Consider the following 55052-nt stretch of genomic DNA (forward strand, 5'->3'; position numbering starts at 1 on the left):
GGCTGACCGAGGCCGGCCTCGCCATCGGCCTGACGGGAATGCAGATCCGCAGTTCCATCATCGCTCCGCTGATGCTGCGCAATGTGCTGCCATCGCTGTCCTCGACGATCATCTCGCTGTTCAAGGACACCTCGCTTGCCGCCGCCATCGCCGTGCCGGAACTGACCTTTGCCGCCCGCAAGATCAATGTCGAAAGTTTCCGCGTCATAGAAACCTGGATGGTCACCTCGGCCCTCTATGTCGTGACCTGTTTCCTCATCGCCGCCGCGATGCGCTTCGTCGAGCGCCGTCTGGCCCTGCCGAGATAGACCTGATGTCCCACACCTTTCTCGAACAACTCTGGATCGCCCGCTACGTCATCATCAACGGCGTCGGCGTGACCGTGTCGATCTCGCTGCTAGCCATCCTCGCGGGCTCCGTCCTCGGCGTTTTCGTCGGCCTGGCGCTCGTCTATGGCGGCGTGGTTTTGCGGGTGGCGGTGCGCGCCTATACGGATATCATCCGCGGCACGCCGGTGCTCGTGCTGGTGCTGGCAAGCTATTATGTCTCCGCCGCCGTCGGCCTCGACCTCGGGCCGTTTTCCGCCGGCGTGCTCGCCCTTGCGATCTTCTGCTCCTCGCATGTCGGCGAAATCGTCCGCGGCGCGCTTCAGGCGATCCCGAAGGGGCAGACCGAAGCCGCCAAGGCGATCGGCCTGACCTTTACCCAGACCTTCACCTCGGTGCTGTGGCCGCAGGCCATGCGGCAGTGCCTGCCGGCCTGGGTGAATACGGCGGCCGAAATGGTGAAGGCCTCGACGCTGCTCTCCGTCATCGGCGTCGCCGAGCTTCTCCTGCGCACGCAGGAGATCATCTCCCGCAATTTCATGAGCCTCCAGTTCTATTTCCTGGCCGGCGGTCTCTATTTCATCGTCAACTACGGCATCGAGCACTTCGGCAAATATGTCGAGCGCAAGACCGCCCTGCCGTCCTAAGGAGCCCCCGATGGCCAAGACCATTCTCGACATCAAGGGTCTGCGCAAGACTTACGGCATCCACGAAGTCCTCAAAGGTGTCGATTGCGCCGTTGAAGAAGGCGAGGTCATTTCCATCATCGGCTCGTCCGGCTCCGGAAAGACCACCTTGCTGCGCTGCGTCAACATGCTGGAAGAATTCCAGGGCGGCACGATCAGCCTCGATGGCGAAGAGATCGGCTACCGCGTCGACGGCGCAACGCGCCGCCGCAAGGGCGAGAAGGAGATTGCCCGCCAGCGAGCGCTGACCGGCATGGCCTTTCAGCAGTTCAATCTCTTCCCGCATATGAGTGCCGCCGAAAACGTCATGCTCGGCCTCGTCAAGGTGAAGAAGATGACGAAGCCGGACGCCCGCGCCGTCGCGGAAAAATGGCTCGATCGTGTCGGTCTTTCCGCCCGCGCGAACCATTATCCAGGTCAGCTTTCCGGCGGCCAGCAGCAGCGGGTCGCGATCGCCCGGGCCATCGCCATGTCGCCGCGGCTGATGCTGTTCGATGAAGTGACCTCGGCGCTCGACCCGGAACTGGTGGGCGAGGTGCTGCAGGTCATCAAAGGGCTTGCCGCTGACGGCATGACCATGCTGCTCGTCACCCATGAGATGCGCTTCGCCTACGAGGTTTCGTCCCGCGTCATCTTCATGAACCAGGGCGTCATCTGCGAAGAAGGCGATCCGAAGGACATGTTCGTGCATCCGAAGACCGAACGGCTCGCGGAATTCCTCAAGACCTCGAGTTTCAACTAACGAAAAGAGAAACCCGTGACGTCAAACCGGCGGCATGATACACGCAACGCGCATTGAAGGATGATGGCAGATCAATTATATTGCCAGCATCGCTATCAGGTCACGCAGAGTTGCTATCATGCCCGCAGTCACAATCAGAAACCTCTCCGAGGCGACGCACCGGGCCCTCAAGGTGCGCGCGGCCCATCACGGGCGCAGCGCCGAAGCGGAAATGCGCGAAATCCTCGAAGCTGCCGTCCGTCCAGAAACGCGGCTGCGTCTTGGCAGCGCGCTCGCCGAACGGAGCCGTCTCCTCGGGCTGACGAATGACGACTTTGCCGTTCTGGACCAGGCTTTCGACAAAATCCCTGCGAAGCCGATGAGCTTTGAATGATTATCCTCGATACGAACGTCGTTTCCGAGGCGATGAAACCCGCGCCCGACGACGCCGTGAAATTCTGGCTCGATGAGCAGGCAGCCGAAACCCTCTTCCTTTCCAGCGTCACGATCGCCGAACTGATGTTTGGCATTGGCGCGCTCCCGGCCGGCAAACGCAAGGAAAGACTATCCGACGCGTTGGACGGTTTGGAGGAGCTGTTCGAAGGCCGCATTCTGGCCTTCGACATCACCGCCGCACGACACTATGCCGATCTCGCTGTCAAAGCCCGAGCCGCGGGCAGAGGCTTCCCTACTCCGGATGGTTATATCGCCGCCATCGCGGCATCGAAGGGATTCGTCGTCGCCACGCGCGATACAAGTGCCTTCGACGCGGCAGGTGTCGAGGTGATCAATCCTTGGGCCACTTCGCGCGCATAAACTCGTCCGGCCACGGCCAATGAGAGCAAGCCCCCATGTGAGCGGCTGGTGCCGATCGGGATTGACACCGAGTTGCCCGCACCCGCTCAATTTATGTTCAGTCTGCATTCCGAGCGGGCAAATTCCAGGCAAAGACTCCGAGGTATCGTGAGAATCTTGAGCGCAGGATTTTGGCATGCGCTTTGCTTTCTGTCTTGTATGCAAGATAGCCACACATCCGAGACCACGCAGAAGTCCATCGAGGCGACGATCGTTTCCGGCATCCTTTCTGCCAAGATCCGGCCCGGCACGCGCCTTGGCGAAAACCAGCTGGCAGCGCTCTTCTGCGTGTCCAGAACCCGCGTCCGTGAAGCCATGATGCGCCTGGAGACACGCGGCATCGTGCATGTCAGCCCTCGGCGGGGCTGGTTTGTGGTCGAGCCGTCCGCCGAGGATGCGATCGCGGTTTATGAGGCGCGGCGTATCGTCGAGGCTGGTTTGCTGCGCAGCATGCGCGCGCTGACGGACGAGGGCCGTAAAGCCCTCGACGGGCATCTCAACGAGGAACGAAATGCGATGGCGGCGGGCGACCGTCAGCGCCTGACCTATTTGATGGGCGATTTCCACATCCGCATCGCCGAATTGAGTGGCAACGCCATCGTCGTCGATATCCTGCGCGACCTGACCGCGAGGACGATCCTCATTTCCATGCTCTATCAATCCGAATTTCATGCGGCACAGTCTCACGAGGGGCACTGCCGTATTTTCGAGGCCATGCAGGCGGGCGATTTCGTCAGAGCTGCGGAACTCTCCGTCGAGCATCTCGACGACGTGGAAATGGGCCTCGATCTCACGGCGCGCCCGGATCCGCTTTCGGATCTGCGCAATTCCCTGTCGCTGCCTCCCAAGACAGCTTCCTCACCTTTCAGACCGAGCAAACCACAACTTCAAAGGAGTCATTAACGCATGCTGACAAGACGAGTCTTCTTCGCAATCGCGACCCTGGCGGCAACCTTCGGCTTCGGCTCCGCCTCTCATGCCGATGCTCTCGCCGACATCACGGCGCGCGGCACACTGCGTGTCGCCGTCCCGCAGGATTTCCCGCCATTCGGCAGCGTCGGCACCGATATGGCGCCGATGGGCTACGATATCGACGTCGCCAATCTCATTGCCGAGAAACTGGGCGTCAAGACCGAGCTCGTGCCGGTCACCAGCGCCAACCGCGTGCCCTATCTGCAGACCAACAAGGTCGATCTGGTCATATCGAGCCTCGGCAAGAATGCGGAGCGCGAAAAGGTGATCGATTTCTCCGCAGCCTACGCCCCCTTCTTCAACGGCGTGTTCGCGCCGGCCGACCTTTCGGTCGCCAAGGCGGAAGATCTCGCCGGCAAGAGCATCGGCGTCACGCGCGGCGCGGTCGAGGATCTGGAACTGACGAAGATCGCGCCGGCCGATGCGACGATCAAGCGCTACGAGGACAATAACGGCACGATCTCGGCCTTCCTATCCGGCCAGGTCGACACTATCGCTACCGGCAACGTCGTGGCGGCGGCGATCCTCGCTAAAAATCCTCCCAAGCGCCCCGAGCTCAAATTCCTGATCAAAAACTCGCCCTGCTACATCGGCCTCAACAAGGAGCAGGCGGCTCTTCTGGAGAAGGTCAACGGCATTATCGCCGCCGCCAAAGCCGATGGCGCGCTGAACGCCATATCGCAGAAGTGGCTCGGCACCGATCTCCCGTCGGATCTCTGAACGACCCGGTCTTCCGGATGTCATCCCGCGCAGGCGGGATGACATCCCCTCGTCACCGCAAGAGGGGACAATTCCTTGAGCTATCATTTCGAATTCGGCTGGCTGCTTCAATATTACCCTGAGATCATCAAGGGCATACTGGTCACGCTGGAACTGATCGCGATCGGCGGAGTGCTCGGCATTTCGCTCGGCATCGTCTGTGCCTGGGTGCGCGCACTCGGGCCGGCCTGGCTGAAACCTGTCGTTGCCGCCTATGTCGAACTGATCCGCAACACGCCGTTCCTGATCCAGCTGTTTTTCATCTTCTTCGGTCTGCCGTCGCTCGGCCTCCAGCTTCCCGAATTGACCGCCGCCAACCTCGCAATGGTCATCAATCTCGGCGCCTATAGCTGCGAAATCATTCGCGCCGGCATCCAGGCGACCCCGAAGGGTCAGTTCGAGGCAGGCGAGAGCCTCGCCATGACGCGCTTCGAAACCTTCCGCCATGTCGTGCTCGTCCCGTCGCTGCAGCGCATCTGGCCTGCGCTGTCGTCGCAAGTCGTCATCGTCATGCTCGGCTCGTCGGTCGTGTCGCAGATCGCCGCCGAGGATCTGACCTTCGCCGCGAACTTCATACAATCGCGAACCTTCCGCGCTTTCGAGGCCTATATCGTCTCGACAGCCATCTATCTGGTAATGGCGATCCTGCTGCGGCAGGTACTGGCTGTCATCGGCGGCTTGATTTTCCCGAGGAGAGAAGCACGATGATCGAGTTCACCCTCTGGGACATCCTGCGCAACCTGCTGCTCGCCACCCGCTGGACGATTCTGCTTTCGCTCGTCTCCTTCGCCGGCGGCGGCGCGGTCGGGCTGGGGCTGCTGTTCCTGCGCATCGGCAAGCGCAAGCCATTCAGGGCGCTTGCGAAATATTATATCGAGCTGTTCCAGGGCACGCCGCTGCTGATGCAGCTGTTCATCGCCTTTTTCGGTCTCGGCCTCTTCGGCATCGACGTGCCGGCCTGGCTTGCCGCGGGATTGGCGCTCACCCTGTGGAGTGCCGCCTTTCTCGCCGAGATCTGGCGAGGCTGCGTCGAGGCGGTCGCCAAAGGCCAGTGGGAAGCCTCCGCCAGCCTCGGCATGGTTAGGCTGCAGCAGATGCGTTACGTCATCTTGCCGCAGGCGCTGAGGGTCGCCATACCGCCGACGGTCGGCTTCTCCGTCCAGATCGTCAAGGGCACGGCGCTGACCTCGATCATCGGCTTCGTCGAATTGTCGAAAGCCGGCACCGTGGTCACCAACGCCACCTTCCAGCCCTTCACGGTCTACGGGCTCGTCGCCCTCATCTACTTCGCCCTCTGCTGGCCTTTGTCGAAAAGCAGCCAGATCCTGGAAAGGAAGCTCAATGTCGCTCATCGAAATCACTGAAGTCCGCAAGAGCTTCGGCGCCACCGAGGTGCTGAAGGGCATCAATCTCGATGTGCAGGCCGGCGAGGTCATCGCCATTATCGGCAAGAGCGGTTCGGGCAAATCGACCCTGCTTCGCTGCATCAACGGCCTGGAGACCATCACCGACGGCTCCATTTCCGTGGCCGGCGCACAGCTCCTCGATGACGAAGTGCATCTTAAGGCCCTGCGCCTCAAGATCGGCATGATCTTTCAACAGTTCAATCTCTTCCCGCACCTGACGGCTGGCGGCAACGTCATGCTGTCGCAGACGGTGGTCAAGAAGACCCCGAAGGCCGAAGCCGAGGCCATGGCCCGCAAGATGCTGGAGCGGGTAGGGCTGGGCCACCGGTTCGACGCCTATCCGGACGAACTCTCCGGCGGCCAGCAGCAGCGGGTCGCCATCGCCCGGGCGCTCGCCATGCAGCCGGCAGCACTTCTTTGCGACGAGATCACCTCGGCGCTCGATCCGGAACTGGTCGCCGAGGTTCTGGCCGTCGTGCGCGAGCTTGCCGCGGAAGGGATGACGCTGCTGATGGTCACCCACGAGATGAAGTTCGCCCGCGACGTCTGCAGCCGCGTCGTCTTCATGCATCAGGGCCGCGTCCACGAGGTAGGCCGGCCCGAGGAAGTCTTCGCCAATCCGCAGACGGCAGAGCTGAAGCAGTTTCTCGGCGTCAGTTAAGAAATCGCGACCTGCTCTCGCCTTTGCCGACCGGCGTCATGTCGACCGTGCTCAGGACTTCGACCGAGGATATCCCAACAACGCTTCATACTCTCTGCCGGTCAATCGTTCGATTGCCCGCAACTGCGTGGGAATATCCATCCGCTCGTGCAAGACTGCGGCAATGACGAAGGTTGCATCGTCAGCGACAATGTAGACTGCGTAATGGTGCTCGATATTGTGCAATCGGAAGAGCGAATTCCCGACGCGGAGCCACTAGCGCATTTCTTCATCGAGTCCCGCGTCGACGGCATCCAGTGCCGAAAGGGGCAGCGTCTCTCCGCGCCGGAATTCTTCTGGTCATGCGGCGCCCTCCTCAAATTTCCGACTGAATTGTTCTGCATCGATGCAGGCAGGGACCGATCGGAATGTTCGCCATAACGACGATAAACTCTTCCTGCTGCCCGAACCAACAAGCGCGCAGGCGCTCCAATCCGCAGACATGCCGGGAACGGCAGGCAAGGCTGCCGTTCCCGGGAATTGTCAGTCTTTCTTATCGGCGGGCGCGGGTAGCAAGACGGGCTCGGCCGAATGTTTGGGGAGCATCAGTTGTGCCAGAATGTCGTCGGCCGAATGGCTGGAGCCGCCAATGCCGGCTTCGCGCAGCTGACGATCGAGATCGCCGCCGTTTTCGAGCGCTGCCAGCTCGGCACCGGCTTCGATGCGGCCGGCAGTGACTTCCTGGCGTTTCTTGATGCGTTCGAGACTTTCGACGGCGCTGCCGAGGCGGGTATTGATGCCCGACTGGTTATGGGCGATCGCCGACTGAGCGCGCAGCAGCGACTCGTTGGCTTTGACGTTCTCCACCTCGCGCTTCATCTGCGCAATACGTGCTTCGGTATCCTGGATCGTGCGCAGCATCTGTTGCTGGCGGGGCAGCAGCCGATCGAGCTCTTCCTGGTCGCGCTGCACTTCGGAACGGCTGGTGGCGATGCGCTGCGCCAGACCCTGGGCGAGATCCGTGCGGCCCGCCGAGATCGCAGCGCGGGCGCTGTCGGTATCCTTGGTCTCCTTCGCGCGGTTTTCTTCAAGCCGGCGCATGACGCTCTTGTTGGAGGCCATGATGCCGGCCAGATCGGATCGCGCCCGGCGCAGCGACTGTTCGGCGTCGCGGATTTCCTGGTCGAGAATGCGCATGGACTGGCTGTCGGCTGCGGCTTCCGCTGCCTCGTTGATGCCGCCGCGAATGGCGGTGAAAATCTTTCCCCAGGTGCTCACGCTGTAATCTCCCCGCTTTTCCACTCTTCAATCATATGCGCCGCATCGACGGCATTGGCCGCCAGAATTGCCACCTCTTCGACCACCGTGTCGGCCGGCGAGTGCGCCGACAGCGAACCGAACAATTCATACCATTCCTCACCGTCGATGGTGGTGATGCCGAAGCTGGAAAGCGGCACGAATTTGTGCGTCTTGAGCACCATGCGTTCGAAGGCCTGGCGATTGGGCACGTCCTTGCACGGCAACAGAACGGCGCTGACAAGGATGTCGCGCTCCCCGCTCACCGCGACGAAGACGTCGAGATCGCCTTTTTCCTTGAGAGTGACGCATATGACGTCGCCCTGTTCGGGTACGGCGACGTCGACATCGCCGAGTGCCTCCGGATCGGCGGCGAACAGGCGCGTTAAGGTGGTCAGGTTCCAGGTCTCCAAAAAGTCCTCCATCGGTTAGAATTTCGAAAAATATCTGGGTATTCGATATGCCACTTAAAGGGGTGGCGCGCTAAATAAATTTCGCTAGGCTACGCATCGGGAACGGGGGCGAATCGGGTGCCATTTATCGCTTCATTACTGCGGCGTGTATATCTCTCGCTCAGCGAATTGGCTTGGTCCGCCCTTTTTATTCTTCTCGTGATCCACCTGGCCGCCTCCTACCTGCTCTTTATGCTGGCCGGCGAAGGCGATCTCGTCGGCAATCCGATCGATTTTATTTACTACTATATGGTGACGGCGACGACTGTCGGCTATGGAGATCTTTCCCCAAAATCGGGATTTGGCCGGACTATTGCCGTCCTGTTCGTTCTTCCCGGCGGCATTGCCATCTTCACCGCCGTTCTTGGCAAATTGTTGACAACGATCGGCACGATCTGGAGGAACCGTATGCGCGGATTGGGTGACTACAGCGAACGCACCGGCCATATCATCGTCCTCGGCTGGCAGGAGGGGCAGACACACCAGACGCTGCGGCTGCTGCATGCCGAACGGCAGGCCAACGAACCGATGAGCGTTCTGGTTGCCAAGGAGCCGGCGGAAAATCCCGCCAGCGACTACGCCGACTATATCAGAACCGAGCGGCTCGCCGATGCCGAGGCTCTGATGCGGGCCGGGGTGGCGCAGGCCCGCGCGATCATCGCACGCGGCGCAAATGACGACGAGACGCTGGCCGCCGTGCTGATTGCCGAAGACCATGCGCCCAATGCCCACATCGTGGCTTATTTCGCCGACGACCGCACAGCCCAGATGGTCAAACAGCTCCGGCCGCGCGTCGAGGCGGTGGGCTCGCTCGCCGAGGAGCTCTTGTCGCGCGCAGCCCGGGATCCCGGCTCTTCGGAGATCGCCGCACGGCTGCTGTCGGCCGCCTCCACCGACACGGCGTTTTCCCTGCCGGTCCCGCCTTTGCAAAAACCGCTGCTCTATGGAGACGTGTTTTTGAGCCTCAAGCGTCAGCACAACGTGACGCTGGTGGGCTTGCTGAGCCAGGGCATCACCGACCTCAATTGCCGGGACGAGGTGCTGATGCGGGGCGGAGAGACCCTTTACTACATCAGTGGAATGCGGCTAGATCCCGCTGCCATCGCTTGGGCTCGAATGGGAGACGTATCATGATCGGCTGGTTCGGCAGAGACAAGAACGAGAAGCCCTTGCCCAGAGAGCTTGGCCCCTTGAGCGCTGCCATCGGCGGGGCTCTGGAGATCGATTTCCTCTCCCTCGAGGCCGAGGCTTTGGGGGGCGAGCCGGCCATGCCGCTGCCACGGAGCGGCCCCTTCATCATTGCCGGTTACGGCGAGATTTCGCTCGATGCGGCGACGGTTCTGTCGCGTTACTACGACGAAGACCACCGGATGATCCAGGTGATGTCGGCGTCGGGCCAGCCGGGCGATGCCGTCGACGACATCAGCTTTTATCAATCCTGGGACAGCGTCGTGCCGGCGGGCCAGAGCGAATGGAATCGCTGGACCGGGCCGGGCGGCCTGATCGGCCAGCCCTCCTACGATGCCGACGGTATCCTTTATAGCCGCTTCTGGGGCGAAGGGCCGGAACGCGCGCAACTGGTGGAATTTGTCGAAAAGGTCGACGATGGCGACGTGCAACGCTCCATTCACCAGACCTGCATGCTGTATTATCGCCCGCTTGGCTCGACGCGCGAAATGCTGCTGATCAACGTCGAGCGCGATCTCGACCTCGGACAAAGCCAGGCGGGAAGCTCGGTGGAATTTCTGATCGGTTACGGACTGGCTCCCGCCGATGTCCGCCGCGTCTGACACCCTATCAATTTTTGACGGAGGAGTTTTTCAATGCTCGATTACGTGGCGGGTCTGCCTGCCTTCCTTGGTTATTTCGCCATCGGTCTTGGTGCCTACGCTGTTTTCGCGGTGATCTACACATTCTTGACGCCGCAAAAGGAAGTCCAGCTCATTCGTGCCGGCAATCTCGCCGCCGTCACGGCATTCCTGGGCGCGCTTGTCGGTTTCAGCCTGCCGCTGGCCTCGGCCGCGGCCAATTCGGTCAGCATCATCGACTACATCATCTGGGCGGCGATCGGCATTCTGGCGCAGATCCTTGCTTTCTACATTGCGAATTTCACCATGCCTGATCTGCATGAGAAGATCACCGCCGACGATATCGCCGCGGGCATATGGGGCGGCGGCATCGCACTGGTCATCGGTATTCTCAATGCCGCCTGCATGACCTATTGAGGGGAGGGGAACGATGCGCAGACGTAAGAGCGGGCACAGACGACCTTTCCTCGCCCTTGGCACTATCGCAGCCTCGACCCTGGCGCTATCCGGTTGCGGCGACCAGACGCCTTCGGAGGTCATGTTCACCTCCGTCGACCAATGCGTGACCTCAGGCATGGACCGGCAGGTCTGCCAGGCCGGCTATCAGGATGCCATGCGGGCGCATCTCGCCACCGCGCCGCGTTTCAACGGCATGGCGGCCTGCGAGGCCGAATACGGCGTGGGCCAATGCACGGAACAGCCGGCCAATTCAGTCCCGAACAACAGCGGCGGCAGCGGCAGCTTCTTCACGCCCTTCCTGGCAGGCTACATGCTGTCTTCGGCACTGAACAACATCACCGACTATTCCGATTATCGCCGGCGCCAGGAGGCCATGGGCTACTACTACGGTTCGACGCCGATTTATCGCAATCGCGCAGGGCAGACGTTGACAACGACGGTTCGCTCAGGCGGGGCGGGCAGCGACAGTGTGACCGCGCCCTCGCGCCAGAGCGTCAAACCGGTCAACGTCAACACCCGCACCGTCGCCCGTCAGGGCTTCGGGGGCCGTTCGTCGTTCAGTTTCGGCGGCTGACATGAAGCGCATCACCCTTCCGGCCCGTCCCGACTGGCGTGACAAGGCGCGCGCCGTCGGCTTCGGGTTTCACGTCATGTATGGCGAGCCCTACTGGCTCGACGATGCCGCCTATACTTTCACGCTCGATGAGATCGAGACTGAGATCGAAGAGCCGAGCCAGGAATTGCACGACATGTGCATGGATATGGTCGGCGATATCGTCAACAGCGAAGAGACGCTCGACAGGCTGGCCATTCCGGAGGATCTGCGCGATGTGGTGCAGCGCTCCTGGCAGCGCCGCGACCGGCACCTCTACGGCCGGTTCGATCTTGCCTATGATGGCAATGGTCCCGCCAAATTGCTCGAATACAACGCCGATACCCCGACCTCGGTGTTCGAGACAGCCTATTTCCAATACAACTGGCTGACCGACCAGATGGCTTTGGGCGCCCTGCCCAATGATGCGGACCAGTTTAATTCCCTGCAGGAAAGCCTTGTCGAGGCGTTCGAGCAGTTTCCCAAAGGGCCGATCTTCCACTTCGCCGTGATGACCGACAATGAGGAGGATCGAGGCACGACGGTCTATCTGATGGACTGCGCAGTGCAGGCCGGCCATCGCGTCGAGCTTCTGGACATCCGCGAGATCGGCATCGATGCCGAGGGCCGTTATACCGACCTGCAGGATCGGGTGATCGACCGCTGCTTCAAACTATACCCATGGGAATTCATGCTGCGCGAGCCCTTCGCCCGCGAACTCGCGCGCTCCGGCGATGTTTTCATCGAGCCCGCCTGGAAGGCCGTGCTGTCCAACAAGGGGCTTCTGCCTCTGCTCTGGCAGCGTCACCCCAATCACCCCAACCTGCTGGCCAGCTATTTCGCCGACGACCCGGCGGCCGCGGCCTTGACGGATTATGTGCGCAAACCGCTGCTGTCGCGAGAGGGCGAGAACGTCACGATATTCCGGGATGGCCGGGAATTGATCTCCGCCCCCGGCGATTACGGCGACGAAGGTTTCGTCGTCCAGGCCTATGCCCCGCTTTTCGAAAGCGATGGCGGCTTCGCCGTGCTCGGCAGCTGGGTCGTCGGTGATCGCGCCTGCGGCCTTGCCGTGCGCGAAGACCGCTCGCGCATAACCGCCAACCTGTCGCGCTTCGTGCCGCACGTCATCATCGATTAAGAGGGATACGTCCTCTTATGCAAACATCAGAAGCCGTTCTCATGACTCATCCTGTCTCCGCCTATTCAATGCCCGGAACCTGCTTTTTCGATCTGGCCCCGGCTGCAGGCGGCGAGCCTTACCGCATATTCCTGTCCATTCCGGCGCAGACGCCGCCGGCGGCAGGATGGCCGCTTCTGGTGATGACCGACGGCAACGCCACGTTCCCCTTCGCGGTGGCCAGCCTGGTCACGCAGGCACCTTATCCCACGGGCACGAATGTCGGCTGGGGGGTGATCGCGGCAATCGGCTATCCCACAGACGAGCCCTATGATGCGCTCCGCCGGTCTTGGGACCTCGGTCCTCCGCCGGTCAAATCCTATCCGCCTTTCGTTGAGGGCGGTCCCCCGGTGGTCATCGGAGGGACCGGTGAACTGGTGGATTTCATCGAGAGCGAGCTGATACCGCGTATTGCGGAGATGGTGACCCTGGATCCGCTGTGCCGATCGCTTTTCGGGCATTCCTTCGGCGGCCTCTTTACCCTTTATGCCCTGTTCGAACGTCCGGGTCTGTTTGCCAATTGGATTGCGGCCAGCCCGACCATCTATTGGGAGAACAGTGAAATCCTCAACAACGAGGCGCGGCGTCAACTTATCCCGGGACATGCCGCCTTCCTGCATTTGTCCGCCGGAGAATACGAAGGCGATGAGCTGGCCCCCTTTCAATATCGGAACGAGGATGCCGCCATACGCCTGGAGAAGAGGAAGGCGGAGCGGACGATCCTCCTGGCGCAGGAGATGGCGGAGCGATTGGCCAGCACGGCCGACGGATTGCGTGCCGAATTCGAGCTTTATGCCGGCCAGACCCATATGTCTGTTCTTGCGGCGGCCGTGAACCGGGCGGTCGGCATCGCCTTCACTGTCGGGGGATCGACCGACACGTGAGGTCTTCCCGGCCATTGCCGCCGGCGCCTATGGCGAGGTCTTTAAACCATCGACGATCTGCCGCGCTTCGGCCCGCGGCGCGGCGACGGAATGGCGCTTGACGAGCGAGCATTCGAGCTTGGCAATTGGATAGCGTTTGCCGGGCGTTGTTTCCGGGTTGAGATGTTCGATCGCCCATTGCCCCATGGCAAGATGAGGAAGGACCGATGTCGTCAGCGGCGGGACGAGATGCCGTGAAATTTCTTCGTCGTCATAACCCACCACCGACATGTCCTGGGGAATGCGAAGCCCCGCATCCTTGAGCGCTTCGTAGCAGCCGATGGCGGTGCGGTCGTTCTGGCAGAAGATCGCGGTCGGCGGCTCTTTCAGAGCAAGCAGTTTCATCGTGGCGGCATAGCCGGCACCGGCCGACCAGTCGCCTTCGATGACCAGGTCCGGATCGAAAGGGATATCGGCGGTCGCCAGCGCCCGGCGATATCCCGTCAGCCGGTCCTGCGCGGCCTGCATCCAGATTTCGCCGGTGATCGTCGCGATGCGATGGTGCCCGTGCGTGACCAGATGCCGGGTGGAGCTCTGGCCTCCCGCGATCTCGCTCGGCACCACGGCCGGAAAAGCATGGTCCGCCGTATAACAATTCAAGAGGACCGTCGGGATGTTGAGCTTGCCGACATAGGACGGAAGCTCGACCTGGCGGGTATAGATCGTCATATAGATGAGCGCCGATATGCCGCCGCTGGTCAACGCCTTGATGGCTTTCGGCTCCATGACGGGGTCGCTGAGCGTCTGGGCGACCAGCAGGACATTGCCGGCGTTCCAGGAGGCTTGCCGCGCGCCTTCGATCGCAACGATCGCTTCCGGGCTGGTGGCAAGCTGATCCACGGCGAAACCGATCACATTGTCCAGCCCGGAATAGGAGGCCTTCGCCGTATAGGTCGTCCCGGTGTAGCCGAGCGCGCGCGCCGCCTCCCATACGCGGTCGCGGGTCTGCTGCGAGATACGGGTGCCGGGTGTGTCGTTGAGAACGAAGGAGACGGCCGCCTGCGAGCAGCCGGCCGCGGCGGCGATATCCATCATCGTCACGCGGGCAGGCTTGTCCACGGCGGGCTTATTGCTCTTTGGGGTCTTGGGTTGTCGCATTCGCGGAAAACTGTTTTCTATTTGGATTTGCCATTTTGGTAATTAGTATTAGCATCTATCTGAAAGCGTTGGCAATTGCATCGATTGCTGCAATGCCCACAGTTACTGGCAATTGCCAGTACAAAATTGCATCCTGGTCCACGAACGATGAAATGTTTTGATCTGGATTGATAATACTATTTACTAATTAAGATTCTTCTATACCGTCACGGAGCGATCGGAACCAATGCCACTCGTCGCATTGCGACGGCCCTGGGAGGGGGCGCATCCGGCCGGCCGTAAGTCGAAAACGGGCCCATGCGATTGCGGCCCTCGGGAGGTGTATTATGAAACAGCTGAAACGCAATGCAGCCCTGTTCTTCGCCGGTTTGATGCTGAGCGCGGCGCCGGCTGCCGTATCGCATGCCGCCGACAAGCCGACACTTGCATTCGTCGTCAACGGAGCGTCCGACTTCTGGAAGGCCGCAGAGGCCGGCGTGAAGAAGGCGCAGGGCGAAATGCCTGATTACCAGATGGAATTGAAATATCCTGAGCAGGCGGCCGTCGCCATTCAGCAGCGTCTGATGGAAGATCTCGTCAGCGCCGGCGTCAAGGGAATCATGGTCTCCGCCGTCGATCCCAAGACCCAGACGGACGGCCTCAATAAGATCGGCTCGCAGACGGCTCTGTTCACCACTGACAGCGACGCGCCGAAGACCAACCGCGTCGCCTATATCGGTTCCTCGAATGTCGACGCCGGCAAGCAGGCCGCCGAAATCGCCAAGAAGGCGATGCCGGACGGTGGCAAGTGCATGGGTTTCGTCGGTCTGCTCGGCGCCGATAACGCCCGCGAACGCATCGAAGGGATGAAGGAAGGGCTCAAGGGTACCAAGATCGAGCTGGTCGATGTTCGCGGTGACGACATCGACCAGACGCGCGCCAAGAAGAACGTCGAGGATGCGCTGGTGGCCAGCCCCGACCTGACCTGCATGGTCGGCTTCTACTCCTACAACACGCCGCGCATCTATGAGGCGCTGCGCGACGCCGGCAAACTCGGCCAGATCACCGTCGTCGGCTTCGATGACGATCCGATCACGCTCGGCGGCGTCAAGGAAGGCACGATCGCGGCAACCGTCGTACAGCAGCCGTTCGAATGGGCCTATCAGGGCATGAAATTGATGGCTGCCTACCTCAAGGGCGACAAGTCAGGCGTTCCCGCCGATGGCCTGATCATCATCCCGACGGTGATCATCGGCAAGGATGACGTTGACAAATATGCTGCCAACCTGAAGGCCATGGCTGGAAAGTAACCTCTTTCGCGGCGGCGCTCACCGCCGCCGCGAAAGGCATTTCATGCCGACGGCATCAGTAGCCATGGACAGCCGATGAACCATAGTTCCGACATCCCGTTACCGGGCGCGCCCGGAACGCCATTCCTTTCGCTTTCCGGCGTCGGCAAGACCTATCCGGGCGTCGTTGCGCTCGAAGGCCTGTCAATGGACATCATGCCAGGCGAGGTCATCGGCCTTGTCGGCGAAAACGGCGCTGGAAAATCGACGCTGATGAAGATTCTCGGCGGCGTGATCGCCCCCGACCGGGGCACGATCCTGCTCGACGGGGCGGAGCACCGGTCCTTCACTGTGGAATCGAGCATCTCATCCGGCATCGCCTTCGTGCATCAGGAACTCAATCTCTTCGACAATCTAGACGTTGCGGCCAATATCTTCCTCGGCCGCGAGCCGCTGAAGGCCGGACCTTTCAGGCTCGTCGATCGCGATCGGCTGCGAGACATGGTGAAGCCGCTGCTGAAGCGCGTCGGGGCGCATTTTTCCGCCGACACGCCGGTGGCGTCGCTTTCCCTTGCCGAGCAGCAGATGGTGGAAATCGCCAAGGCGCTGTCCATCAACGCCAGGCTCGTCATTTTCGACGAGCCGACGTCCAGCCTGCCGCTGGCCGAAACCGAACGGCTTCTCAGCATTATCAAATCGCTGAAAGCCGAAGGCATCAGCGTCATTTTCATCTCGCATCGCCTCCACGAGGTCGAGCGCGTCGCCGACCGGGTCGTCGTGCTGCGCGACGGGACGCTTGTCGGCACGCTCGCCAGGAAAGACATCGGCCATGACCAGATGGTCAAGCTGATGATCGGCCGGGTGCTTGCGGCCCGGACTGCAAAACCGCAGCGCTCGCCGGGCTCGGTGGCGCTGAAGGCAAGCGGCGTGCGCACCGAGGCCCATCCCGGCCGTCCCGTCGATCTGGAAATCCGCTATGGAGAAATCATGGGGCTGGCGGGCCTCGTCGGGTCGGGCCGTACCGAGCTTGCAAGGGTATTCTTCGGTGTCGACCGGAGCTACGGCGGAACCATCCTGCAGGACGGGCAGGAAATTTCCGTCCGTTCCGCCCGCGACGCCGTCGCTCGCGGCATTTTCCTGGTGCCGGAGGATCGCAAGCGCAACGGCATTCTTCTCGATTTCCCGATCGCCCAGAACATCACCCTTGCCGATCTTCCCAAGCATTCCAGCCGCTTCATGCTTTCTGCCGACCGGGAGACGGCGGCGGCCGAAAAACAGCGGCTTCGCCTCGCGATCAAGGCGCCTTCCGTTTCGACACGAACCGGCACGCTATCCGGCGGCAACCAGCAGAAGGTGGTGCTGGCCAAATGGCTGTCGATGAGCCCGAGGGTGATGATCTTCGACGAGCCGACGCGCGGCATCGATATCGGTGCGAAGAACGAGATCTACGGCCTGATGCGGGCGCTTGCCGATGCCGGGGTGGCGATCCTGATGATATCAAGCGACATGGAAGAGGTGATCGGCGTTTCCGACCGCATCGCCGTCATGCACGAGGGCCGGATCGCCGGCATATTGGAAGAGGACGAATTCAGCCAGGAAAGCGTCCTTTTGCTTGCTGTCGGCAAAAGGGTAGAATAGCGCCGCGGCCAATATACACGTATCGGGGAATGGATCTCGAATGGTCAAAAAAGATCTCGGACTGCTGCTTTTGATCGTCGTCGTCGGCATCGTCGTCGCCATCATCAATCCGCGCTTCCTGCTGCCGATCAATCTCGCCAACACCGCCAACCTGATCGGCCTGTTCGGCATCTTGTCGATCGGCCAGGCCTTCGTCATCATAACTGGCGGTATCGAGCTTTCCGTAGGCTCGCTCGTCGCCCTTCTCGGCGTGCTGTTCGTCGATTTCATCGCCGTCCAGGATATGTCGTGGATGCTGGCGCTGCCGCTCATTCTCGCGCTTGGCGCGGTCATAGGCGCCGTCCACGGCTGGCTGATCACCCGGCTCAACCTGCAGCCCTTCGTCGTCACCCTCTGCGGCCTGCTGATTTATCGCGGCGCAGCGCGCTTCTACACCGCCGACGGGACGGCGGGCTTTGCGTTCGGCCAGAATTTCCCGGACCTCGAATTCCTGACCGCCGGACGATTCTACGGCGTGCCCAACACCTTCATCACGCTCGTCATCATCACCGTAGTGATGTGGATCATGCTGCATCGCTCCGTCTTCGGGCGTTATCTTTACGCGATCGGGAAGAACGAGGAAGCGGCCCGCTATTCCGGTATCCGCACCGGCCGCATGATCATGTCGGCCTATGTCATTTGCGGGCTGCTGACTGCGCTTTCGGCGATTTATTTCGCCATGTACACACGCTCGATCTCGCCGGCGAGCCATGGCCAGTTCTACGAACTCTACGCGATTGCCGCCGCCGTCCTCGGCGGCTTTTCGCTGCGCGGCGGGGAGGGCTCGATCGTCGGCGTCGTGCTCGGCACGGTCCTGCTCCAGGAGCTGCAGAATCTCGTCAATCTGCTTGGCATCCCGTCGTCGCTGAATTTCGCCGTCATGGGCGGCGTGATCCTTATCGGCGTCCTGATCGACCAGCAATGGCACGCCATCCGTGTACAGCGCCGCATCGTCTCCGCCGCCCGGCAGACCGAAGCCCGTCATTCGAACGAAGGCAGTTTGCCGGTGGCTGCCAATCAGGATTAAAGCATGTCGCGCAAAACTGTGCAGCGGTTTCCCAGGCGAAGCGCGAAGCGCTTTTGCCGCAACGACATGCGTACAAACAAAGAGCTAAAGCGCAAGCAGCTAATCTGAAAGATCGTGACGCGCTTTAGGTCATCGGCTGCAGGTCACGCTCGCTCATCGCAATCAGTCCCATCCGCTTGTCTCCCGCGCCATCAAACGCGGGGAGAGTGACATTCCAACTTTGCAGAAACAGGACACTTCAACTTTGCGGCTACATCAAATGTGGCGGTCAGGTTGAAATGTCCGCGGTTGCGCAAAGTAGAAATGTCACTGGCGGCAGCCGCACGGCAGGCCGACCAGCCCCGATCTGAGCGGCTGGTCCGGGTTGCAAGATCAGATCGGGGCGGGTTTGTGGCACCATCGGCTTTAGCTTTAAGACGATGCGATCGACGCCTCACTCGGCAGCATCGCGCTTTGCCAGCGCAGCTTTATGGCGTTCGATGACGGCCGGATCGTTCGTAAAATCCTTCCGTCGCCCCGGACCGTGAGCACGTCGCACATAGCCGTTCTTCTCGCTGTTGGTCATCACCACCGGCTTCGACGGCTGCTCCTGACGCTCCTTGATATAAGTCAGAACGTCGCCGAGCCGTTTGTTCTCGGTGATCGCCGCATGCGTCACCCGCTGGTCCTTGTCGAAGGTTTTGTAGGGCAGGGAATGTCCCTTCCATCGTACATCGAGGCGGCCATCGGCATAGGCATAGGTCTCGACATAGCGGCCGGCCAATCCGCGCGTCACGTCGCTCTCCTCCAGCATGATCCGCTTACGCTCGAACGAAAACGTCAGCTGCGACCCGACATAGCGCTGCTCGCGTTTGCACAGGATCTCCTTCAACCGATCCGGTGCAAGATTTACCGGCCGGTGCAGGTCATCGGATCGGGCAGGGACAATCGCAAACCGCCCATTGTAGTCCACCATGAAGCCCGGCAGAAACGCATTGCCTGCCTCCATGGTGTCGATGCCTGCCAGTCGCAATTCCTTGACCAGACGATCCTGCAGCGTCCGGTTCATCCGCTCGACACGGCCTTTGGCCTGGCTGGAGTTTGCACAGAGAATCTCGATATTTAGCTCCGAGAGTGCCCGTCCGAACTGGGTCATGCCCTGACCACCCTTGGCCTCCTTCTTCGTCACCCGGAAGACCGAGTGCTTGTCGGAATAAAAGGCGATCGGCGCCCCGTGCTGCTTCAGATAAAGCTCAAGTGCGTCGAAATAGCTGAAGGCGCTTTCCGAGCGCACGAACCGCAACTGCATCAACCGGCCCGTCGCATCGTCGACAAACACCAGGAGCGAGCACGGATCTCCACGATCCTCGAACCAGCGATGCTCGGACCCGTCGATCTGCACCAGCTCGCCATAGGCTTCGCGCCGCAAGCGCGGCTGATGAAACGTCCGCCGCTGCTTGCGTGACAGCCACAATCCGGCCTGCGTCATCCAGCCGCGCAACGTCTCGCGCGACACACGCAATCCATCGCGCTCGGCAAGCTTCTCGGCCGCCAGCGTCGGACCGAAATCCGCATAACGTTCACGAACCAGCGTCACCGCATAATCGCGAACACCATCGCTGATCCGGTTGTTCGACGGCCGGCCGATCGCCTTGTGGCGGATCGATGCCGCACCGGTCGTTCTGATGCGATCCAACAGCCGCCGCACCTGGCGCTCGCTGAGAGCAAGCACATGTGACGCCGACACCATCGTCATCCGCCCGTCGGCAACCTTCGACAAAACCTCGATCCGCTGCAGGTCACGCTCGCTCATCGCAATCAGTCCCATCCGCTTGTCTCCCGCGCCATCAAACGCGGGGAGAGTGACATTCCAACTTTGCAGAAACAGGACACTTCAACTTTGCGGCTACATCAAAAGATCGCATAAGATAGCTTATGGAACTTTTTGTCAAAGCCGACGCTGGCTCGCAGGAAATTGAGACAGTTCAAGCATGTTTGACGAGGCAAATATAATCATTGAGGCCGAGACATATATCGAACTTCCTAGCGCTCGTGGGCAAATGTTGACGGGGAACCCTGTTTTGCCATGGATTATAAAGCCGGCGAGCAGGCGCTGAACGCAGCCATCATGGAGTACCCATGGATGGATTTCTATCTGGTGAGCCTTGACGAGACCCGCGCACTGGTCAGGGGCACGCTGGATATAAGTTATGGCTACCAGTTGCAAATAGAGCTCATCGGCGTGAGCTACATCGACTGCCCAGCCAGCTGGAAGACTGACACAGGCAAGGAGGTCTTCTCCAAGCCTTTGCCGGAGACGCTGCCGAACGAGGTGCGCCAGCGCCTATTCGACAACAACGCTGGTGACGTGTTCCGCTTCGCGGTAGATGGCTTTCACGGCACTTGGTTTGCGCACATCGTGGCTATGGAAATGCGGTTCAAAAGCTCCTTAGGACAAGCGTATCTGCCTTGGTAGGGACGATTGGGTCGCCGGCTCCCGCAAAAGACAAGAAGCCCTCCCCCGGCGAACCGGAGCAGGCCATTGCCTATAATCCGCCGCATCAACGTGCGAGCGTTAGCCAATCGCCGATCGTCGTCCCCAAACGTCGCACGGACCGTGTGGCGGGGATGGCGGGGCGCTCAGTTGCTATGGTCTTTCTGACTTCACGCGGGCTGAGCCCGAATTCATGGCTGAAGGCGCGCGTGAAATTGGCTGCAACGTCGAAGCCGGCGGCCTCGGCAATCTCCGAGATCGGCCTGGTGTCGGTCGGGTTGGTAAGATCCGCATAGGCCTGCAGCAATCGACGTTTGCGAATGTAGTTGAAGACGCCCCCGCTCGTTTCGAACAATTGGTAGAGCCGCGTCCGCGAAATACCAAGCGCACGGCACATGGCCTCGGGCGTCAAGCTCTCTGAATGAAGATTGAGGTGAATATAGCGATGCGCCCGCTCCATCAGCCCCATATTGGTCTGTTCCTGACCGCGATCCAAATTCGCGGACGATGCAGCGCATGCAACGACCATATCGCCGATCGTCCGGATGATCCGCGGCACCTCCCCCACCGTCAAATTGCTGAGGTTCGCTTCCAGGCCGTCGATATAGCTGACGAGCAATTCGGCGAGGCTGCCGGAGAGGGCGATGTTGTGGGCGTTCTGCAGAAGAGGCGCATCATGGGTCAGCAGTTCATAGGGCAGGAAGACGAGCACCGCGGCTGAATCGGTCATCCGCCCACGGTACGGATAACCAAGAGACCTGAAAAATATCTCACCCGGGCCGGTCTCCGTTACATGGCGATTGGCCTCGGTCCAGGCCCGGCCGCTGCGAAGTACGCCGACCTTCCAGTGATCGATCGGGCTCGATCGCAGCATGGCCTGATCGCGAATATAGCTGCATGCCTGCGCATGCTGCTGGACGATGAGGATATCGCCGAGCTGCCAGCCGGTCTGTTCCGCGAGAAAACCGTCGTCCTCTGATTTTCCATCCGGCAGATGAACATCGACAAGCGGCGCCATGTGTGATCGCCAGGACTGGAATTGTTCTTTCGGCGGCAGGTCTTGCGTCGAGAATCGCAACGGCACCAGTGCCGGCGGAACGTCCCCCCGATGTTCTTTCTGCGGGGACGGTTCGCGCGGCCAGCGCCGCCGCTCCAAATGGGCCGGCCACTCCCGTCCACCAGCGGGGTCATCTCCAGACTCCGTAACCATCCAATTCCTCCAGCGCATAAGCCGATCCGGGCTGTTGAAACTGAAGCAAGCAATCGTTTTCGCGGCTGAAACGTCCGCGCAACCCATCCGATGGAACCGAATCGACTGAAGCTCTACGTGCATAAGCTACTTATCATATTCCTATGCGAGCAGAAATGGACGGACCGATAATTTTCGGGATGCGGCGATAACGACAATTGCGTCCTGTTCCTGTATCTAAATGAGCAAGGGTTGGTTCCAAGGACATTCGGAAAGCCCGAATACTCACTTGCCAGTGCAATGCAGTTTCAAAGCACTCCCAACGTGAAGCGACACCAATTCACAACAAAATATTCAAGCAGAGGAGGATAGGTCGTGAACTATCGGGGCAATATTCGTGCGCGCTTTGCGCGAGCATCGGGTTTCCTCTGCTCACCTTCGTGCGAGACGCTCCTGAGGCCGGACATCGGCAAGTAAGGACGCGAAGGGGTTGCGCGCAGGCCGAGGCCGCCTGTGTCGATGCGTAATGAGGCCGAGGCCTGCACGCAACCCTTACTATATCCACATCCACCCATTGGCGAATTTTGTGACGCTGCCCATGTCTGTGGCAGAACGGAGGCTACGATGACCACCGCATGTGAGGAAGAACATATCGAATTGAAGCCGATTTCGAACTGCAGACGAGAGGTCGAAGTCGCGATGGTGGAAATGCTCGTGAGTTTGCAGAAACGCGGATGGTCTGCTGCGGAATTGGCATTGGAGCTCGCAGACGCCTCCGAAGATCTCGTCATGCTGATCGCGACCAAAAAGCTTCGACCGCATTAACGCATGTCATCAGGAAGCGTGCGGCAGTGCCGGAATAACGACATGCATAAAAACAAAGAACTAATGCGCACCGCATATCAAGTTTCATGCGATGCGCATTAGAAAGAAGATCGCTTGGAATTATGCTGTTTCCGACTAGATGAGATGGCAGCGCTGTCAGCGCGGCGCAGTGATTTCCCGCTCCATCAGCACCCTGTCACGTCAGTCGTCGCGCCGCCGCAGATGGCTTGACCATGCCCCCAGCACCGCATCGATACGGTGCCAAGCCCCCGTCGGCGGCGTTTCCTCCACAGCCGAATTGTTTCTACCGCAGCGTTGCGGTCCTCTCTTGTCTACTAATTTTCGATGCGCTAAATTATGCAAGAATGAGTTGCATCCGTTTGTGCCGGCTCGATAGGGACGGATGGCTGCAGAAGCGATAACTTCGGATGCCAACATGATCTGGAACCATCGCATCACGCGCATCGTTGTCGGCCTGCTGCTGCTGACGCTCGTGACTGTCGTCTCATTGCCGACGATCACCGGCTTTACCAGCCTTGATGGCACGGTCAATGCGCGGTTTGCTGTCGTCAATGCGCCGATCGACGGCACGATTGCGGAAGAACCTCTCAAGGTCGGCAGCCCTGTTAAAGCGGGAGAATCCCTCGCTGAAATCAGAAATACGCGCGTCAATCACGCAATCCTCGCTTCGCTCGAGGCAGATCGCAATACGGCGCTCGACCGCGTCGCGGCGCTGAAAAAAGAACGGGAGGAGCTCTCCGCGCTTCGCGAGGAATTGTCTGCCAGATTGGAAGTCTACAGGCAGACCACCATTGCCAATCTCGAACGCGAAGTCGAAATCCTGCAGAAAAAGGTCGAAGTGTCGCAAGCGCAGGATCTGGTCGCGCAGGTCGACCTGAGCCGCCGGATGCAGCTCGAGTCAAAAGGCATTCTGACGCAGAAGCTGGTTGAGTCCGCGCGTGCTGCCGGCGCTGCGACCGGCGGCGAGGTCGAAATCAGCAATCTGACTGTCGATCAATTGCAGCAAAGGCTCAATGCGGTTCGCCAGGGCATCTTTGTCTTCGGCGACGGACAGAATGACGTGCCCTATTCGCGACAGCGCGAGGACGAGGTGGTCGTCCGCATCAACGACTTGAACTCGCGCATAGCGGAAAACGAGACACGAGCCGCCGAAGTTCAAAAGCAGCTGGTCAAAGAGGCAAGCCGCGTCAGCAGCCTTGAATCCGCAACTGCAATAGCGCCGTTCGACGGCGTTGTTTGGACCAGGAGTATCGTCAACGGTTCCAACGTCGTGCTGAACGACGAGCTGATGCGCCTTCTCGACTGTCGAGAGCTGTTCGTGGATATCCTTGTTCCCGAGGTCAACTATGACGAGATCTATCCAGGACTCGTCGCGCAGGTGCGCTTGTTCGGCCGCAGCGATCTCTTCCAAGGTACGGTCGTGTCCGTCAGAGGCAGTTCGGCTTCGGTCGAGGCCGATTCCTTTGCCGCCAGTTTGCCGCCGTCGACACAACGCAATGCCCGCATTCGGGTTCGCCTCGACCCATCCTTCATGAACGACGACTTTGCGAATTCCTGCCAGGTCGGGCGCACGGTGCAGGTACGGTTTTCCAAACACGGCATCAACCTATCCAACTGGGTCAAAAGCCTGTGGTTCAGTATCTCGTAGCGCTGGTTCCGACCTTTGCCGTTCTGGCCTTCTTCTTCTTGGGGCCTTTCAATTGGTCGCGCCGTCACACTTGGACACGGGCGGTGACCTGCGCGTTCGTCGCAGCAATCGCATTGCGATACATGTACTGGCGTTTGACGGAGACGGTGCTTCCCTATCCGGACGGCGGCCCGAGTTTCTACTGGGTGTGGATCCTCTTCGCCGTCGAGGTCCTGGCCTGCGTCGAAGTCATCCTTTTTCTGGTATTGATGAGCCGCTACGTCGACCGCAGCGCCGAAGCAGACAGGCTGGCGCGCGTTTTCTTTGCGCGGGAGCAGCATGAGCTGCCGACTGTCGATGTTTTCATTCCCACCTATAACGAGCCGCTCGACGTGCTCGAGCGAACGATCATCGGCGCCCGCTCACTGGATTATCCTGCCGGCAAATTGAATGTGTATGTGCTTGACGATCAACGCCGGGATTGGCTGAAGGCCTATTGCGAGGAAAAGAACGTCATCCACGTGACGCGCGGCGACAACAGCCATGCCAAAGCCGGCAATATGAACAATGGGCTGAAGGTCAGTTCGGGCGATTTCATTGCGATCTTCGATGCCGATTTTGTTCCCTATCGGCATTTCCTGCGCCGGACCCTGCCCTTCTTCTCAGATGACAGCATCGGCATCGTCCAGACACCGCAACATTTCTTCAATGTCGATCCGGTGCAATCGAACCTCGGCCTGGAGAATATCTGGCCGGACGAGCAGCGCCTGTTTTTCGACGAGATCGCGCCCAGCCGGGACGCCTGGGACGTCAGTTTTTGCTGCGGGTCATGCTCGATTGCCCGCCGCAAGGCCGTCGACGCAATCGGCGGGTTTCCGACGGAGTCGATCACGGAAGACCTGCTGACAACGCTTTCGATGCTCAACAAAGGCTACAAGACGCGCTACCTGAACGAGCGGCTGTCGATGGGACTGGCCGCCGAAAACCTCACCGGGTATTTTGTCCAGCGCGAACGGTGGTGTCAGGGGGGTATTCAAACCCTTTATTTGTACAACGGCCCGCTGCGCGGCCCGGGATTGACGCTCTTTCAACGGATCATGTTCCTGCCGGCATCATGGCTGGTGCAGTATCTGGTCCGCTTCACGATCTTGCTCGTGCCGATCGTCTATCTCTGGTTCGGCCTGCTCCCGCTCTATTTCACCGATATAGCCGATTATGTCGCGCATCAGGTGCCGCTGCTGGCGGCGTATTTTCTGCTGATGCTGTGGATCACGCCGACACGCTATCTGCCTGTGGTTTCGAGCGCCGTCGGGACCTTTGCGACTTTCCGCATGCTGCCGACCGTGATCTCCAGCCTGGTGCGGCCATTCGGCAAGCCGTTCAGGGTGACGCCGAAGGGCAGCGGCAACGAGGCCAACCAGTTCGACCGCTACAGCTTCACCTGGATCGCCAGCATCGTCACGATCACCGTCGTAGGTCTGCTGGTCAACGTCGTGCCGGAGACGTCGCATGTGCAAGGCCAGTTTTCGCCGGTCGCGGCCTGGTGGTCAGGGATCAATATCGTCGTCCTGCTCATCGCGTCACTGATCTGCTTTGAGAAACCCCGGCGCCTGTTTCATGCGTTCAAGCTCGATGAGCCCGCTGTCGTAGACGATGTCCCCGGCCAAATCGTCAGTCTGGCACTTGATAAGGCCGTCGTCGCAGTCCCCAACATGGCCCGATTTCAATCCAAATCGGTCATGTTGAAACTCCCCGGCTTCACCCCGTTCAAGGCGGAGCTCGGACAGGTCACGCAGCGACGAAGGAGTGTCAGTCGCACCGGCGACAAGCAAGCCTATTACCTGCACCTTTATTTCGAGCTCAGCGGCGCGGCGCGCGACAGCATGATCGTCAAACTCTACACCGGTCAATATTCGCGGGATATTCGCGACATCGACAAGGTTGCCGTCTCTCTTAATCTGCTGTTGCGGTCGTTCGGCCGAACGCGCACCTTGTAGCCCGACCGACCCATGCGAGGGGTCGGTCGCGTCTTTGACGACGTTGGTCTCGCTTGATCGCCTTGAAGTGATGCAAACCTCCACTCCGCCTGTTTGCGCTGCCAATAGGCAGGACTAAATTGCCAGTGGCGTCCTATTGTTTTAAGTGGCTGGAGCGAGAATTTGACCGATTTTCAACCCGGTCACCGTCTGAGAAACGAGCGGTTCAGGATTCCGAAACGATGTTGGTTCCCGTTCCACATCAATCAGTATTGATCACCGGCGCACGAGCACCGGTCGCTCTGCACCTTGGACGGCTATTCCATGGAGCGGGTTGGCGCGTGCTTCTTGCCGATACGCCCGCTGTCCCGATCGCAGCCGCCAGCAGCGCCTGCGACACCTACTTCTGCTTGCCGCCGCCGCGTTTCGAGCCGCAACGCTACGGCGATGTGGTCGAGGCGCTTGTGAAACGGGAAAATGTCACACTTGTCGTGCCTACCTGTGAGGAAGTCTTTTATCTTGCTGCGATCTGGCGCGAGCGAAGCCTGACTGCACGGCTATTTGCGCCAGACGCAGATTTACTCCGTCGGGCACACAACAAGTTTGATTTCATCGAACTCTGCAGAAGCCTCAATCTGGCTGCGCCGCATACGGTGCTGCTGCAGAACCGCGCCGACCTTGCCTCCATTCGTTCCGAGGCGTCACGACTGGTCTTCAAGCCTGCTTGGTCGCGCTTCGCAAACCGGGTTCTCCTTCGGCCAAAGCCCCAAGAGATCGACACTCTTACGCCCATGGTACACGCGCCCTGGGTCGCCCAGGAGTTTATCGCAGGCGAAGAGCTCAGCGCTTATGCCATCGCACAAAACGGCAGCTTGCAGGCGTTCTCCCTCTATAGCTCTACCTACCGCGCTGGCAAGGGAGCGGGCATCTTCTTCAAGCCTATCGAGAACAGCGCGGCCAAGGCTTTCGTCACAAATTTTGCCGCCGGCACCGGTTGGACGGGCCAGCTTTCCTTCGACCTGATGCACAAAGCGGATGGCACCGTGCTGCCGCTTGAATGCAACCCTCGTGCGACGAGCGGCCTGCATTTCTTCCGCAATCCTCAGGCTTTCGTACAGGCGATTTGCACCGGCGAAGGCAGCGTCGAGCCGGATGTCATGTGCCCACAGACCGTACGCCTCGCTCTGTGGTTCTATGCTCTGCCGGCCGCACTGCGCGCCGGCGATCTCGGCGGCTTCCTCCGCAACCTCAAGGGCGCAGATGAGCTTCTCGACTGGCCGGGAGACCCGGTGCCGAAGCGGGCGCAATGGCGCGCGCTCGGCGAAATCGCGGCACTCGCCCTGCGCCACCGGATCTCCCTGCAGCGCGCCTCCACCCGCGATATTGAATGGGACGGTCCGGATCAGAGTTCGATGTAAAAGGTCTCCGGACGATCAGCAGCAGGCGGCACGGTGCCGGCTACGATCGCCTCGATGCTTCGGCGCAGGAAATCCAGCGGCCCAACGATAGGGGAGGCTTCCGGCCAGTAGGCCGCGTTCTGGCTCGCCGATGTCAGCACTCGCCGGTCCTGCTCCAGGGCAATGCGAAACATCGGTCGGAAGGCGAAGGATTTAAGGTGATCAAGTAACCCGCCGCGCGGACCGATCAGGCAGCCGATGCCGTCCACGTGGTTATCTGCCGCCTGCCGGAGGTGGAATGTAGTGGCAAGCACCAGGCCTTTGGCTCCCCAATATTCCAGCTCCGCAATGCCGGGATGGCGGAAGCGCCCGATCGTCTTGACCCGCGTCCCTTCCAGCAGCCGGCTAATCAGGCCGTGTTGGCGCTCTTCCCCGGTATAACAAGCCTCGACCCAGCCGGGACCGCCAGAGACATCGACGCGCACACGCTGCCGCTCGCTACTGAGCCCGCGCAGAAGGCCCTTGTGCGTGAAATGCGTATGCGTCGCGTCAAGAATGTTCTCGGCCGTATCGACCAGCGTCGAGCGCGTGCTGCTGCGGGCGAGCTTGAGGATAATCTTCTGTCCTTCCGCACAGTGCAGATAGGGTTGTCCTGCCGGATCGCCCCGCGCCACGAAAACAACACCCTCCTTCACGACCGTCTTCAACCGCGGCACACGATAGCTGGGCACCGCGCCGGTGAGCCCGGGAATGGTCGTGCAGGCGCCGGTCGCGTTGAAGCGCCAGCCATGATAGGAACATTCGATCTCGCCGTTTTCGACCCTGCCCTTCGACAGTTCCACATGCCGGTGCGGACAGCGGTCATGCAACGCGGCAATCGTCTGTCCACTGCGAAACAACACGACAGGCAGCCCGGCAAGCAAAATGCGCCGCGGTGTCTTGCCGATCTCGGCGGCGATGGCGACCGCCTGCCATCCATCGGGGGAAAGGCTCATAGATTGAATGCCTCCAGAAGCGGAATGCCAATGCGTCGCAGTATTCCTTCCACAAGCCGCACCGCAAGGCGCTGCTTTGCCGGAAGGTGGACGACATAGACGGCGTTGTACTCGATAACAGGCTCGGCGCCGCGCAAGCTTTTGAAGCGGCCCGCACCGGCGCTCATGTTGAAGAACAGACCACGCTCGGCCGCAATCGCCTGGCCGGTCGCCATCACCAACCGATAGAGCCCATCCTTCAGAGGAAGGCTGGTGTCATATCCGACGATCGGCTGCGTCAGCGTGCGACCATTGGCGAAGAAGCCTGACACAGCCGCGAGCCGCCCCGCTCCGTCCCGGAAGCCGATAAGGTCGAACAGGCCGAGCCGATGCATCTCTCGAATATAGAGCGCGGTGTAATGCGGATTCAGCCGGGTGTATTTGTCGAGATAAAGCATCTTGTAGAGCTCGGCGGAGCGCTCGTAGTCCGCATCTGTAAAACTGTCGCCGGGGGCAAAGCGGTAGGATGTGCGACTGAGCAGCGTGCGGTCGTAGCCCCGGTTCTGAGTCTTGCGCCCGTCATTGCCGGAGAAGAGATAGATGCGTCGTGCCGCAAGCAAGCGAAAGCCGGCCGCCTTGAGACTGTTGATGGAGGGACCGTCGGCCCTTTCATTGAGCGAACGGATGACAATGGCGCTGGCGGGAAATCGCTCGCCCAGTTCGGCCGCAAGCGCAGATGCCGCCGAGGGGCCGATTGCGGGCACGGGATTGGTGGAAAGCAGCCAGTTGTTGACCTGCACCTGCTGATCGAGCCCGATCCCCACCAGCGGGCGGCAGGCGCGAATGAGTTTGCGCGCAGCCCAACGCACGATGGGTGCGGCGGCAAAATTGCGTGTCTCTTCGATGGCGTAGTCGACATAGGCACTGCTCGGGCAACAGATATAGCAGGTCGGGGCGTCTCTCCGGTCGTTAAAGGTGATTGGAAAATGCCGACCTTCCACTTCGATAGCATCGACCTTTGTCGTGAGGTTGCTGATGAGTTCGGGCACGGGAAAGGCGTTGAAAAGCGCCACGAAGCGACGAACCGCCTCCGGCTCGTTGCGCACACGCTCGCTCTCCTCCGGTAACGTGATCATGCCCCGTCCTCAGGCCGGTACCGGTTTTCCACCCGCCGGAGCTTGCGATGAGGCTCGAAAGCCATCGCCTCCCGTCGCAGGACGACCATCGGAGAAAGGCCGCGCTGGGAAAAAACCAGGCTGAGCGCGTGCTGCGCGGCCTTGGCGCTCTCATCTGCAAGTTTCGGCTCCAGCACAAGCGCGACCGTCTCCGGATTCTCCTGCAGGATGCGGAAATCAGTGATCGTGCGGGCAGCAGAGAGCACAGCGTTACGCATCGCGTCAGGCGTTACCAGAAGCCGCATGCCATCGGTGCGGTCGAAGACAAAGGCGTCATCCAGCCGGCCGACGATCTCGTCCACCGCCCTGAGCGGGGACCCGCAGGCGCAGGGGCGGTCCGACAGACGCAGCAGGTCGTTCATGCGGTAACGTGCCATGATCTGGAATCGGCGGCGGAAGCCCGTCACGCACGGCGCAACCAGGCCACCGGCAACGGGCTCGAATTCGAAGACATTGGCGTCCTCGGCAAGATGTAGCCGGCCTTGCGCGCAGGAGACGGCGAAAAGCCCCTCCGTCGCCATATAGATCTGCCCGAGCCGGTTGCCGAAGCGTGCCTCGATGATAGTGCGGTCGACGGGATCGAGCGTTTCCGCACCGGCAAAAAGCCGCCGCGGTTTCAGCCGTTCGGAGTGTTCGGCAAGATGGCGCAATACCCGAGGCGGCGCGACGATAGTGGTCGGTGCAAAATTCTCCAGCGCAGGCAACCAGCTTTCGACGCCACGCCGCAAGTCGAAGAATTTCAACCGCAGCAAGCGTGAGCGGTTGGCGCCGTCATAAAGCGGGGAATTCTGGGGTAGGATGATGGCGACGCGCTCGGGTTCGATAAGGAAACGCGGCACCGCCTTTGCGAGAATCGTGCCCAGCCAGCGGTCCTGTTCGGACCCGTCGACGGCGTAGAGGGCACGATTGCCGCTCGTGCCCGTGCTGGCGCCGATGCTGACATCGCCAAGCCGGCCGGTGGTCTCGAAGGCGCGCCAGCCCTCCTCCGCGGTGATGCGCCCTCGGTTGAAGGCCGCAAAATTCGCCATGACGGTGGTCTTGTCGATGATCGGCAGAGCCTCCAGCCGAGGCGCCGCACCGCGGTAGAATTCGACACTGGGCAGGCTGCGCTGAAGCCAGCGCTGAAGAGCGTCGGCTTGCCAGCGTTCGAACGCGGCGCGCGCGCTCCCGGCGCGGCAAGTCCAGAGCGTTTGCGCGAAGGCCGAAGCAATGCGGAGGCGGCACGTCATGGCGTGTCCTGCGCAAGGTCATGAGGACTCGACGCGGGGTCGTGGCACAGAAGCACCTCGCCGCCCGCCCGTCGGAAAGCGAAGACCCGACGCGTGCTCTCGGCAACCGCCAGAGGATCGTCCGCAATCAGGCTTGCCGGGAAGCCGGGACGCCGGTCGTCCTCGAGTGCGTCCGAGGACCATTGTGCATCCACGGCGTAGAGAAGTGGCCTAGGCAGGCAGGCGAAGCAGAGGCCGAAATGACCCTCGGCATGCCCGGGAAGATTGATGGCGAGCACGCTACCATCACCGAAAAGATCGCGGCCCTTCCCGAGGCCGAGTGGAGCTTCGCTCACGGCAAGTCCGTCGACATCAACCGTCCGCGAAACAAGACCGGCTGGCAGAAGTTCGGTGAAAATGCCGTGGCGCAGGTTTTTCCGAGCAGGCTGCTTCAAGATCTTTCCCAGCACCTCTGTCTTAGCGATGATCCGTGCCGTCGGGAATAAATCAAGACCGGCGACGTGATCGGCGTGGAAATGGGTGATAATGGCGATACTGACGTCATCGGGAGTGAAGCCGAGCCTGTGCAGCACGGTTTCGGGCTGGCCGTCCACCGCCAGATCAGGACCGAGGATCGCATTGTAGAGACGTAGCCCGAGACCGCGTCGCCCCCGCGTCACCCTTGGCCCATATCCAGTATCGATCAGCACAAGCCCGGCCGCCGGGTGCTGGAAGAGACCGTAGCGCACCTTCAACGGCACACACCGCCAGGTACCGCCGCGCACGAACAAGCGTTCGGGCGCGGTGACGATGGCGCTGTTGGCGAAGACAGGCTTCATGGCGCCCACCGTTGGTCCAGCGTCATGGCGAGCCCTTCTTCCAGTGAAATCCGAGGTTGCCAGCTGAGCATCCGGCGCGCTTTGGAAATATCGAGGCTTTGCCGAAAGGCGAAAAGGCCGAGCGTGTAGGGCGTCACCAACGGCTCCGGCGAGGCTGAACGTGCAAGGCTCGCCAGTTCCACCAGGCGCGCAGCCACAAGTGCTGGATAGAACGGCACCTGCTTCCAGCGCAGCGGAACGGCAAGCCTCGTGCAGACACGCTCGACGATATCGCGCACAGGCACGATTTCACCGCTCGAAATATTGAATATTTCCGCTTCAGCCGGACCGGCCGTGAGCACCGCCTTGATAGCCGCCACCACGTCATTGACATGAGTAAGGTCGATCGCAGCAACGCCGGAACGCAACAGCGGCAGAGGACCGTGGCGGGCGGCGGCGATCAGGCGGGGCAGCAGCGTCGCCTCCCCGGCGCCATAGATACCACGGGGCCGCAGGTTGACCGGGCGGAGATTTTGTCGCGCAAGAACCAGATGCTCCGCCTCTGCCTTCGTCCGCGCATAGGCATTGATCGGGCGTGGCAGGGGCGCGGTTTCGAGCACGCCGGTCTTGTCCTTGAGCTCGAAGTAAACCGTCGGCGAGGAAATGTTGACGAAGCGGCGGGCGCAGAGCGCTTCGGCAAGATCAAGCGCGTTTCGCGTGCCTTCGATATTGGCCGCCCGAAAGGCCGCGAGACGACCCCAAGGCGCCGAAAGCGCAGCACAATGGACGATCGCATCCACTTTGCCGATGCTGCCCGCCAGATGCAGGACGGGATACGAAACATCCGCACGAACGGTCGTAAAACCAGCGTCCTGAAGGTTGCGGCAACGCGATTCGTTTCTGCCGAGGGCGACGGTGTCGAAGCCGCAGGCGCGCAGGTGCCGGATCAGCGCGCCGCCCAGAAACCCCGTCGCTCCCGTGACAAGTATACGCATCCAGCTCAAACCTCGATGGCCATGCCGCCGAAGGAGACGCCAGCCGACGTGCCGAGCAGCAGAAGCCGCATTCCCTTCGTGATCCGCCCCTCCGCCCAGGCGATGTCGAGGGCGGTCGGAATGGAGGCTGCGATTTGGTTGCCAAAGCGCGCCGCGATGTTGACCACGCGCGCAACAGACATGCCCGTCTGCTCGATCATGTGCTTCAAAGCCAGCGGACTTGCCTGGTGTGGCACGACGAGATCGACATCGGCGGGCGACCATCCGGCGGCGGCGAGAAGTTCGTCGACGAAGCTGGGAAAATGGCGACGCGTGATGCGGAACAGCTCCTTGCCGTCCATGCGGAACACGGCGTGGGCAGCAAATTCTGCCGGTTGCCGCTGAAAATCGAAGCGCGTACCGCCGGCGCCGATCTCGCAGGCCTCATAGGCCGAGGGATAGGTGCGCATGACGCTGGCACGGATTGTGCTGTCCCTCTCGGCAGCCACCGTCAGGACAACCGCGGCCGCCCCGTCGCCGAACAGCGCCGCAACGTCCGGCTGCTCCTTCCAGGGAAGCGCTCGCGAAGCGATTTCCGCGGAAAAAACAAGCGCAACGCGGGACTGTCCGACGGCGATGCGGCCGGCCGCCAGATCAACGGCTGTCAGGAAGCTGAGACAGCTCGCGTTGACATCGAAAGCTGCCGCATTGCCCTCGGGGATGCCGAGCCGATGCATCACCAGCGGGGCGGTTGTCGGAAGCGGTTGATACGGAACGCCGCAAGCGCCGATTACAAGATCAATTTCTCCAGGGCCAACGGCTGCCTTTTGCATAGCAAGGCGCGCAGCTGCGACAGCAAGAGTGATCTGGTCGTCGTCGTCCTGGCAGACGTGACGGCTCAACACACCAGAAAGCCTCTCGAGATGACCCCGCGCAAAGCCGAATTGCTTATCGAGATCCGTCGACAAAACTATCCGCTGCGGAACGAAATGCCCCATTCCTGCTATCCGCATTCGAAGAATATCGCTGCTCCTTCAACCGAGACTCCTTTGCATGGTGTACGTCTTCGTGAATGGTTCCGCAAACATTGCCCCAATTCGACCGCTGCCGTCACACCAAATTTCGAAGTCACTGAAAAGCGGATATTTGTTGACCGCACTCGTCCCTGCATTTTTCGGGAAGGCTTGGGTTCGAGCGTTTTTTCCAGACCGTGCAAGGGCACGATTCCTTCAAGCCCCGACAGGAGATGTTGCGGTACAAATTTGGCTGGGGCGCAAGTCGACGAATGTCGGGAATTCTCGATCCCGATGCGTGGCCAGTTCCTGTTGACCCATTTCCCAACTCTGGTGAAATGTGCCTCCCGTGAATCAATTGCGGCCAGCGGCGATCAGGGCGTGCGCGGCATCGCGGAGCAGACCCGTCGCCTCGCCGGGTTCGAAGACCTGCATGCTGACAAAGGCGCCGTTGATCAGCACCGCGAGTTGGCCGGCAAGTCGGTCGGGTGCAGCAACCGCCAGTCGCCCGGCGATGGTCTTCAGGCGCCTCCGCATTTCACGCATATGGGCGTCGGCGACTTTGCGGGCGGGGTGGCCGGCTTCCGGAAACTCGGCCGCCGTGTTGATCTGCGGGCAGCCCCGGTAATTGTCCCGCCCTACCCGTTCGCCGATCCACTCGAAATGGGCGTCGAGTTCGGCGCCGGCGTCATCCGCGTGCTGTTCGGTTACCCGGTCCCAGGTGCTCCAGAAGTCCAGGTCCTCGCGCTTCAGGAAAGCCGCGATCAAATCGTCCTTGGTGCCGAAATGCCGGTAAAGGCTGGTTTTGGCGACACCGGATTTTTCCACCACCAGATCGACGCCGACGGCGCGGACGCCGCGCCGGTAGAAGAGTTCCGATGCCGTCTCGAGAATTCTGTCCCGCACCTCGTTCACGGCAGGGGCGTTGGCTGTGCTTTTCGTCATTGCTTATCTCCAATTCAGTCACACTAGCAGAAAGTTGGTTGACACGCTACAGACCTGTATGTTTTATAAAGGACAGACAGGTCTGTAGCGCAGGAGAGAGCAATGACCACGCATCAAACCGACACCATCAGAACACCCCAGGCCGTCGCGGTCTTCGGCGCCAACGGCCATACCGGCCGGTTTGTCGTCGCCGAACTGTTGCGGCGCGGGCTGAAACCGATTGCGATCGGACGGAGTATCGGGCGACTGGCCGAAGCGGGCTTTCCGGAACGTGGCGTCGAATGCCGTGAAGCAGCGATTGAGGATGACGCGACGCTGGACAGGGCGCTCGCCGGCGCGGCGGCGGTCATCAACTGCGCCGGCCCGTTCATGGACACGGCCGACGCGGTCGTGCGCGCCGCGCTGCGGGCCGGCATCCATTATCTCGACGTAACGGCTGAACAGCCGAGCGCACAGGCCATATTCGACCGGCATGAGGCTGCTGCCCGGAAAGCGGGTGTGGCCGTCATCCCGGCCATGGGATTTTACGGCGGCCTAGCCGATCTGCTAGTGGCAGCCCTGATGGACGAATGGCAGCATGCCGACACTGTCGAAATCCGGGTTGCGCTCGACAGCTGGCTGCCGACAAAAGGCACGCGGGTGACCGGGCAGAAGAACACCGCACGGCGCCTGGCCGTCAGCGGTGGGCAGCTTGGGCCGGTGCATCAGCCGCCGGCCGAAAGGGTATCCGTTTTACCGGCCCCGTTCGGCCGGCAGACATTCGTCGAGCTTCCATTTTCGGAAGTGCCGCTGATCGCCCGCCGCGTCCGCACTAGGGAGCTGCACAGCTTTCTCAGCACGACAGCCCTGCGCGATGTTCGCGATCCGTCGACGCCCCTGCCCCAGGCCATCGATGAAACCGGGCGCTCGGCGCAGCGCTTCGCCGTCGAGGTGATCGTCACGCAAGGCGACCGGCAGCGCCGGGTTCTCGCCCAGGGACAGGACATCTATGCTGTCACGGCGCCGATCATCTGCGAAGCGGTCCAGCGTCTTCTGTCGGGCGACATCCGCGATACCGGCGCAAAGCCACCAGCTGCCATTTTCCATGCGGCGAGCTTCCTGGCCGCGCTCGGCCCCAATCTGTCGGTTGAGACATCGATATCGACGGAGACGCCGCGGATCACCGGAACGGCACCATAGTGCTTGCGGGTTTCGTCGAGCGTCACCGATGCCATGCCGTTTCCTCCAGAGATCAAAGACCGAGCTGCCAGATGTCGATGGCGATTATATTTCCCTCGGCTGCGGTCAGACGTGCCGTGCTCACCCCCTTGAAGCCGGGCAGCCGCTTGGTTCCCGTCCAGCGGCCATCGTCGGCGAAGACCTCGATCGAGCCTGCATCGAGGAAGATCCGGACGGTCGATGGGCGTGCGCCGGCGGCGATATAGCGGGGCGATGGCTTGGCATTCGCCACCGAGAAGGGAATGCTCAGGCCGTCGTCGTTCAGCTGCACCGCGACCGTCGCCGCGGGATGTTCGAGATCGAGGCGGAAAGCGTTGCCGGCCTCACCGAGGGTGAGCAGGATTTCGACGGAGCCGTTGGCGAGATCGACGCTCCGGCCATCCAGAAGACTTCCGGTATCCAGCCGTCGCTGCCGCAGGCTTTCGACCCCTGACACCGGCGGCGTGATCAGCGCACCATCTTGCAATGCCAGCCGGCGCGGCAGGGTCATCGCCGTCGGCATGTCGATCTCTCTCGATATATCCGTCCAGTTCGCGAGCCAGGCGATGCCGATAGGGCCGGTCTCGTCGACGAAGGCCTGGAAGGCGTAGGCGTCGGTGCCGAAATCCAGTTCCTGCTCGAATTCCACGGAGAAGCTGTGGCCATCGAAACGGCCGACGGTCGCAAGCGTCATGTTGCGCCGGCCGGTCGCAGGGTCGCGGCTGGTCAGCAGACCGAAGATCAAGGCCCAGCGCGTCGTCGGCTCGCTGGCGGGACCGTCGAGCGGCACCATGCAGGGGCACTCCGCCGCCGTCATCCCGAAGCGGTTCTCGCGGTGAAGCGTGCCGAGGAAGGTCCATCCCGTCGCCGCGGCCGGATCGTCGGTTTCGTAGAGCAGGATGACGCCGCCCTCGCGGTCGCGTGTGCCCACCAACATCTTCCATTTGCCGTCGGGGCCTGCGAAGACGTATGGGTCGCGGAAGTCGGTCGTCAGATTGAGACCCTCGGGACGCGCCGGCAGGATCAGGCTCGCCGGCTCGACGTTGACAAGATCGCGACTGGTGGCGGTGAACTGGACCTGTTCCTCCGGTTCGCGATCCTTCATATGCTCGGTGAAAAAAATGCGAAGGCCCGCTTCATCGCCGGGGAGCGCGATCGCGGAGCCGGAAAATGCCCCGCCCCGCCCGTCGGCCCGCTGAGCGAGTTCATCGGAAGGGAAAAGAAAGATGGGGAGATGCTTCCAGTGAAGATAGTCCTCGGAAACCGCATGACCCCAATGCATGTTGTTCCACCGAGGGCTATGGGGATAATGCTGGTAGAACAGGTGCAGCTTGCCGCCGAACCTTCCGAATCCGTTGGGATCGTTCATCCAGCCAAACAGCGGACGGAAGTGATAGCTGCCCGGGACTTCAGGTGTGGCGGTGCAATGCCGGACATGCAGCAGCCGGATGCCTTCTTCGAGAACGCGGGGCTGAAGGAAGGCATAGAGCACCGATATCTCGGTCGTAACGGGATCGTAGGAGAAAGCCGCCTCTCCGCCGCTTTCCAGCGTCAGCAGCCGGAACTCGAACTCGTCAGGATTTGATGTTTCGACAGCACCGGCCGGGTCCCCGTCGACATGGGCCGTCAGCCTGCCCGGGGCACCGCCATGCGATGCCTTGATCCAGGCATGGATTGTGGTCCCTGCGGGCAGGACGGCGCTGATCGTCTCCAGCCCCATTTCATCGGAGGGAGAAATCGCTTGGCTTGTCATCAATTCAACCTTTCACGGCGGAGCCGATAAAGGAGCTCACGAACCAGCGCTGGAATGCGAGGTAGAGCCCAAGGATCGGGATCATCATCAAAACGGAGGCGGCCATCGCGCGATCCCAGTAGATGCTGTCCTGTCCGAAGAAGGTGGCGATGGCCACCGCGATCGGCCGGGCATAATCGGTCTGCGTGACGAGGATCGGCCAGAGATACTGGTTCCAGGTCTCGATGCCCATGAGGATGGAGACGGTGGCGAGGGCCGGCAGGCTGAGCGGCAGGAAGATGGAGCGATAGGCCCGGAAAAACGAGGCGCCGTCGATCTCGGCGGCCTCAAGCAATTCCTTCGGCAGTTGCGCGAAGAACTGGTAGAAGAGGAAGATATAGAGCGGGCTGGCGACCCAGGGCACGATCTGCACCGCGAAGGTGTCGGACATTCCCGCCCTGGACACCATGATCACCAGCGGCATGATGATGCTTTCCTGCGGGATCACATAGAGCGCGATGACGATCGACAGGATGACGGCGCGGCCTTTGAACGATCCCCAGGCCAGGACAAATGCGGCCATCGAATTGACGATCAGGCCGGAACAGACCGTCGTGACCAGAATGATCAGCGAGTTGATGAGGTAGCGCCCGAAGGCGAGTTCGCCCGAGAGGTGGCCGACCTCGGCATAGTTGGACAGTGTGGGGTTCGAAACCCAGAAGGCCCGGAAGCTGCCCATATCGGCCAGAATCTGGAACCGGTCATCCTTGAGGCTTGCCACGACCAGCAGCAGCAATGGAGAGACGATCACCAATGCGATGATGAAAATGCATATCGTCTGGATGATGCGAAGAACCGTTGCGGCGGAACGGGGCCGCGTTGTGCGGGCCTGCGCGATCGAGAGAGCGATATCAGACATCGAAGCGCCTCAGGAGCTGGCGCTGGATCAGCGCGATGACGAGAACGATCACGAACAAGATGACCGAGACGGCGGAGGCATAGCCCATCTTCTGCTCTTCGAAGCCGGCGCGGACCATGTAATGCACGACAGTTTCGGTGCTGCTCTTCGGCCCGCCCTGGGTGAGAATGGCGACCTGGGTGTAGAGCTTGAACGCCTGGATGGTGGTGATGACAAGCCCGAAGACATGGGTCGGCCTGAGGCCGGGCATGGTCACATGCCAGAAGCGCCGGAAAACATTCGCGCCGTCGATCTTGGCGGCATCGTAGAGTTCATCGGGAATGCCCTGGAGGCCGGCGAGATAGACGATCATCTGGAAGCCGTAGGCCTGCCAGGCCGAGAGCAGGACGAGCGAGAACATCGCCCACTGGGGATCGCCGAGCCAATCGATCGGCTGGATCGCTCCGCCTGAGAGAAAACCGAGGATCTGGTTGAACGGCCCGGTGGGATACTGGAACAGGGTGCCCCAGATGACGCAGACCACGACCATCGAGGTAATTGCCGGCAGGAAGAACATGCCGCGCAGCAGGTTGCGGAACGGCAGCTTCTGATGCAGCAGCAGCGCCGTCGCGAAGGCGAGGCCGCACTGCGCCGGAATGATCCAGAAGGTGAAGCGCGAGACGTTCCAAAGAGCGGTCCAGAACAGATCGTCCTGGAAGATGCGGATGAAATTGTTGAACCAGACGAACCGGACGGGCGTCGGCCGCGGCACCAGAGGCTGGTTGGTCATCGCCGTCCAGAAGGACAGGAGGAACGGCAGGATCAGAAAGAGGGTCAGCAGGATGACGGCCGGCGCGAGCATGGCCGCTTCCTGCATCAGCCGTCCCCTGTCATGCCGGCGCGCCGGAGCCTTTCGGACGGATGTCGACGATATCGCTTGTTGCATGGCCATTCGCTCCTCCTCTCCAGCCTGAATGCCGGTTCCGCCCTGCGATATCAGGCGGGGACATCGCAGGGGGGCACGCCTATTGTTCTTCGCCGAACGGCGGATAGCCGTCATTGTCCTCGATATCCTGATCGATCTTCTTGGCGGCTGACGTCAGCGCCTCCTTCGGATCGCCACCATTGAACACCTCGTCGACCGCCTGCATGAAGGCGGAGGTGATGGTCGGATAGGCTGGGTGCGGCGGGCGGGCGACGGCCGTCTTCGATGCCTGCTCGAAGGCGATCGCCATCGGGCCGCCGGCAGCATAGAGCGGCGATTCGGCAGCGAAGCTCTTCAAGCCGGGATAGCCCGACTGGCTGGCGACGTAAGTGCGGAACTCCTTGTCCTTCAGCAGGAAGCTGATGAACTTGCCCGATATATCGGGATGCGCCGAGGTCTTGGTGATCGCCCAGATCCAGGTGCCGTCAGGGCTCGCGCCCTTGGCGCCGAACTTCGGAAGCGGCAGCACGACGATATCGTCCTTCATCGTCGCGGCGGCCTCGGCATAGACCCAGTGTCCGCCGAGCGCCAATGCTGCCGGATTGCCTTGCGCGAAGAACTGGTTGGTTCCGGCCGACTGCGGCACCACCCAGCCGTTCTTGACCCATTTCTGCATCATCGCCAGCGCATCGACGCAGGTGTCGCTGTCCAGCGTGCCCTCGGATTTCCAGGCCTTGCGGTCGATCAGGTCGCAGCCGGCCGATTGCAGGATCGGGCCATAGGCATAGGTGATCCATTCGGTCTTGATGCCGTAGCCGCGGAAGGTGTCGATCGGCCATTTCACGCCGTCGAGCTTGGAAAGCTTCTCCAGGTAGCCTTCGAATTCCTCCCGGGTCCAGGCATCGTCGACGGATTTCGGGATGCGGGCGCCGATCGCTTCGAGATATTTCTTGTTGCCGTAAAGCACGACCGAGGAGTCGGTCAGGCCGATCGCGTAGAGGTCCTTGTCGATCGGGTATGTGCCCTGGGCGATGTTGGACTCCGTCATGTCGTCGAGGAGATCCTTGTCGATCAGCGGCTTGATCGGCTGAAGATAGCCCGACCAGACGTAATTGGCGAGGAACGGCGCATCGAGCTCCATCACGTCGGGCAGCTGCTTGGCCATGACGGCGGCGCTGAACTTCTCATTATAGGCATCGTGCGGCGCATAGATGAACTGCACGTCGACATCGGGATTAGCGGCCTCGAACCGTTCGGCGACCTTGCCATAGGCGGCGACAAAACCGGGGTCGCCCTGATGCATGACCTGGATTGCGGTTTTCTCGGCTGCCTGCGCGCCTATGGCGGATAGTGCCGAGGACAGGACCAGAGACCAAAGTAAACGTTTACCCATTAGAATTCCTCCTCCATTGAATGGGCCTATTTCAATTTATACGGATGCCCGCTCCACCAGCTGGAACGGCAGTTTCTGCACCCCGACCGGGACCCGGTCTTCGGCAAGCAGGATGTGCGCAGCCTGGCGGCCCATGGCGCGATGGGGCAGCGCCATGGTGGTCAGCGGCGGGTCGAGGCGCGAGGCGATCTCGACCTGGTTGTCGAAGCTCGCAACGGCGACGTCGTCGGGAATGGCGGCACCCGCCCGGCGCAGAGCGGCATAAACTTCCATCGCCACGCGGTCATTGCCGCAGAGGATGGCATCGGGGCGCCGGGGGCCGTTCATCAAGTCATGCACATGCGCGGCCACGAGGCTGTGCGCCCGGTCGCTGTAGATCGCCTTGCTGACGGCGGGCAGGACAATGGCGCCGGCGCCGTCGATGCCGGCATGATCGAGCGCCTGCCGGAAACCGAGTTCACGCAGGTCGCCGGCGAGCAGCCCCGGCAGATTGATGAAGGCGATATTGCGCCGGCCGGCATCGATCAGGTAGTTGGTAATCTCCAGCGCCGCCCCCGTTTCATCGGGCACCAGCGAGGTCACGCGGTCGTTGGCATCGCGGCAGTTGATCATGACGCCGACCGTGTCGGCAAATTCGGGCGGCAGGTCGACGCTCTTGTGATACATCGCGGCATAGGCAATCGCCCGCGGGCGAAAGCGCCGCATCTCGTCGAGGATCGACGCCACGCTGCGATGGCCGCCGAGCGTCATGGCGAAAACGGCCATGTCGGCAGCGCGCACGGCGCCATCGAGCCCTCTGATGATCTCGGTGGCGAAAGGCGAGGTGATCAGATCGTCGGCGACCAGGCCGACGAGCGGCATCCAGCCTTGCCGCATGCTGCGCGCGGCGAAGTTGGTGACATATCCCAGCTCCTCGGCGATCTCCTTGATCCGCTGGCGGGTGTCCTCCGACATGCGGGCCGAGCCGCCATGCAATGCACCTGACACCGTTTTAACGGAGACACCTGCGCGGGCGGCTATGTCGTTGAGTGAGGCGGTCACGGGATCTCTTTGGGTTATCGATTACCCAAATTGATATCGCTCGTTTTGCGGCAAGTCAAGTTATGATGGCATGGCTGACGCAAATGCCGTCTCCCGCAGCGCATGGTCGCGTAACCCCCGCGGGGTGTTGATAGGGCGATCAGTTGACGGGCTCCGTTCACGCGAACTGCCAAGCGGCGATTGGTGCCTATATGGAAAGGGTGGTATTGCCCTGTACCAGCTCGAGCCGGGCTTGCCAGAAATCCGGCACTGGCTCCTCCTCCGTCATCCGCAACAGCGCCTGTGCGGCCTTCTCTCCGATTTCCATGCGCGGCACATCGATCGTGGTGAGCCGCGTTCGGACCGCATTGGCGAGCGACGTGCCGTTGAAGCCGACCACCGAAATCCGCTCGGGCACCGGAAACCCAGTCTGGTGCAGGTAGGAGAGGCCGCCCAGCGCCATGGCGTCGTTGAGGAAGTGAATGCCATCGATTTCAGGATGCATCCGCATGAGCTGCTCCGTCAGGAAGCGTCCGGTGACGGCTTGCCGCGGCCTGTCTTCGCAGGTCACACTGACGAGATCGACGTGGGCGGCGGCAAGCGAGGATTTCAGCGAGAGATGACGCCGGCTGGCACTGAGGTCCTTGTCGAGTTCGGCGCCCACATAGGCAATACGCCTCAGGCCGCGATCGAGGAAATGGTTTGCCACCAGGCGCCCCGCCTCCTCATGTGATGGACCGGCGCTGAAATCCAGCGCCTGCCTGTCGCAATCCCAAAGCTGGACCGCCGGGCAATTTCGCCGCGCCAGAAGCGCTTGCGCATCGGCACTCCTTGCCATGCCGCCGTTCAGCAGCAGTCCGGCTGGCTGGAAGGACAGCATTGCCCGGATCACGTCCGCCTCGACCGACGGATCAAATTGCGACTCTCCGATGAATGTCTGAAACCCCCTCGGCCTGAGTATGGCGTTAACCCCGCTGAGGACTTCCGCATAGACGATGTCACTGGTCGAGGGGATGATGACCGCCACGATCCGGCTTCTGCGTGAACTCAATGTACCGGCGAGGCTGTTGGGCAGGTATCCAAGCTCACGCGCAGCCTGCCTGACCCTCTGCCGGGTTTCCTCCGAAATGTTGCCGACCTCGCGCAGCACCTTCGACACGGTCATTTTGCTCACCCCCGCCTTGGCAGCCACTTCAGCCAAGGTGACGGTCTTGGGGCGCTCTGAAGCCACGATTTTCTCCCGCTCTTCGATGCTTATGAATTCGCTTGACGCAGCATAATGTTATCGATAACGTTGCTCAAGGTTAGCGATAACCTTAATGCTGACAGCATGCAATCTCAAGCCCTTCCGGCATCCGTCCGGTCGGCGCGATGAAGGGTTTTATGCTGGCTATGGGAGGTCCGGCACACCGGTTCGCAAGGCTTCGAAGCAGAAGCGCGCGAAAACGTGACCGTTTGAAATCATCCGGAGGAGGAAGGTCAATGAAGTTTTCAAATAGCATCCGAACCGCACTGGCTGCGATCGGGATCGTCGCGGCCGGCCTGGCGTCTGCCGTCGAGGCGCATGCCGTCACTTTGAACGACATCATCTCGCGCGGCACCGTCCGTATCGGTGTTTTGACCGGCGCGCCGCCGATGGGAATGGTCGATGAAAAGGGCAATCCCACCGGCTACGATGTCGATGTCGCCAACCTGATCGGCGGCTATCTGTCGCTGCCGGTCGAGCTTGTGCCGTTGACGCCGCCGGCCCGCATTCCGGCCTTGCAGACCGGCAAGGTCGATTTCCTCGTCGCCACCCTGGCGCCGACCGGGGAGCGCGCCAAGACGGTGATGTTCACCCAGCCCTACAGCGCCTTCAACATGGACATCATCTCCGGCCCCGACCAGAAATTTGCCAAGCTTGCCGATCTCGAAGGCAAGCGCGTCGCCGCCAACCGGGGTTCGTCGCAGGAGACAGCGCTCCGCAAGGCTGCGATTCCAGGTCTGGAAATCGTCGTTTACGAGGATGATTCCACAAGCGCGCAGGCGCTGATCGCCGGCCAGGTCGATGCCGTCGCGCTGCCCTCGACGGTCGGCGATGCGATCATCAAGCAGCGCCCGGATGCCGGCCTGCAGGTCGGCTTCACCTTCTTCCAGCAGGGAAACTCGATGGCCACCAAGCTGGACGATTTCGAACTGCGCCAATGGCTCAACACCGCTATCTACCTGATGAAGATCTCCGGCGATCTCGACAAGATTGCGACGAAGTGGACCGGCCGGCCGATGCCGACGCTGCCGACGTTCTGACCGCAGTTCTCGAGGATCCGCCGGCGATTGTTCCGGCGGATTTCCCATAGCCACGGAGTCCTCATGTCCTACACATTTCAGTTCGGCGTGCTGGCCCAATACCAGGAGCAGATCTTCAGCGGTATCTGGCTGACGATCAAGCTGTCGGTGTTGTCGATCGTTCTCGGCTGCACTGCCGGCGTCGTGCTTGCCTCGGTACGCTCCGTTTGGGGCGGTGTGGTCCGCTTTCTCGTCGACGCCTATGTCGAGATCATCCGCAATACACCCTTCCTGGTCCAGCTGTTCATCGTCTATTTCGGCTTGCCGGGCCTCGGCCTGCGCGTCGGCGCCGATACGGCCGCGCTGATCGGCATGACAATCAACCTTGCCGCCTATTCAACCGAGATCATTCGGGCCGGCATCGAGGCAATCCACAAGTCGCAGATCGAGGCCGGCGAGGCCCTGGGGCTCACGCGGTTCCAAATCTATCGCCACGTCATCATCGTGCCGGCGGTCGCCAAGGTCTATCCGGCGCTGTGCAGCCAATTCGTGCTGATGATGCTGGCCTCCAGCATCTGCTCGGCCATCTCGACCCAGGAACTCGCCGCCTCGGCTGCCTTCATCGAATCGCAGACCTACCGCTCCTTCGAAATCTATATCGCCGTCACGCTGATCTATCTCGCCTTGGCGCTGACGCTGCGCGCTGCCCTTGCCCTGATCGGCATGTGGCTTTTCGGCCGCCGTGTCGCCCGGCGAGCGATGACGGCGCTCCCGGAGGTGCAGGCATGACCCTCACGACCTTTGGTGCCGATCAGTTCGGCTTTCTTCTTCTGTCGCTGCAATGGACGCTTCTGCTGACGGTGATCGCACTGATCGGTGGCGGTCTGCTGGGCTTTGCCGTGGCACTCGCCCGCACGGCGCAGCCGAAGCCCGTGCGCATTGCGGCCGCCACCTATATCCAGATCATTCAGGGCATTCCGGTGCTGATGATCCTGTTCCTCTCCTATTACGGTCTCAGCCTCGCCGGCTTGGAACTGCCGCCCCTCTTCGCGGCAGGAGCGTCTATGACGATCTACGCCTCCGGCTATCTTGCGGAAATCTGGCGGGGCTGCATCCAAGCCGTGCCGAAGCAGCAATGGGAGGCTTCGGAATCCCTCGCCATGACCAGGTTGCAGCAATACCGCTATGTGATCCTGCCGCAGGCCATGCGCATCTCCTTGCCGCCGACGGTCGGCTTTGCCGTCCAGGTGGTGAAGAACACCTCGATCGCCTCGATCATCGGCTTCGTCGAGCTCGCCCGGGCCGGGCAGCTCATCAACAACGCGACGTTCCAGCCATTCCGCGTCTTCCTCGTGGTCGCCGCGCTTTATTTCGTCGTCTGTTACCCATTGTCCCAGCTCTCGCGCTTGCTGGAAAGGAGGCTTCATGCCGGAAGTAGTCGTTGAAAACGTCCACAAGAGCTTTGGTGCTCTCGAAGTCCTCAAGGGGGTATCTCTGACGGTCGGCCACGGGGAAGTCTTTGCGCTGATCGGTCGATCGGGCTCAGGCAAAAGCACGCTGCTGCGCTGCATGAACGGCCTGGAAAAGATCAATTCCGGCCGCATCGAAATTGCCGGCCACACGCTCGGGCAGGACGCAAAGGCGCTTCGCAAACTCCGCACCGACGTCGGCATCGTCTTCCAGAGCTACAATCTCTTTCCGCATTTGACGGTGGGCGAGAACATCATGCTGGCGCCGCGGATCGTCAAGGACGTGGCGAAGACGAAGGCCCGGGAGATTGCCCACGAGGTACTTAAGCTCGTCGGCTTGTCGGAAAAGTTCGACTCCTACCCGGACCAGCTTTCCGGCGGCCAGCAGCAACGCGTCGCCATCGCCCGATCGCTGGCGATGCGGCCGAAGGTCATGCTCTTCGACGAGGTGACATCGGCGCTCGACCCGGAGCTCACCGAAGAAGTGCTCACGGTGATGGAGCAGCTCGCCCGCGACGGCATGACCATGATCCTGGTGACGCATGAAATGGGGTTTGCCCGGCGCGTGGCTACGCAGACGATCTTCATGCACAAGGGAAAAATCTGGGAACAGGGACCGTCTGCAAAGCTCTTCGCCGATCCACAGACGCCGGAACTGCGGCAGTTCGTGAAATCCGACGTCAAATAATAGGTTTTGCATCAGGATAAAAGCGGGCGACGATGAGGGTCGGAAACGATCCTGGCATCGAAGGAGACCAATAAATGCACTCCCGCAGGCCAGTCCACGGCCGGGGCCGCCGGGCATCGCAATACCAGGCGCATCGCCTATACGATAGCACCCATTCGCGAATGGGTCTTCCGGCAGCATAACTAGAAGTCCGCAAAAACCCCGCCGAAGCGGGGTTTTTGTGATGGAGGCGGATCAGTTGTTGTGGGCCGCGCAGGCCTCATCCATCGGCGTGGCGTTGCTGGTGCCGCCCTGGGTCTGGAGGTTGGCGGAGTTGTTGACCGGGTTCGGGCACTTGGTCTTGTCCATTTTCATCGTGCCGCCGGTCGTGGAGCCGGTTGTGGTGGTATCGGTCGCCATCGGCTTTTTGGCCTTCATGTCGCCGGATGCGCCGCCGCCCTGATCGGCCTGGTTCTTGTCGATCGTGGCGCCGGCCGGCGCCGGATTGGACTGGGCGAAGGCCGATGTGGCCATGCCGAGGGCGAAAAGCGATGCTGCTACGAGTTTCATACGCATTCTCATATCCTCCTTGGGATTTTTGCCTGACGGGCCTATCCACAACCTCGCCGGCACATCATTGTTCCCAAGCAGCCGCTAAACAAAAGCGCCCTACTTCGCGTAAAGCGCCCGCGAGCGTTCGAGGTGTTTGAGCAGCGCCATCTCCGAGCCGTCGACGTCGTTGGCTTCGAGGCGGTCGACGATTTCGTCGTGTTCGGCGAGCGTGAACTTTTCCTTGCCGGTCCAGATCAGCATCTCGGTATGATATTCCTTCAGCCAGGCAAGCATCGCTTCGCTGACGGCGACATAGATCGGGTTACCGGAGATCTGGGCGATGCGGGTGTGAAATTCCATATCGGCGTCGATGAACGCTTCGGCCCGCCCGAGTGACATGCGCTGGTGCTCGATGATGGCCCTGAGGTCGGCGATGTCTTTTGCCGAGGCGCGCTGGGCGGCCTCGCGGGCCATGCCGCGCTCGAAGAAGATGCGGGCGCTCTTTAAATGTTCGAGCGAGTCGGCCGATTGCGACAGCATGATCTTGGCGGTGAGATCGACCTGGCGGAAGATCGACTTTGCCGTCAGCCGCAAGACCTTTGCGCGCTCGCCGTGCGAAATGCTGACGAGACCCTTGTTGGCGAGCGACTGCATGGCCTCGCGGATTGCCGGCCGGCCGACGCCGAAGCGCTCCATCAGCACTCGCTCGGAGGGCATTTCATCGCCGGGCTGAAGCTCGCCTGAGGTGATCAGCCGCTCCAACCGATCAAACACTTCGTCGGAGAGTTTCCGGCGGACGATTTGTTCGATGGGCTGGGTCATGAGATCTCGCTGGCTCAAAATGTCTCCTCCTAACAGTTTTCCGGACCAAGGACAAAGCTTGTGGCCGAAAATTTGCGTGCGCGAAGATTCCGCTTTTCAACGATTGGAATACTCATTATACCAGATCACAAGTTGACGCCATGACAATCTGCATGGGCCGAGAGGAGCAGCCGTCCGTTCATGATGATTACCCTGACCTACCGCATCGAAACGCCCGGCAGCGTCGAGGCGATGGCGGAAAAGATCGCCAGCGACCAGTCGACCGGAACCTTCGTGCCGGTTCCCGGCGAGACCGAGGAGCTGAAATCGCGGGTCGCCGCCCGGGTGCTGGCGATCCGCCGGCTCGAGGATGGGCATCATCCGACCTGGCCGGAGGCGGCGCCCGGCACGCGGCTGCATCGCGCCGATGTCGACATCGGCTTCCCGCTTGAGGCGGTCGGCACCGATCTTGCCGCCCTGATGACCATTGCGATCGGCGGCGTCTATTCGATCAGGGGCATGACCGCCATCCGCATCGTCGACATGAAACTGCCGGATGCCTTCAAAGGCGCCCATCCCGGACCGCAATTCGGCATCCCCGGAAGCCGAAGGCTCACCGGCGTCGAAGGCCGGCCGATCATCGGCACGATCGTCAAGCCGGCGCTGGGCCTGAGGCCGAACGAGACGGCGGAACTGGTCGGCGAGTTGATCGCATCGGGCGTCGACTTCATCAAGGACGACGAGAAGCTGATGAGCCCGGCCTATTCGCCGCTCAAGGAGCGCGTCGCCGCGATCATGCCGCGCATTCTCGATCATGAGCAGAAGACCGGCAAGAAGGTGATGTATGCCTTCGGCATCTCGCATGCCGATCCCGACGAGATGATGCGCAACCACGATATCGTCGCTGCGGCCGGCGGCAATTGCGCCGTCGTCAACATCAACTCGATCGGCTTCGGCGGCATGAGCTTCCTGCGCAAGCGCTCCAGCCTGGTGCTGCACGCGCATCGCAACGGCTGGGACGTGCTGACGCGCGATCCCGGCGCCGGCATGGACTTCAAGGTTTACCAGCAGTTCTGGCGGCTCTTGGGCGTCGACCAGTTCCAGATCAACGGCATCAGGGTCAAATATTGGGAGCCGGACGACAGCTTCGTCTCGTCCTTCAAGGCGGTCAGCGCGCCGCTCTTCGACGCCGCCGACCGGCCGCTTCCGGTCGCAGGCTCCGGCCAGTGGGGCGGGCAAGCGCCGGAGACCTATCAGCGCACCGGCCGCACCGTCGATCTCCTTTATCTCTGCGGCGGCGGCATCGTCAGCCATCCCGGCGGACCTGCGGCCGGCGTCCGCGCCGTGCAGCAGGCCTGGCAGGCCGCAGTCGCCGATATTCCGCTGGAGACTTACGCCAAGGAACATCCGGAGCTTGCTGCCTCGATCGCAAAATTCAGCGATGGCAAGGGCGCATGACCGTCATGAACGACCTTCTCGTCAGCTATTACGGGGATGATTTTACCGGCTCGACCGATGTCATGGAGGCGCTCGCTTCGCGCGGCGTCGAGACCGCCCTCTTCCTCGGTCTTCCCAAGCCGGAATTGGTCGCCCGCTTCAAACACTGCCGCGCGATCGGTATTGCCGGAACGAGCCGCAGCGAGACGCCGGCATGGATGGAACTGCATCTCGTGCCTGCCTTCGACTGGCTGCGCTCGCTCGGTGCGGCCATCTGCCATTACAAGGTTTGCTCGACCTTCGATTCCAGCCCTGGCATCGGCAATATCGGAAAGGCTATCGAAATCGGCGGCAAGATCTTCGGGCAGGCGATCGTCCCCGTCATCGTCGGCGCGCCGCAGCTGAAGCGCTACACGGCTTTCGGCAATCTCTTCGCAGCCTATCAGGGCCGCGTCTTCCGCATCGACCGCCATCCCGTCATGAGCCGCCATCCCGTCACCCCGATGGACGAGGCGGATCTTGGCGTTCATCTGTCGAAGCAGACCGCCCTTCCCGTGCTGCTTGCCGATCTCGTTGCGATCACGGCCGAGGATGCCGATCAGCGCATCGACGCGCTGGTGTCGAGCCCGGAGGGCATCCTGCTCCTCGACGTCGATTCCGAAGCGACGCAGGCGGCCGCTGGCCGGCAGCTGCTGCGTGTCGCCGGCCGGTCCGGCAGCTTCGTCGCCGGTTCGTCCGGGGTCGAATACGCCCTGCTCGATGCATGGCGGCGGGCCGGCGTGATTGGCGAAAGCGGTGCCGTATTTCCCGATGTCGGCCCGGTCGAGCGGCTTGCCGTCGTCTCCGGCAGCGTCTCGCCGACGACCGAGCGGCAGATCCGCACCGCCGTCGAGAACGGTTTCGAGGCCATCGCGCTCGATCCGCTGGCGCTGGTTTCGGAGAATGGCGAAGGCGCAGTGGAGGCGGCGGCGCAGGCCGGCATCCGCAAGCTGAAAGAAGGCAAGAGCGTCATCCTCTATACGGCGCTCGGCCCCTCCGCTGACCGCGGTGCCGATATCGACCGGCTTCCGGGCGCCCGCCATCGGCTCGGCAGCGCGCTCGGCACGATCCTGCGGCGGCTGATCGAAGCGGAAGGGCTATCGCGCGCGGTCGTCGCTGGTGGCGACACGTCGAGCCACGCGCTGCGGCAATTGAAGATCGACGCGCTGACGACGCTGCTGCCATTGCCCCAGACGCCGGGCTCGCCGCTCTGCCTCGCGCATGGCGACTATCCGCCGACCAACGGCCTGCAGGTCGCGCTGAAAGGCGGCCAGGTCGGAACGGACGGCTATTTCGCGCAGATCCGCGATGGAAGGAAAAGCTGATGGTCGTCTGGGTCGGCACCAGTTTCAAGATGAACAAGACGGTGGAGGAAGCGCTCGCTTTCGCGCACCGCCTCGCAGCGACGGATGCGGAACGCGATACCCGCGTGCAGCGCTTCGTCATCCCCGCCTTTACTGCGGTGCGCGAAGTCAAGCGCGTGCTTTCCGAGACCTCGGTGAAGGTCGGTGCCCAGAACATGCATTGGGAGGATGCCGGCGCCTGGACCGGCGAGATTTCGGCCTTGATGCTGAAGGACTGCGAGCTCGATATCGTCGAGCTCGGCCATTCCGAGCGCCGCGAGCATTTCGGCGAGACCGACGAAGCCGTCGGCCTCAAGGTTTCCGCCGCGCTCCGTCATGGCCTGACGCCGCTGATCTGCATCGGCGAAACCTTGCAGGAACGCCAAAAGGGGCGGGCCGATGCCGTTTTGCGGCGCCAGGTCGAGGCCGCCTTGCGGGGCATCGACACCGAGGCCGACAAGGCTCCGATCCTGCTTGCCTATGAGCCTGTCTGGGCGATCGGCGCCAACGGCATTCCGGCGACGGCCGACTATGCGTCGGAACGACACGGAAGGATCGCCGAGCTGGCGAGATCCATTCTCGGCCATGCGGTGCCGGTTCTCTACGGCGGCAGCGTCAATCCCGACAATTGCGAGGAACTGGTGACGCAGGCGCATATCGACGGCCTGTTCATTGGCCGCTCTGCCTGGTCCGTCGACGGTTATCTCGACATTCTCGGCCGCGTCAGCGCGGCGATCTACCGCTCATCCCCACGCCAGACGGCGAGCGAAAGGAAACTGCCATGAAGATCGCAATTGGGGCGGACAGCGCCGGCAAACCGCTATTGGATGTCATTGCCGCCCATCTCGCCGGCAAGGCGGACCTCGAAGTTCACGATCTCAGCCAGTCCGGCTTTTATGCCGATCTTTCCCAGCGTCTGGCGCAGACGATCGTCGACGGCGAACACCAGCGCGGCATTCTGTTCTGCGGCACCGGCATCGGCGTGTGCATTTCGGCAAACAAGGTGCCTGGTATTCGCGCCGCACTCACCCACGACACCTATTCGGCCGAACGCGCGGCGAAATCGAACAACGCCCAGATCATCACGATGGGCGCGCGCGTCATCGGGCCGGAACTGGCGAAATCGATCGTCGACGTCTGGCTCGCCTCGGAATTCGACCCTGATGGCCCATCGGCCGGCAATGTCGAGGCGATCGACCGGCTCGACGCCGAAAAACACGGGTCTTGAACAACTAAATAGTGATATGGTGATTGACTCATCATACCAGTACGTGATCATATTCAGACGGAAAAGATGAGGAAAACATGACCAAGATTGCTCTCTTCGGCGCCGGCGGCAAAATGGGTTACCGGCTTGCCAAAAACCTCAAGGGTTCGCGCTTCCAAGTGCGCCATGTCGAGGTGAGCGACGCCGGCAAGGCGCGCTTGAAGAACGATCTCGGTCTCGATTGCGTGCCCGTCGATGCTGCCCTCGACGGCGCCGACGTCGTCATCCTCGCCGTGCCGGATACGGCGATCGGCAAGGTGGCGGCCGGTATCGTCGACAAGCTCGCGCCCGGCACCATGGTGGTGGCGCTCGATGCCGCCGCGCCCTTCGCCGGCCACCTGCCGAAGCGAGATGATCTGACCTATTTCGTCACCCATCCCTGCCATCCGCCGATCTTCAACGACGAGACGGATATGCAGGCAAAGAAGGACCATTTCGGCGGCCTGTTTGCCAAGCAGCACATCGTCTCGGCGCTGATGCAGGGGCCGGACAGCGCCTATGCGCTCGGCGAGGAAATCGCCAAAATCATCTGGGCGCCGGTGATGCGCTCGCACCGGGTTACGGTCGATCAGCTCGCCATGCTCGAACCTGGCCTTTCCGAAACCGTCTGCGCTTCGCTGCTCGTCATCATGCGCCAAGCCATGGACGAATGCGTGGCCCGCGGCGTGCCTGAAGAAGCCGCCCGCGATTTCCTGCTCGGCCACATGAACGTGCTCGGCGCCGTCATCTTCAAGGAGGTCGACGGCGTCTTCTCGGATGCCTGCAACAAGGCGATCGAGTTCGGCATTCCGGCGCTGATGCGCGACGACTGGAAGAAAGTTTTCGAACCGCAGGAGATCGCCGAAAGCATCCGGCGCATCACCTGAACCGGCATGGGGAGGCATGCCCTCCCCATTACCGCTCCGGGGAGAACGGGGCTTCATTCACAACAGGGAGGAAAAAATGAAACTGACACGCAGACTGACACTCGCAGCCTTTGCCAGCGCGCTGGCGCTGGGAACGGCCATGCCGGCCTTTGCGGCCGACCTCATCGCCATCATCACGCCGGCGCATGACAATCCCTTCTTCAAGGCCGAAGCCGTCGGCGCCGAAGCCAAGGCGAAGGAACTCGGCTACGAGACGCTCGTCATGACCCATGACGACGACGCCAACAAGCAGTCGGAAATGATCGATACGGCGATCGGGCGCGGCGCCAAAGCGATCATCCTCGACAATGCCGGCGCGGACGCCTCCGTTGCCGCCGTCAAGAAGGCCAAGGATGCCGGCATCCCCTCCTTCCTGATCGACCGCGAAATCAACGCGACCGGCGTTGCCGTCGCCCAGATCGTCTCGAACAACTATCAGGGCGCGCAGCTCGGGGCGCAGGAATTCGTCAAGCTGATGGGCGAGAAGGGCAATTACGTCGAGCTGGTGGGCAAGGAGTCCGACACCAATGCCGGCATCCGCTCACAGGGTTATCACGACGTCATCGACGATTATCCGGAGCTGAAGTCGGTCGCCAAGCAGTCGGCCAACTGGAGCCAGACGGAAGCCTATTCGAAGATGGAAACCATCCTTCAGGCCAATCCCGATATCAAGGGCGTGATCTCCGGCAACGACACCATGGCCATGGGCGCGATCGCCGCCCTTCAGGCCGCCGGCCGCAAGGACGTGATCGTCGTCGGCTTCGACGGCTCCAACGATGTGCGCGACTCGATCAAGGCGGGCGGCATCAAGGCGACGGTTCTGCAGCCCGCCTATGCGCAGGCCCAGTTGGCGGTGGAACAGGCCGACGCCTACATCAAGAACAAGACGACGCCGAAGGAAGAGAAGCAGTTGATGGATTGCGTTCTCATCAACGCCGACAATTCCGGCAAGCTCGAGACCTTCGCCCTGACGAATTGATCAGCACCAATTGCGGAGGGTGCAGCGTTGCGCCCTCCGCAATGCATTTTGCAAGACGTCGAGGTTCACCCGCATGTTGAGAATGAAGGGCGCCCTGGTTGCTGCCATCGTGGCGGCGGCCCTGCCCGGTTGCAAGATCATCAAGACGCCGACCGCTGAGGAAAAAGCGGCTGAAGTGGCCAAGACCGCCTTCGATCCGAATGCCAAGGTCGAGGCGATCTGGCAGCCTCAAGTCGTGCCCTATTTCGAAAAGCGCGCCGGCGAGCTGAAGGACATCATGCAGCTCGTTGCCACGAGCCCCGATGCCGCGGGCGAAAAATACGGCAATCCGCGCAAGCAGAGCAGTTCGCCCTGGACCTATGCGGTGAAGATCACCGGCAAGGTCGTCGCGGCCGATACGGCCTCGCGCGCGGCGACGCTCGATGTCGATGCCGATGGCGACGGAAAGGCCGATGCGAAGGTGCAGATCGGCCCGGCGCTGCGCGGCACGGCACTGCGCGACACGCTCGATTTCGTCAATTTCAACGAGTTCAAGAACCAGATCGAATGGGCGCAGTTCGGCAAGGCGTTCAACGAGAAGGCCAATACCGCCTTCCTCTCCGCCGTCCCGCGCGACGGTCTTGCCGGCAAGACGGTAACGGTGATCGGCGCCTTTCCGCTGCCGAAAAGCGGCGAGCTGCCGCTCGTCACACCTTCGGAACTGAAGGTGGGCTCATGACGGCGGCAGACGCACATCAGGACGATATCATCCTCCGTCTCGAAGACGTGTCGAAGGTCTATTCCGGCATCGTCGCCGTCAAGCGCGCCAATCTGGAGCTGCGCCGCGGCGCGGTGAATGTTCTGGTCGGCGAAAACGGCGCCGGCAAGTCGACGCTGATGAAGATCATCGCCGGCGTCGAGCGCCCGACGCTCGGCCGCATCATCCTGGACGGCAAGCCCGTCTCCTTCGACAGCCCGGCCGACGCGCAGGCGAACGGCATCGGCATGATCTTCCAGGAGCTCAACCTTTTCGCCAACATGTCGGTCGCCGAAAACATCTTCACCAGGCGCGAGATCACCCGCGGCTTGCTCGGCATCGATCACAAGGCGCAGGTCGAGAAGGCCAACGAATTCCTGCGGCGTCTCGATGCCGGCATCGAGGCCGATACGATGGTCGAGGACCTGCCGATCGGCCAGCAGCAGCTGGTCGAGATCGCCAAGGCGATGTCGCTTAATGCCCGCATCCTGATCATGGACGAGCCGACCTCGGCGCTGTCGGCGGCCGAGGTCGAGATCCTGTTCAAGGTGATCGCCGAGCTGAAGGCGCAAGGCGTGGCGATCGTCTATATCTCGCACCGGCTGGAGGAGCTGATGCGGATCGGCGATTACATCACCGTGCTGCGCGACGGCCAGATCACCGGCCA

Annotated in this window: 57 protein-coding genes and 1 pseudogene (2 of these 58 cut by a window edge); 37 read left to right on the forward strand and 21 right to left on the reverse strand. The window is 61.5% G+C overall.

Annotated features, from left to right (window positions below):
* From QMO80_RS23680 to QMO80_RS23725, 10 genes are all read left to right on the forward strand, one after another.
* Positions 1-308, forward strand: partial view of an amino acid ABC transporter permease gene (locus QMO80_RS23680; protein ID WP_283200323.1) — the 3' portion only. It extends 355 nt beyond the left edge of the window; the window shows 308 of its 663 coding nt (coding positions 356-663); its start codon lies beyond the left edge, outside the window; it ends in the stop codon at positions 306-308.
* A 5-nt stretch (positions 309-313) separates the two neighbouring features.
* Positions 314-973, forward strand: a complete 660-nt coding sequence (locus QMO80_RS23685; protein WP_283200324.1) for an amino acid ABC transporter permease — start codon at positions 314-316, stop codon at positions 971-973.
* 10 nt (positions 974-983) lie between these two features.
* Positions 984-1754: an amino acid ABC transporter ATP-binding protein gene (locus QMO80_RS23690; protein WP_283200325.1), complete on the forward strand. Its 771-nt coding sequence runs from the start codon at positions 984-986 to the stop codon at positions 1752-1754.
* Between the two features lie 118 nt (positions 1755-1872).
* The gene (locus tag QMO80_RS23695; protein ID WP_283200326.1) at positions 1873-2127 is read left to right on the forward strand and encodes a plasmid stabilization protein; all 255 of its coding nucleotides are present in this window, start codon (positions 1873-1875) and stop codon (positions 2125-2127) included.
* Entirely contained in the window at positions 2124-2549 is a 426-nt protein-coding gene (locus QMO80_RS23700) for a type II toxin-antitoxin system VapC family toxin (protein ID WP_283200327.1), read from the forward strand. Before QMO80_RS23695 ends, QMO80_RS23700 begins: the two co-directional genes overlap by 4 nt.
* A gap of 198 nt (positions 2550-2747) precedes the next feature.
* Positions 2748-3491 carry a GntR family transcriptional regulator gene (locus QMO80_RS23705; protein ID WP_283200793.1) on the forward strand — a complete coding sequence of 248 codons (744 nt, stop codon included), beginning with the start codon at positions 2748-2750 and terminating at the stop codon, positions 3489-3491.
* 3 nt (positions 3492-3494) lie between these two features.
* The gene (locus QMO80_RS23710) at positions 3495-4280 is read left to right on the forward strand and encodes a transporter substrate-binding domain-containing protein (protein WP_283200328.1); all 786 of its coding nucleotides are present in this window, start codon (positions 3495-3497) and stop codon (positions 4278-4280) included.
* Positions 4281-4355: 75 nt separating this feature from the next.
* Positions 4356-5027, forward strand: coding sequence for an amino acid ABC transporter permease (locus tag QMO80_RS23715; protein WP_283200329.1), 672 nt, complete (start codon positions 4356-4358; stop codon positions 5025-5027).
* A complete protein-coding gene (locus QMO80_RS23720) occupies positions 5024-5683 on the forward strand; it encodes an amino acid ABC transporter permease (protein ID WP_283200330.1) in 660 nt (219 codons plus the stop codon). Before QMO80_RS23715 ends, QMO80_RS23720 begins: the two co-directional genes overlap by 4 nt.
* Entirely contained in the window at positions 5661-6386 is a 726-nt protein-coding gene (locus QMO80_RS23725; protein WP_283200331.1) for an amino acid ABC transporter ATP-binding protein, read from the forward strand. Before QMO80_RS23720 ends, QMO80_RS23725 begins: the two co-directional genes overlap by 23 nt.
* A 51-nt stretch (positions 6387-6437) precedes the next feature.
* On the opposite strand, the pseudogene QMO80_RS33050 reads toward QMO80_RS23725, so the two are convergent.
* The 3 genes and pseudogenes from QMO80_RS33050 to QMO80_RS23735 form a co-directional block, all read right to left on the reverse strand.
* Positions 6438-6629, reverse strand: a pseudogene (locus QMO80_RS33050) (type II toxin-antitoxin system RelE/ParE family toxin); the annotation flags it as partial.
* Between the two features lie 279 nt (positions 6630-6908).
* Positions 6909-7643, reverse strand: a complete 735-nt coding sequence (locus tag QMO80_RS23730; protein ID WP_283200332.1) for a PspA/IM30 family protein — start codon at positions 7641-7643, stop codon at positions 6909-6911.
* On the reverse strand, positions 7640-8086 hold the full coding sequence (locus QMO80_RS23735) for a YjfI family protein (RefSeq protein ID WP_283200333.1): 447 nt from the start codon (positions 8084-8086) through the stop codon (positions 7640-7642). Before QMO80_RS23735 ends, QMO80_RS23730 begins: the two co-directional genes overlap by 4 nt.
* Positions 8087-8191: 105 nt before the next feature.
* On the opposite strand from QMO80_RS23735, the gene QMO80_RS23740 reads away from it, so the two are divergent.
* The 6 genes from QMO80_RS23740 to QMO80_RS23765 are packed head-to-tail and all read left to right on the forward strand — an operon-like array spanning position 8192 to position 13036.
* The gene (locus tag QMO80_RS23740) at positions 8192-9247 is read left to right on the forward strand and encodes an ion channel (RefSeq protein WP_283200334.1); all 1056 of its coding nucleotides are present in this window, start codon (positions 8192-8194) and stop codon (positions 9245-9247) included.
* The gene (locus QMO80_RS23745) at positions 9244-9903 is read left to right on the forward strand and encodes a YjfK family protein (protein WP_283200335.1); all 660 of its coding nucleotides are present in this window, start codon (positions 9244-9246) and stop codon (positions 9901-9903) included. The genes QMO80_RS23740 and QMO80_RS23745 overlap by 4 nt, the downstream gene beginning before the upstream one ends.
* A 33-nt stretch (positions 9904-9936) precedes the next feature.
* A complete protein-coding gene (locus QMO80_RS23750) occupies positions 9937-10338 on the forward strand; it encodes a DUF350 domain-containing protein (protein ID WP_283200336.1) in 402 nt (133 codons plus the stop codon).
* Positions 10339-10351: 13 nt separating this feature from the next.
* Positions 10352-10954, forward strand: a complete 603-nt coding sequence (locus QMO80_RS23755; protein WP_283200337.1) for a DUF1190 domain-containing protein — start codon at positions 10352-10354, stop codon at positions 10952-10954.
* A gap of 1 nt (position 10955) precedes the next feature.
* Positions 10956-12113 (forward strand): glutathionylspermidine synthase family protein, encoded by a 1158-nt coding sequence (locus QMO80_RS23760; protein ID WP_283200338.1) that lies wholly within the window; start codon positions 10956-10958, stop codon positions 12111-12113.
* A gap of 41 nt (positions 12114-12154) precedes the next feature.
* On the forward strand, positions 12155-13036 hold the full coding sequence (locus QMO80_RS23765; RefSeq protein ID WP_283200339.1) for an alpha/beta hydrolase: 882 nt from the start codon (positions 12155-12157) through the stop codon (positions 13034-13036).
* A gap of 27 nt (positions 13037-13063) precedes the next feature.
* Here the strand turns inward: QMO80_RS23765 and QMO80_RS23770 are convergent, their stop codons facing one another.
* Entirely contained in the window at positions 13064-14173 is a 1110-nt protein-coding gene (locus tag QMO80_RS23770) for a LacI family DNA-binding transcriptional regulator (protein WP_283200340.1), read from the reverse strand.
* A 326-nt stretch (positions 14174-14499) separates the two neighbouring features.
* Here QMO80_RS23770 and QMO80_RS23775 point away from each other — a divergent pair, with 326 nt between their 5' ends.
* From QMO80_RS23775 to QMO80_RS23785, 3 genes are all read left to right on the forward strand, one after another.
* Positions 14500-15462 carry a sugar-binding protein gene (locus tag QMO80_RS23775; RefSeq protein WP_064843990.1) on the forward strand — a complete coding sequence of 321 codons (963 nt, stop codon included), beginning with the start codon at positions 14500-14502 and terminating at the stop codon, positions 15460-15462.
* 75 nt (positions 15463-15537) lie between these two features.
* The gene (locus QMO80_RS23780) at positions 15538-17079 is read left to right on the forward strand and encodes a sugar ABC transporter ATP-binding protein (RefSeq protein WP_283200341.1); all 1542 of its coding nucleotides are present in this window, start codon (positions 15538-15540) and stop codon (positions 17077-17079) included.
* A gap of 40 nt (positions 17080-17119) precedes the next feature.
* Positions 17120-18145, forward strand: a complete 1026-nt coding sequence (locus tag QMO80_RS23785) for an ABC transporter permease (RefSeq protein ID WP_283200342.1) — start codon at positions 17120-17122, stop codon at positions 18143-18145.
* 433 nt (positions 18146-18578) lie between these two features.
* On the opposite strand, the gene QMO80_RS23790 is transcribed toward QMO80_RS23785, so the two are convergent.
* On the reverse strand, positions 18579-19952 hold the full coding sequence (locus QMO80_RS23790) for an ISNCY family transposase (protein WP_283200343.1): 1374 nt from the start codon (positions 19950-19952) through the stop codon (positions 18579-18581).
* Positions 19953-20210: 258 nt separating this feature from the next.
* Here QMO80_RS23790 and QMO80_RS23795 point away from each other — a divergent pair, with 258 nt between their 5' ends.
* Positions 20211-20600, forward strand: coding sequence for a hypothetical protein (locus QMO80_RS23795; protein WP_283200344.1), 390 nt, complete (start codon positions 20211-20213; stop codon positions 20598-20600).
* Positions 20601-20685: 85 nt separating this feature from the next.
* On the opposite strand, the gene QMO80_RS23800 is transcribed toward QMO80_RS23795, so the two are convergent.
* Positions 20686-21828, reverse strand: a complete 1143-nt coding sequence (locus QMO80_RS23800) for an AraC family transcriptional regulator (RefSeq protein ID WP_283200345.1) — start codon at positions 21826-21828, stop codon at positions 20686-20688.
* Positions 21829-22431: 603 nt separating this feature from the next.
* Between QMO80_RS23800 and QMO80_RS23805 the strand changes: the two genes are divergently transcribed.
* From QMO80_RS23805 to QMO80_RS23820, 4 genes are all read left to right on the forward strand, one after another.
* On the forward strand, positions 22432-22632 hold the full coding sequence (locus QMO80_RS23805; protein WP_085740182.1) for a hypothetical protein: 201 nt from the start codon (positions 22432-22434) through the stop codon (positions 22630-22632).
* A 436-nt stretch (positions 22633-23068) separates the two neighbouring features.
* Positions 23069-24301, forward strand: coding sequence for an HlyD family secretion protein (locus tag QMO80_RS23810; RefSeq protein ID WP_283200346.1), 1233 nt, complete (start codon positions 23069-23071; stop codon positions 24299-24301).
* Entirely contained in the window at positions 24283-26277 is a 1995-nt protein-coding gene (locus QMO80_RS23815) for a glycosyltransferase (RefSeq protein ID WP_283200347.1), read from the forward strand. Before QMO80_RS23810 ends, QMO80_RS23815 begins: the two co-directional genes overlap by 19 nt.
* A gap of 221 nt (positions 26278-26498) precedes the next feature.
* Positions 26499-27674, forward strand: coding sequence for an ATP-grasp domain-containing protein (locus QMO80_RS23820; RefSeq protein ID WP_283200348.1), 1176 nt, complete (start codon positions 26499-26501; stop codon positions 27672-27674).
* Here QMO80_RS23820 and QMO80_RS23825 read toward each other — a convergent pair.
* From QMO80_RS23825 to QMO80_RS23855, 7 genes are all read right to left on the reverse strand, one after another.
* Entirely contained in the window at positions 27659-28648 is a 990-nt protein-coding gene (locus tag QMO80_RS23825) for a Rieske (2Fe-2S) protein (RefSeq protein ID WP_283200349.1), read from the reverse strand. The two genes, QMO80_RS23820 and QMO80_RS23825, sit on opposite strands and share 16 nt — an antisense overlap.
* On the reverse strand, positions 28645-29763 hold the full coding sequence (locus tag QMO80_RS23830; RefSeq protein WP_283200350.1) for a GNAT family N-acetyltransferase: 1119 nt from the start codon (positions 29761-29763) through the stop codon (positions 28645-28647). Before QMO80_RS23830 ends, QMO80_RS23825 begins: the two co-directional genes overlap by 4 nt.
* Entirely contained in the window at positions 29760-31031 is a 1272-nt protein-coding gene (locus QMO80_RS23835) for a CoF synthetase (protein ID WP_283200351.1), read from the reverse strand. Before QMO80_RS23835 ends, QMO80_RS23830 begins: the two co-directional genes overlap by 4 nt.
* Positions 31028-31849: an MBL fold metallo-hydrolase gene (locus QMO80_RS23840; RefSeq protein WP_283200352.1), complete on the reverse strand. Its 822-nt coding sequence runs from the start codon at positions 31847-31849 to the stop codon at positions 31028-31030. The genes QMO80_RS23835 and QMO80_RS23840 overlap by 4 nt, the downstream gene beginning before the upstream one ends.
* The gene (locus QMO80_RS23845; RefSeq protein WP_283200353.1) at positions 31846-32823 is read right to left on the reverse strand and encodes an NAD(P)-dependent oxidoreductase; all 978 of its coding nucleotides are present in this window, start codon (positions 32821-32823) and stop codon (positions 31846-31848) included. The genes QMO80_RS23840 and QMO80_RS23845 overlap by 4 nt, the downstream gene beginning before the upstream one ends.
* 5 nt (positions 32824-32828) lie before the next feature.
* Positions 32829-33815 carry a 3-oxoacyl-ACP synthase III family protein gene (locus QMO80_RS23850; protein ID WP_283200354.1) on the reverse strand — a complete coding sequence of 329 codons (987 nt, stop codon included), beginning with the start codon at positions 33813-33815 and terminating at the stop codon, positions 32829-32831.
* 354 nt (positions 33816-34169) lie between these two features.
* Positions 34170-34760 (reverse strand): TetR/AcrR family transcriptional regulator, encoded by a 591-nt coding sequence (locus QMO80_RS23855; protein ID WP_283200355.1) that lies wholly within the window; start codon positions 34758-34760, stop codon positions 34170-34172.
* 102 nt (positions 34761-34862) lie between these two features.
* Here QMO80_RS23855 and QMO80_RS23860 point away from each other — a divergent pair, with 102 nt between their 5' ends.
* Positions 34863-35939 (forward strand): trans-acting enoyl reductase family protein, encoded by a 1077-nt coding sequence (locus tag QMO80_RS23860; protein WP_283200356.1) that lies wholly within the window; start codon positions 34863-34865, stop codon positions 35937-35939.
* Between the two features lie 52 nt (positions 35940-35991).
* Here the strand turns inward: QMO80_RS23860 and QMO80_RS23865 are convergent, their stop codons facing one another.
* The 6 genes from QMO80_RS23865 to QMO80_RS23890 all read right to left on the reverse strand — a co-directional run bounded on the left by QMO80_RS23865 (position 35992) and on the right by QMO80_RS23890 (position 43156).
* Positions 35992-37710 carry a GH32 C-terminal domain-containing protein gene (locus QMO80_RS23865; protein WP_283200357.1) on the reverse strand — a complete coding sequence of 573 codons (1719 nt, stop codon included), beginning with the start codon at positions 37708-37710 and terminating at the stop codon, positions 35992-35994.
* 4 nt (positions 37711-37714) lie between these two features.
* On the reverse strand, positions 37715-38608 hold the full coding sequence (locus tag QMO80_RS23870) for a carbohydrate ABC transporter permease (protein WP_283200358.1): 894 nt from the start codon (positions 38606-38608) through the stop codon (positions 37715-37717).
* A complete protein-coding gene (locus QMO80_RS23875; protein WP_283200359.1) occupies positions 38601-39539 on the reverse strand; it encodes a carbohydrate ABC transporter permease in 939 nt (312 codons plus the stop codon). Before QMO80_RS23875 ends, QMO80_RS23870 begins: the two co-directional genes overlap by 8 nt.
* Before the next feature lie 73 nt (positions 39540-39612).
* Positions 39613-40905, reverse strand: coding sequence for a sugar ABC transporter substrate-binding protein (locus QMO80_RS23880; RefSeq protein WP_283200360.1), 1293 nt, complete (start codon positions 40903-40905; stop codon positions 39613-39615).
* A gap of 36 nt (positions 40906-40941) precedes the next feature.
* Positions 40942-41946, reverse strand: a complete 1005-nt coding sequence (locus QMO80_RS23885) for a LacI family DNA-binding transcriptional regulator (RefSeq protein ID WP_283200361.1) — start codon at positions 41944-41946, stop codon at positions 40942-40944.
* A 187-nt stretch (positions 41947-42133) separates the two neighbouring features.
* Complete coding sequence (locus QMO80_RS23890; RefSeq protein WP_283200362.1) at positions 42134-43156, reverse strand: LacI family DNA-binding transcriptional regulator; 1023 nt, start codon at positions 43154-43156, stop codon at positions 42134-42136.
* Positions 43157-43407: 251 nt separating this feature from the next.
* Here QMO80_RS23890 and QMO80_RS23895 point away from each other — a divergent pair, with 251 nt between their 5' ends.
* From QMO80_RS23895 to QMO80_RS23910, 4 genes are all read left to right on the forward strand, one after another.
* Positions 43408-44211: a transporter substrate-binding domain-containing protein gene (locus QMO80_RS23895; RefSeq protein WP_097603879.1), complete on the forward strand. Its 804-nt coding sequence runs from the start codon at positions 43408-43410 to the stop codon at positions 44209-44211.
* Between the two features lie 63 nt (positions 44212-44274).
* On the forward strand, positions 44275-44979 hold the full coding sequence (locus QMO80_RS23900; protein WP_283200363.1) for an amino acid ABC transporter permease: 705 nt from the start codon (positions 44275-44277) through the stop codon (positions 44977-44979).
* Positions 44976-45635, forward strand: coding sequence for an amino acid ABC transporter permease (locus tag QMO80_RS23905; protein ID WP_183841609.1), 660 nt, complete (start codon positions 44976-44978; stop codon positions 45633-45635). Before QMO80_RS23900 ends, QMO80_RS23905 begins: the two co-directional genes overlap by 4 nt.
* Positions 45616-46347, forward strand: a complete 732-nt coding sequence (locus tag QMO80_RS23910; protein WP_283200364.1) for an amino acid ABC transporter ATP-binding protein — start codon at positions 45616-45618, stop codon at positions 46345-46347. The genes QMO80_RS23905 and QMO80_RS23910 overlap by 20 nt, the downstream gene beginning before the upstream one ends.
* Before the next feature lie 234 nt (positions 46348-46581).
* Here the strand turns inward: QMO80_RS23910 and QMO80_RS23915 are convergent, their stop codons facing one another.
* Both QMO80_RS23915 and QMO80_RS23920 read right to left on the reverse strand, forming a co-directional pair.
* Positions 46582-46902 (reverse strand): hypothetical protein, encoded by a 321-nt coding sequence (locus QMO80_RS23915; protein ID WP_097621583.1) that lies wholly within the window; start codon positions 46900-46902, stop codon positions 46582-46584.
* 93 nt (positions 46903-46995) lie between these two features.
* On the reverse strand, positions 46996-47700 hold the full coding sequence (locus tag QMO80_RS23920; RefSeq protein WP_283200365.1) for a transcriptional regulator NanR: 705 nt from the start codon (positions 47698-47700) through the stop codon (positions 46996-46998).
* 180 nt (positions 47701-47880) lie between these two features.
* On the opposite strand from QMO80_RS23920, the gene oiaX reads away from it, so the two are divergent.
* The 8 genes from oiaX to QMO80_RS23960 form a co-directional block, all read left to right on the forward strand.
* On the forward strand, positions 47881-49137 hold the full coding sequence (gene oiaX / locus QMO80_RS23925) for a 3-oxo-isoapionate-4-phosphate decarboxylase OiaX (protein WP_283200366.1): 1257 nt from the start codon (positions 47881-47883) through the stop codon (positions 49135-49137).
* Positions 49138-49142: 5 nt separating this feature from the next.
* Positions 49143-50480 (forward strand): four-carbon acid sugar kinase family protein, encoded by a 1338-nt coding sequence (locus QMO80_RS23930; protein WP_283200794.1) that lies wholly within the window; start codon positions 49143-49145, stop codon positions 50478-50480.
* Positions 50480-51283: a triose-phosphate isomerase gene (locus QMO80_RS23935; protein WP_283200367.1), complete on the forward strand. Its 804-nt coding sequence runs from the start codon at positions 50480-50482 to the stop codon at positions 51281-51283. The genes QMO80_RS23930 and QMO80_RS23935 overlap by 1 nt, the downstream gene beginning before the upstream one ends.
* Positions 51280-51726 (forward strand): RpiB/LacA/LacB family sugar-phosphate isomerase, encoded by a 447-nt coding sequence (locus tag QMO80_RS23940; protein ID WP_003592019.1) that lies wholly within the window; start codon positions 51280-51282, stop codon positions 51724-51726. The genes QMO80_RS23935 and QMO80_RS23940 overlap by 4 nt, the downstream gene beginning before the upstream one ends.
* Positions 51727-51803: 77 nt before the next feature.
* Positions 51804-52631: a phosphogluconate dehydrogenase C-terminal domain-containing protein gene (locus tag QMO80_RS23945; RefSeq protein WP_283200368.1), complete on the forward strand. Its 828-nt coding sequence runs from the start codon at positions 51804-51806 to the stop codon at positions 52629-52631.
* A gap of 76 nt (positions 52632-52707) precedes the next feature.
* Entirely contained in the window at positions 52708-53649 is a 942-nt protein-coding gene (locus tag QMO80_RS23950; protein WP_003592022.1) for a D-ribose ABC transporter substrate-binding protein, read from the forward strand.
* A gap of 73 nt (positions 53650-53722) precedes the next feature.
* Entirely contained in the window at positions 53723-54367 is a 645-nt protein-coding gene (locus QMO80_RS23955) for a DUF2291 family protein (RefSeq protein ID WP_283200369.1), read from the forward strand.
* Positions 54364-55052, forward strand: the beginning of a protein-coding gene (locus QMO80_RS23960) for a sugar ABC transporter ATP-binding protein (protein ID WP_283200370.1). It continues 862 nt past the right edge of the window; the window shows 689 of its 1551 coding nt (coding positions 1-689); the start codon lies at positions 54364-54366; its stop codon lies beyond the right edge, outside the window. The genes QMO80_RS23955 and QMO80_RS23960 overlap by 4 nt, the downstream gene beginning before the upstream one ends.

Source organism: Rhizobium sp. BT03 (assembly GCF_030053155.1).
GTDB lineage: Bacteria > Pseudomonadota > Alphaproteobacteria > Rhizobiales > Rhizobiaceae > Rhizobium.

What these genes read in the sequence shown, in the direction of transcription:
- QMO80_RS23685 (WP_283200324.1), top strand. Translation starts at nt 314, where the DNA reads ATGTCCCACACCTTTCTCGAACAACTCTGGATCGCCCGCTACGTCATC.
- QMO80_RS23690 (WP_283200325.1), top strand. Translation starts at nt 984, where the DNA reads ATGGCCAAGACCATTCTCGACATCAAGGGTCTGCGCAAGACTTACGGC.
- QMO80_RS23695 (WP_283200326.1), top strand. Translation starts at nt 1,873, where the DNA reads ATGCCCGCAGTCACAATCAGAAACCTCTCCGAGGCGACGCACCGGGCC.
- QMO80_RS23700 (WP_283200327.1), top strand. Translation starts at nt 2,124, where the DNA reads ATGATTATCCTCGATACGAACGTCGTTTCCGAGGCGATGAAACCCGCG.
- QMO80_RS23705 (WP_283200793.1), top strand. Translation starts at nt 2,748, where the DNA reads ATGCAAGATAGCCACACATCCGAGACCACGCAGAAGTCCATCGAGGCG.
- QMO80_RS23710 (WP_283200328.1), top strand. Translation starts at nt 3,495, where the DNA reads ATGCTGACAAGACGAGTCTTCTTCGCAATCGCGACCCTGGCGGCAACC.
- QMO80_RS23720 (WP_283200330.1), top strand. Translation starts at nt 5,024, where the DNA reads ATGATCGAGTTCACCCTCTGGGACATCCTGCGCAACCTGCTGCTCGCC.
- QMO80_RS23725 (WP_283200331.1), top strand. Translation starts at nt 5,661, where the DNA reads ATGTCGCTCATCGAAATCACTGAAGTCCGCAAGAGCTTCGGCGCCACC.
- QMO80_RS23735 (WP_283200333.1), bottom strand. Translation starts at nt 8,086, where the DNA reads ATGGAGGACTTTTTGGAGACCTGGAACCTGACCACCTTAACGCGCCTG.
- QMO80_RS23745 (WP_283200335.1), top strand. Translation starts at nt 9,244, where the DNA reads ATGATCGGCTGGTTCGGCAGAGACAAGAACGAGAAGCCCTTGCCCAGA.
- QMO80_RS23750 (WP_283200336.1), top strand. Translation starts at nt 9,937, where the DNA reads ATGCTCGATTACGTGGCGGGTCTGCCTGCCTTCCTTGGTTATTTCGCC.
- QMO80_RS23755 (WP_283200337.1), top strand. Translation starts at nt 10,352, where the DNA reads ATGCGCAGACGTAAGAGCGGGCACAGACGACCTTTCCTCGCCCTTGGC.
- QMO80_RS23760 (WP_283200338.1), top strand. Translation starts at nt 10,956, where the DNA reads ATGAAGCGCATCACCCTTCCGGCCCGTCCCGACTGGCGTGACAAGGCG.
- QMO80_RS23765 (WP_283200339.1), top strand. Translation starts at nt 12,155, where the DNA reads ATGACTCATCCTGTCTCCGCCTATTCAATGCCCGGAACCTGCTTTTTC.
- QMO80_RS23770 (WP_283200340.1), bottom strand. Translation starts at nt 14,173, where the DNA reads ATGCGACAACCCAAGACCCCAAAGAGCAATAAGCCCGCCGTGGACAAG.
- QMO80_RS23775 (WP_064843990.1), top strand. Translation starts at nt 14,500, where the DNA reads ATGAAACAGCTGAAACGCAATGCAGCCCTGTTCTTCGCCGGTTTGATG.
- QMO80_RS23780 (WP_283200341.1), top strand. Translation starts at nt 15,538, where the DNA reads ATGAACCATAGTTCCGACATCCCGTTACCGGGCGCGCCCGGAACGCCA.
- QMO80_RS23785 (WP_283200342.1), top strand. Translation starts at nt 17,120, where the DNA reads ATGGTCAAAAAAGATCTCGGACTGCTGCTTTTGATCGTCGTCGTCGGC.
- QMO80_RS23790 (WP_283200343.1), bottom strand. Translation starts at nt 19,952, where the DNA reads ATGGGACTGATTGCGATGAGCGAGCGTGACCTGCAGCGGATCGAGGTT.
- QMO80_RS23795 (WP_283200344.1), top strand. Translation starts at nt 20,211, where the DNA reads ATGGATTATAAAGCCGGCGAGCAGGCGCTGAACGCAGCCATCATGGAG.
- QMO80_RS23800 (WP_283200345.1), bottom strand. Translation starts at nt 21,828, where the DNA reads ATGGTTACGGAGTCTGGAGATGACCCCGCTGGTGGACGGGAGTGGCCG.
- QMO80_RS23805 (WP_085740182.1), top strand. Translation starts at nt 22,432, where the DNA reads ATGACCACCGCATGTGAGGAAGAACATATCGAATTGAAGCCGATTTCG.
- QMO80_RS23810 (WP_283200346.1), top strand. Translation starts at nt 23,069, where the DNA reads ATGATCTGGAACCATCGCATCACGCGCATCGTTGTCGGCCTGCTGCTG.
- QMO80_RS23820 (WP_283200348.1), top strand. Translation starts at nt 26,499, where the DNA reads ATGTTGGTTCCCGTTCCACATCAATCAGTATTGATCACCGGCGCACGA.
- QMO80_RS23825 (WP_283200349.1), bottom strand. Translation starts at nt 28,648, where the DNA reads ATGAGCCTTTCCCCCGATGGATGGCAGGCGGTCGCCATCGCCGCCGAG.
- QMO80_RS23830 (WP_283200350.1), bottom strand. Translation starts at nt 29,763, where the DNA reads ATGATCACGTTACCGGAGGAGAGCGAGCGTGTGCGCAACGAGCCGGAG.
- QMO80_RS23835 (WP_283200351.1), bottom strand. Translation starts at nt 31,031, where the DNA reads ATGACGTGCCGCCTCCGCATTGCTTCGGCCTTCGCGCAAACGCTCTGG.
- QMO80_RS23840 (WP_283200352.1), bottom strand. Translation starts at nt 31,849, where the DNA reads ATGAAGCCTGTCTTCGCCAACAGCGCCATCGTCACCGCGCCCGAACGC.
- QMO80_RS23845 (WP_283200353.1), bottom strand. Translation starts at nt 32,823, where the DNA reads ATGCGTATACTTGTCACGGGAGCGACGGGGTTTCTGGGCGGCGCGCTG.
- QMO80_RS23850 (WP_283200354.1), bottom strand. Translation starts at nt 33,815, where the DNA reads ATGCGGATAGCAGGAATGGGGCATTTCGTTCCGCAGCGGATAGTTTTG.
- QMO80_RS23855 (WP_283200355.1), bottom strand. Translation starts at nt 34,760, where the DNA reads ATGACGAAAAGCACAGCCAACGCCCCTGCCGTGAACGAGGTGCGGGAC.
- QMO80_RS23860 (WP_283200356.1), top strand. Translation starts at nt 34,863, where the DNA reads ATGACCACGCATCAAACCGACACCATCAGAACACCCCAGGCCGTCGCG.
- QMO80_RS23865 (WP_283200357.1), bottom strand. Translation starts at nt 37,710, where the DNA reads ATGACAAGCCAAGCGATTTCTCCCTCCGATGAAATGGGGCTGGAGACG.
- QMO80_RS23870 (WP_283200358.1), bottom strand. Translation starts at nt 38,608, where the DNA reads ATGTCTGATATCGCTCTCTCGATCGCGCAGGCCCGCACAACGCGGCCC.
- QMO80_RS23875 (WP_283200359.1), bottom strand. Translation starts at nt 39,539, where the DNA reads ATGGCCATGCAACAAGCGATATCGTCGACATCCGTCCGAAAGGCTCCG.
- QMO80_RS23880 (WP_283200360.1), bottom strand. Translation starts at nt 40,905, where the DNA reads ATGGGTAAACGTTTACTTTGGTCTCTGGTCCTGTCCTCGGCACTATCC.
- QMO80_RS23895 (WP_097603879.1), top strand. Translation starts at nt 43,408, where the DNA reads ATGAAGTTTTCAAATAGCATCCGAACCGCACTGGCTGCGATCGGGATC.
- QMO80_RS23900 (WP_283200363.1), top strand. Translation starts at nt 44,275, where the DNA reads ATGTCCTACACATTTCAGTTCGGCGTGCTGGCCCAATACCAGGAGCAG.
- QMO80_RS23905 (WP_183841609.1), top strand. Translation starts at nt 44,976, where the DNA reads ATGACCCTCACGACCTTTGGTGCCGATCAGTTCGGCTTTCTTCTTCTG.
- QMO80_RS23910 (WP_283200364.1), top strand. Translation starts at nt 45,616, where the DNA reads ATGCCGGAAGTAGTCGTTGAAAACGTCCACAAGAGCTTTGGTGCTCTC.
- QMO80_RS23915 (WP_097621583.1), bottom strand. Translation starts at nt 46,902, where the DNA reads ATGCGTATGAAACTCGTAGCAGCATCGCTTTTCGCCCTCGGCATGGCC.
- QMO80_RS23920 (WP_283200365.1), bottom strand. Translation starts at nt 47,700, where the DNA reads ATGACCCAGCCCATCGAACAAATCGTCCGCCGGAAACTCTCCGACGAA.
- oiaX (WP_283200366.1), top strand. Translation starts at nt 47,881, where the DNA reads ATGATGATTACCCTGACCTACCGCATCGAAACGCCCGGCAGCGTCGAG.
- QMO80_RS23930 (WP_283200794.1), top strand. Translation starts at nt 49,143, where the DNA reads ATGAACGACCTTCTCGTCAGCTATTACGGGGATGATTTTACCGGCTCG.
- QMO80_RS23935 (WP_283200367.1), top strand. Translation starts at nt 50,480, where the DNA reads ATGGTCGTCTGGGTCGGCACCAGTTTCAAGATGAACAAGACGGTGGAG.
- QMO80_RS23940 (WP_003592019.1), top strand. Translation starts at nt 51,280, where the DNA reads ATGAAGATCGCAATTGGGGCGGACAGCGCCGGCAAACCGCTATTGGAT.
- QMO80_RS23945 (WP_283200368.1), top strand. Translation starts at nt 51,804, where the DNA reads ATGACCAAGATTGCTCTCTTCGGCGCCGGCGGCAAAATGGGTTACCGG.
- QMO80_RS23950 (WP_003592022.1), top strand. Translation starts at nt 52,708, where the DNA reads ATGAAACTGACACGCAGACTGACACTCGCAGCCTTTGCCAGCGCGCTG.
- QMO80_RS23955 (WP_283200369.1), top strand. Translation starts at nt 53,723, where the DNA reads ATGTTGAGAATGAAGGGCGCCCTGGTTGCTGCCATCGTGGCGGCGGCC.